This window comes from Pseudomonas extremorientalis, from assembly GCF_024584605.1.
GTDB classification, from domain to species: Bacteria; Pseudomonadota; Gammaproteobacteria; order Pseudomonadales; family Pseudomonadaceae; genus Aquipseudomonas; species Aquipseudomonas extremorientalis.
Genome location: NZ_CP089519.1, coordinates 1,428,135 through 1,485,805, shown reverse-complemented (window position 1 = coordinate 1,485,805; position 57,671 = coordinate 1,428,135). Strand labels below are relative to the sequence as shown.

Annotated in this window: 50 protein-coding genes and 2 pseudogenes (1 of these 52 only partly in view); 20 read left to right on the top strand and 32 right to left on the bottom strand. The window is 61.1% G+C overall.

The annotated features are described in order from the left end of the window. The first annotated feature begins 102 nt into the window (after positions 1-102). Genes plsB through LUU92_RS06495 form a run of 3 tightly spaced genes read left to right on the top strand, consistent with a single transcriptional unit; the run spans position 103 to position 3,771 of the window. Positions 103-2,607 carry a glycerol-3-phosphate 1-O-acyltransferase PlsB gene (gene plsB / locus LUU92_RS06505; RefSeq protein ID WP_071488789.1) on the top strand — a complete coding sequence of 835 codons (2,505 nt, stop codon included), beginning with the start codon at positions 103-105 and terminating at the stop codon, positions 2,605-2,607. Positions 2,608-2,658: 51 nt separating this feature from the next. Beyond that, positions 2,659-3,060, top strand: coding sequence for a YbaY family lipoprotein (locus LUU92_RS06500; RefSeq protein ID WP_071488788.1), 402 nt, complete (start codon positions 2,659-2,661; stop codon positions 3,058-3,060). Between the two features lie 21 nt (positions 3,061-3,081). Further along, positions 3,082-3,771 (top strand): DUF4197 domain-containing protein, encoded by a 690-nt coding sequence (locus LUU92_RS06495; protein WP_071488787.1) that lies wholly within the window; start codon positions 3,082-3,084, stop codon positions 3,769-3,771. Between the two features lie 45 nt (positions 3,772-3,816). Here LUU92_RS06495 and LUU92_RS06490 read toward each other — a convergent pair whose 3' ends face one another. The 4 genes from LUU92_RS06490 to LUU92_RS06475 all read right to left on the bottom strand — a co-directional run bounded on the left by LUU92_RS06490 (position 3,817) and on the right by LUU92_RS06475 (position 10,043). Further along, entirely contained in the window at positions 3,817-5,181 is a 1,365-nt protein-coding gene (locus LUU92_RS06490; RefSeq protein ID WP_371322047.1) for a Fic family protein, read from the bottom strand. A gap of 93 nt (positions 5,182-5,274) precedes the next feature. Next, complete coding sequence (locus tag LUU92_RS06485; protein WP_257103323.1) at positions 5,275-5,868, bottom strand: LysE family translocator; 594 nt, start codon at positions 5,866-5,868, stop codon at positions 5,275-5,277. Between the two features lie 2 nt (positions 5,869-5,870). Beyond that, positions 5,871-8,936: an efflux RND transporter permease subunit gene (locus LUU92_RS06480; RefSeq protein ID WP_092241147.1), complete on the bottom strand. Its 3,066-nt coding sequence runs from the start codon at positions 8,934-8,936 to the stop codon at positions 5,871-5,873. A gap of 6 nt (positions 8,937-8,942) precedes the next feature. Next, the gene (locus tag LUU92_RS06475; protein ID WP_257103322.1) at positions 8,943-10,043 is read right to left on the bottom strand and encodes an efflux RND transporter periplasmic adaptor subunit; all 1,101 of its coding nucleotides are present in this window, start codon (positions 10,041-10,043) and stop codon (positions 8,943-8,945) included. A gap of 93 nt (positions 10,044-10,136) precedes the next feature. Here LUU92_RS06475 and LUU92_RS06470 point away from each other — a divergent pair, with 93 nt between their 5' ends. After that, positions 10,137-10,790 (top strand): TetR/AcrR family transcriptional regulator, encoded by a 654-nt coding sequence (locus LUU92_RS06470; protein WP_222541099.1) that lies wholly within the window; start codon positions 10,137-10,139, stop codon positions 10,788-10,790. A 44-nt stretch (positions 10,791-10,834) separates the two neighbouring features. Here LUU92_RS06470 and LUU92_RS06465 read toward each other — a convergent pair whose 3' ends face one another. Continuing rightward, positions 10,835-11,617 (bottom strand): class I SAM-dependent methyltransferase, encoded by a 783-nt coding sequence (locus LUU92_RS06465; RefSeq protein ID WP_093512231.1) that lies wholly within the window; start codon positions 11,615-11,617, stop codon positions 10,835-10,837. A gap of 96 nt (positions 11,618-11,713) precedes the next feature. Between LUU92_RS06465 and LUU92_RS06460 the strand changes: the two genes are divergently transcribed. Continuing rightward, positions 11,714-12,334, top strand: coding sequence for an energy transducer TonB (locus LUU92_RS06460; RefSeq protein WP_092241138.1), 621 nt, complete (start codon positions 11,714-11,716; stop codon positions 12,332-12,334). Positions 12,335-12,337: 3 nt separating this feature from the next. On the opposite strand, the gene LUU92_RS06455 is transcribed toward LUU92_RS06460, so the two are convergent. The 7 genes from LUU92_RS06455 to ppc form a co-directional block, all read right to left on the bottom strand. Continuing rightward, the gene (locus tag LUU92_RS06455) at positions 12,338-13,036 is read right to left on the bottom strand and encodes an extensin-like domain-containing protein (protein ID WP_257103321.1); all 699 of its coding nucleotides are present in this window, start codon (positions 13,034-13,036) and stop codon (positions 12,338-12,340) included. A gap of 3 nt (positions 13,037-13,039) precedes the next feature. Next, positions 13,040-13,867, bottom strand: coding sequence for an isocitrate lyase/PEP mutase family protein (locus LUU92_RS06450; protein ID WP_257103320.1), 828 nt, complete (start codon positions 13,865-13,867; stop codon positions 13,040-13,042). A gap of 27 nt (positions 13,868-13,894) precedes the next feature. After that, positions 13,895-14,755, bottom strand: a complete 861-nt coding sequence (locus LUU92_RS06445) for a DUF72 domain-containing protein (RefSeq protein ID WP_257103319.1) — start codon at positions 14,753-14,755, stop codon at positions 13,895-13,897. Further along, positions 14,755-15,045, bottom strand: a complete 291-nt coding sequence (locus LUU92_RS06440) for a hypothetical protein (RefSeq protein WP_071488777.1) — start codon at positions 15,043-15,045, stop codon at positions 14,755-14,757. Before LUU92_RS06440 ends, LUU92_RS06445 begins: the two co-directional genes overlap by 1 nt. Positions 15,046-15,235: 190 nt before the next feature. Further along, complete coding sequence (gene tsaB / locus LUU92_RS06435) at positions 15,236-15,919, bottom strand: tRNA (adenosine(37)-N6)-threonylcarbamoyltransferase complex dimerization subunit type 1 TsaB (RefSeq protein ID WP_257103318.1); 684 nt, start codon at positions 15,917-15,919, stop codon at positions 15,236-15,238. Positions 15,920-16,009: 90 nt separating this feature from the next. After that, on the bottom strand, positions 16,010-16,657 hold the full coding sequence (adk, locus tag LUU92_RS06430; RefSeq protein ID WP_257103317.1) for an adenylate kinase: 648 nt from the start codon (positions 16,655-16,657) through the stop codon (positions 16,010-16,012). A 278-nt stretch (positions 16,658-16,935) separates the two neighbouring features. Further along, positions 16,936-19,563 carry a phosphoenolpyruvate carboxylase gene (gene ppc / locus LUU92_RS06425; RefSeq protein WP_257103316.1) on the bottom strand — a complete coding sequence of 876 codons (2,628 nt, stop codon included), beginning with the start codon at positions 19,561-19,563 and terminating at the stop codon, positions 16,936-16,938. Between the two features lie 184 nt (positions 19,564-19,747). On the opposite strand from ppc, the pseudogene LUU92_RS06420 reads away from it, so the two are divergent. The 3 genes and pseudogenes from LUU92_RS06420 (at position 19,748) to lptF (ending at position 21,629) form a co-directional block, all read left to right on the top strand. Further along, positions 19,748-20,092, top strand: a pseudogene (locus tag LUU92_RS06420) (pilin assembly protein). Positions 20,093-20,364: 272 nt separating this feature from the next. Then, positions 20,365-20,790, top strand: coding sequence for a DUF4398 domain-containing protein (locus LUU92_RS06415; protein ID WP_071488773.1), 426 nt, complete (start codon positions 20,365-20,367; stop codon positions 20,788-20,790). Between the two features lie 53 nt (positions 20,791-20,843). Next, the gene (lptF, locus tag LUU92_RS06410; protein WP_071488772.1) at positions 20,844-21,629 is read left to right on the top strand and encodes a lipotoxin F family OmpA-related lipoprotein LptF; all 786 of its coding nucleotides are present in this window, start codon (positions 20,844-20,846) and stop codon (positions 21,627-21,629) included. Positions 21,630-21,709: 80 nt separating this feature from the next. Here the strand turns inward: lptF and LUU92_RS06405 are convergent, their stop codons facing one another. The 17 genes from LUU92_RS06405 to LUU92_RS06325 form a co-directional block, all read right to left on the bottom strand. Continuing rightward, positions 21,710-22,066: a hypothetical protein gene (locus tag LUU92_RS06405; RefSeq protein ID WP_130898095.1), complete on the bottom strand. Its 357-nt coding sequence runs from the start codon at positions 22,064-22,066 to the stop codon at positions 21,710-21,712. 182 nt (positions 22,067-22,248) lie between these two features. Further along, on the bottom strand, positions 22,249-22,515 hold the full coding sequence (locus tag LUU92_RS06400) for a hypothetical protein (protein ID WP_130898094.1): 267 nt from the start codon (positions 22,513-22,515) through the stop codon (positions 22,249-22,251). Positions 22,516-23,239: 724 nt separating this feature from the next. Then, on the bottom strand, positions 23,240-23,566 hold the full coding sequence (locus LUU92_RS06395; protein ID WP_064054946.1) for a PA3694 family proteiin: 327 nt from the start codon (positions 23,564-23,566) through the stop codon (positions 23,240-23,242). After that, positions 23,563-24,468, bottom strand: a complete 906-nt coding sequence (locus LUU92_RS06390; RefSeq protein WP_071488769.1) for an alpha/beta hydrolase — start codon at positions 24,466-24,468, stop codon at positions 23,563-23,565. Before LUU92_RS06390 ends, LUU92_RS06395 begins: the two co-directional genes overlap by 4 nt. A 27-nt stretch (positions 24,469-24,495) precedes the next feature. Further along, the gene (locus LUU92_RS06385; protein ID WP_071488768.1) at positions 24,496-25,773 is read right to left on the bottom strand and encodes a flavohemoglobin expression-modulating QEGLA motif protein; all 1,278 of its coding nucleotides are present in this window, start codon (positions 25,771-25,773) and stop codon (positions 24,496-24,498) included. Between the two features lie 21 nt (positions 25,774-25,794). Further along, a complete protein-coding gene (locus tag LUU92_RS06380) occupies positions 25,795-26,343 on the bottom strand; it encodes a hypothetical protein (protein WP_071488767.1) in 549 nt (182 codons plus the stop codon). 16 nt (positions 26,344-26,359) lie between these two features. After that, a complete protein-coding gene (locus LUU92_RS06375; RefSeq protein WP_058425326.1) occupies positions 26,360-27,076 on the bottom strand; it encodes a TetR/AcrR family transcriptional regulator in 717 nt (238 codons plus the stop codon). 106 nt (positions 27,077-27,182) lie between these two features. Next, entirely contained in the window at positions 27,183-28,685 is a 1,503-nt protein-coding gene (gene lysS / locus LUU92_RS06370) for a lysine--tRNA ligase (protein WP_058425327.1), read from the bottom strand. An 81-nt stretch (positions 28,686-28,766) separates the two neighbouring features. Next, positions 28,767-29,862 (bottom strand): peptide chain release factor 2 gene (gene prfB / locus LUU92_RS06365; protein ID WP_102591687.1). Its coding sequence is split into 2 segments (ribosomal slippage): positions 28,767-29,789 and positions 29,791-29,862, totalling 1,095 coding nucleotides; the frame shifts between segments, so codons are not numbered across the junction. 174 nt (positions 29,863-30,036) lie between these two features. Further along, entirely contained in the window at positions 30,037-31,038 is a 1,002-nt protein-coding gene (locus LUU92_RS06360) for a diguanylate cyclase (RefSeq protein WP_012722554.1), read from the bottom strand. Between the two features lie 51 nt (positions 31,039-31,089). Further along, positions 31,090-32,100, bottom strand: a complete 1,011-nt coding sequence (locus tag LUU92_RS06355) for a chemotaxis response regulator protein-glutamate methylesterase (protein ID WP_071488766.1) — start codon at positions 32,098-32,100, stop codon at positions 31,090-31,092. Next, the gene (locus tag LUU92_RS06350; protein WP_257103315.1) at positions 32,097-34,361 is read right to left on the bottom strand and encodes a hybrid sensor histidine kinase/response regulator; all 2,265 of its coding nucleotides are present in this window, start codon (positions 34,359-34,361) and stop codon (positions 32,097-32,099) included. The genes LUU92_RS06355 and LUU92_RS06350 overlap by 4 nt, the downstream gene beginning before the upstream one ends. Then, complete coding sequence (locus tag LUU92_RS06345) at positions 34,358-35,059, bottom strand: chemotaxis protein CheW (protein ID WP_257103314.1); 702 nt, start codon at positions 35,057-35,059, stop codon at positions 34,358-34,360. Before LUU92_RS06345 ends, LUU92_RS06350 begins: the two co-directional genes overlap by 4 nt. Further along, positions 35,056-36,315 (bottom strand): CheR family methyltransferase, encoded by a 1,260-nt coding sequence (locus LUU92_RS06340; protein ID WP_257103313.1) that lies wholly within the window; start codon positions 36,313-36,315, stop codon positions 35,056-35,058. Before LUU92_RS06340 ends, LUU92_RS06345 begins: the two co-directional genes overlap by 4 nt. Then, positions 36,312-36,824 carry a chemotaxis protein CheW gene (locus LUU92_RS06335; RefSeq protein ID WP_092241100.1) on the bottom strand — a complete coding sequence of 171 codons (513 nt, stop codon included), beginning with the start codon at positions 36,822-36,824 and terminating at the stop codon, positions 36,312-36,314. Before LUU92_RS06335 ends, LUU92_RS06340 begins: the two co-directional genes overlap by 4 nt. Then, on the bottom strand, positions 36,824-38,446 hold the full coding sequence (locus LUU92_RS06330; protein WP_071488761.1) for a methyl-accepting chemotaxis protein: 1,623 nt from the start codon (positions 38,444-38,446) through the stop codon (positions 36,824-36,826). The genes LUU92_RS06335 and LUU92_RS06330 overlap by 1 nt, the downstream gene beginning before the upstream one ends. 211 nt (positions 38,447-38,657) lie before the next feature. Further along, on the bottom strand, positions 38,658-39,365 hold the full coding sequence (locus LUU92_RS06325) for a tellurite resistance TerB family protein (RefSeq protein ID WP_071488760.1): 708 nt from the start codon (positions 39,363-39,365) through the stop codon (positions 38,658-38,660). 168 nt (positions 39,366-39,533) lie between these two features. Here LUU92_RS06325 and LUU92_RS06320 point away from each other — a divergent pair, with 168 nt between their 5' ends. The 9 genes from LUU92_RS06320 to LUU92_RS06280 all read left to right on the top strand — a co-directional run bounded on the left by LUU92_RS06320 (position 39,534) and on the right by LUU92_RS06280 (position 51,550). Then, the gene (locus LUU92_RS06320) at positions 39,534-40,445 is read left to right on the top strand and encodes a LysR family transcriptional regulator (protein WP_071488759.1); all 912 of its coding nucleotides are present in this window, start codon (positions 39,534-39,536) and stop codon (positions 40,443-40,445) included. 133 nt (positions 40,446-40,578) lie between these two features. Beyond that, a complete protein-coding gene (locus LUU92_RS06315; protein ID WP_222541092.1) occupies positions 40,579-42,036 on the top strand; it encodes a gamma-aminobutyraldehyde dehydrogenase in 1,458 nt (485 codons plus the stop codon). 72 nt (positions 42,037-42,108) lie between these two features. Beyond that, positions 42,109-43,260: a putative ABC transporter substrate-binding protein YdcS gene (ydcS, locus tag LUU92_RS06310; protein WP_071488757.1), complete on the top strand. Its 1,152-nt coding sequence runs from the start codon at positions 42,109-42,111 to the stop codon at positions 43,258-43,260. Between the two features lie 189 nt (positions 43,261-43,449). After that, positions 43,450-44,484 (top strand): ABC transporter ATP-binding protein, encoded by a 1,035-nt coding sequence (locus LUU92_RS06305; RefSeq protein ID WP_071488756.1) that lies wholly within the window; start codon positions 43,450-43,452, stop codon positions 44,482-44,484. A gap of 1 nt (position 44,485) precedes the next feature. Continuing rightward, the gene (locus LUU92_RS06300) at positions 44,486-45,415 is read left to right on the top strand and encodes an ABC transporter permease (protein WP_257103312.1); all 930 of its coding nucleotides are present in this window, start codon (positions 44,486-44,488) and stop codon (positions 45,413-45,415) included. Continuing rightward, positions 45,405-46,214, top strand: coding sequence for an ABC transporter permease (locus LUU92_RS06295; RefSeq protein ID WP_025856826.1), 810 nt, complete (start codon positions 45,405-45,407; stop codon positions 46,212-46,214). Before LUU92_RS06300 ends, LUU92_RS06295 begins: the two co-directional genes overlap by 11 nt. Before the next feature lie 21 nt (positions 46,215-46,235). Then, the gene (locus tag LUU92_RS06290; RefSeq protein WP_071488754.1) at positions 46,236-47,660 is read left to right on the top strand and encodes a gamma-aminobutyraldehyde dehydrogenase; all 1,425 of its coding nucleotides are present in this window, start codon (positions 46,236-46,238) and stop codon (positions 47,658-47,660) included. 63 nt (positions 47,661-47,723) lie between these two features. Then, positions 47,724-49,586: an NAD(P)-binding protein gene (locus LUU92_RS06285; RefSeq protein ID WP_092241087.1), complete on the top strand. Its 1,863-nt coding sequence runs from the start codon at positions 47,724-47,726 to the stop codon at positions 49,584-49,586. A gap of 338 nt (positions 49,587-49,924) precedes the next feature. Next, complete coding sequence (locus LUU92_RS06280) at positions 49,925-51,550, top strand: glucan biosynthesis protein D (protein WP_092241085.1); 1,626 nt, start codon at positions 49,925-49,927, stop codon at positions 51,548-51,550. Between the two features lie 44 nt (positions 51,551-51,594). Here the strand turns inward: LUU92_RS06280 and LUU92_RS06275 are convergent, their stop codons facing one another. From LUU92_RS06275 to LUU92_RS06265, 3 genes are all read right to left on the bottom strand, one after another. Then, positions 51,595-51,780, bottom strand: coding sequence for a hypothetical protein (locus LUU92_RS06275; protein WP_058423750.1), 186 nt, complete (start codon positions 51,778-51,780; stop codon positions 51,595-51,597). 270 nt (positions 51,781-52,050) lie between these two features. Beyond that, positions 52,051-53,157, bottom strand: a complete 1,107-nt coding sequence (locus tag LUU92_RS06270) for an NADH:flavin oxidoreductase/NADH oxidase (RefSeq protein ID WP_071488751.1) — start codon at positions 53,155-53,157, stop codon at positions 52,051-52,053. A gap of 127 nt (positions 53,158-53,284) precedes the next feature. After that, positions 53,285-55,186 (bottom strand): potassium transporter Kup, encoded by a 1,902-nt coding sequence (locus tag LUU92_RS06265; RefSeq protein WP_071488750.1) that lies wholly within the window; start codon positions 55,184-55,186, stop codon positions 53,285-53,287. Between the two features lie 289 nt (positions 55,187-55,475). Here LUU92_RS06265 and rimO point away from each other — a divergent pair, with 289 nt between their 5' ends. The 3 genes and pseudogenes from rimO to LUU92_RS06250 all read left to right on the top strand — a co-directional run. Then, positions 55,476-56,816 (top strand): 30S ribosomal protein S12 methylthiotransferase RimO, encoded by a 1,341-nt coding sequence (gene rimO / locus LUU92_RS06260; protein WP_003231334.1) that lies wholly within the window; start codon positions 55,476-55,478, stop codon positions 56,814-56,816. A 105-nt stretch (positions 56,817-56,921) separates the two neighbouring features. Continuing rightward, positions 56,922-57,362: pseudogene (locus tag LUU92_RS06255) on the top strand (GNAT family N-acetyltransferase); the annotation flags it as partial. Positions 57,363-57,584: 222 nt separating this feature from the next. Beyond that, positions 57,585-57,671: the 5' portion of an rRNA pseudouridine synthase gene (locus LUU92_RS06250; RefSeq protein ID WP_222541088.1), read on the top strand. 624 nt of this gene lie beyond the right edge of the window; the window shows 87 of its 711 coding nt (coding positions 1-87); its start codon is at positions 57,585-57,587; the stop codon falls past the right edge of the window.

Sequence of the window (57,671 nt, the reverse complement as noted above, 5' to 3'; positions counted from 1 at the left end):
AACTCAAGTTTACATCGCTGCTTTTTTGCCGATTTTCGGCGAATACGGCACACTACCCGCCCGAGCGCCTGCTCGGTTTTTTCCACTTGAAGCAGCACGCCTATGACCCGCTCCCCGTTCCGCCGTCTAGTGTTTGGCACCTTGCGCCGACTGTTGTACCTCTGGGTTCGCTCGGAGACGATCAACCAGTCGTCCCTAACCCTCAACCTGGACCGCAGCCGGCCGGTGTTCTACGTCCTGCAATCACCCTCCCTCACCGAATTGGCCGTAGTCGATGCCGAGTGCACCAAGGCCGGCCTGCCGCGCCCGGTGCTGCCGGTTTCGGTCGGCCCGCTGATGGAACCGGCGGCGTTCTTCTACCTCACGCCGGAACCGGACTGGCTCGGCCGCCAGGACAAGCGTGGTGCACCGCCCACGCTGACCCGCCTGGTCGATACCCTCAGCGAGCACGCCGAAGAGAATGCACAAATCATTCCGGTCAGCGTGTTCTGGGGCCAGTCCCCCGAGAGCGAGTCCAGCCCGTGGAAGCTGTTGTTTGCCGACAGCTGGGCGGTCACCGGGCGTCTACGTCGCCTGTTGAGCATCCTGATCCTGGGTCGCAAGACCCGCGTGCAATTCTCTGCGCCAATCAACCTGCGTGAATTGATCGAGCACAATAAAGGGCACGAACGCACGGTGCGCATGGCCCAACGCATCCTGCGTGTGCACTTTCGTAACCTGAAGACGGCGGTGATCGGTCCCGATCTGTCACACCGGCGCAATCTGGTGAAGGGCCTGGTCAACATGCCGCTGGTGCGCCAGGCCATCATCGACGAGGCCGAACGGGAAAAGATCAGCCCGGAAAAAGCCAAGGCCCAGGCCTTGCGCTACGGCAACGAAATCGCCTCGGACTACACCTACACCGCGATCCGCTTTCTCGAAGTGGTGCTGAGCTGGTTCTGGAACAAGATCTACGACGGCATCAAGGTCAACAACATCGAAGGCGTGCAAAAGGTTGCCCAGGGCTACGAGGTGATCTACGTCCCTTGCCACCGCAGCCATATCGATTACCTGCTGCTGTCCTACCTGCTGTTCAAGAATGGCCTGACCCCACCGCACATCGCCGCCGGGATCAACCTGAACATGCCGGTGATCGGCAGCCTGCTGCGCCGTGGCGGTGCGTTTTTCATGCGCCGCACCTTCAAGGGCAACCCGCTGTACACCTCGGTGTTCAACGAATACCTGCATACCTTGTTCACCAAGGGTTTCCCGGTGGAGTACTTCGTCGAAGGCGGACGCTCGCGTACCGGGCGCATGCTGCAGCCGAAGACCGGGATGCTGGCGATCACCCTGCGCAGCTTCCTGCGCTCATCGCGCATGCCGATCGTGTTCGTGCCGGTGTACATCGGTTATGAACGCGTACTCGAAGGCCGTACCTACCTCGGTGAATTGCGCGGCGCGAGCAAGAAGAAAGAGTCGATCTTCGATATTTTCAAAGTGGTCGGCGCCCTCAAGCAGCGCTTCGGCCAGGTCGCGGTCAACTTCGGCGAACCGATCAAGCTGGCCGAATTCCTCGACAGCGAACAACCGGACTGGCGTGCCCAGGAGTTGGGGCCGAACTACAAGCCGGCCTGGCTCAACGAAACCACCAACCGCCTCGGCGAACAGGTGGCACGCCACTTGAACGAAGCCGCCGCCGTGAACCCGGTGAACCTGGTCGCCCTGGCGCTGCTGTCCACCACCCGCCTGGCCCTGGACGAACAAGCCATGGCGCGCCAGTTGGACCTGTACCTGGCGCTGTTGCGCCGTGTGCCCTACTCGCCCCATACCACCTTGCCCGAAGGTGATGGCCTGGCGCTGATCAAGCATGTGAAGGACATGGATTTGCTGTCGGAACAGAGCGATGCCTTGGGCAAGATTCTTTACCTGGGCGAGCAGAACGCCGTCCTGATGACCTACTACCGCAACAACGTGCTGCACATCTTTGCCCTGCCGGCACTGCTGGCGAGTTTCTTCCAGAGCAGCTCGCGGATGAGCCGCGAGCAGATCCAGCGCTACACCCACGCGCTGTACCCGTACCTGCAATCGGAGCTGTTTATCCGCTGGTCGCTGGAAGAGCTCGATACCGTGATCGACCAGTGGCTGGAAGCCTTTGTCGAACAAGGTTTGCTGCGTTTCGAAAACAACGTATACCTGCGCCCGGCGCCGAGTTCACGGCACTTCGTGTTGCTGACGCTGCTGTCCAAGAGCATCGCCCAGACCCTGCAACGCTTCTACATGGCGATTTCGCTGCTGCTCAACAGCGGCCAGAACAGCATCAGCGCCGAAGAGCTGGAAGACCTGTGCACGATCATGGCCCAGCGCCTGTCGATCCTGCATGGCCTCAATGCTCCGGAGTTCTTCGACAAGAGCCTTTTCCGACATTTCATCCAGACCTTGCTGGAACAAGATGTGCTGCGCCGCGATGACGCCGGCAAGCTGAGCTATCACGACCTGCTCGGCGAACTGGCCGAAGGCGCGGCCAAGCGCGTGTTGCCGGCGGAGATTCGCCTGTCGATCCGCCAGGTGGCATTGCATCGTGTGGATGGCGCGGCCGAAATACCCATCGAACCTGAAGAAAACCACTAGATTTGAAAAGGCGCCGGTTGGATGCCGGCGCTGTTGAAAAGGAGCGACACCATGAAAAAGATCATCCTCCTGGGCCTTACCGCCCTGCTCGGAGCCTGCCAGTCCATGAGCCCCACCCCCAAGGCCAGCCTCGATGGCGAAGTGTTCTACCTGCAACGCATCGCCCTGCCGCCAACCGCGACCTTGAGTGTCAGCCTGCAAGACGTTTCGCTGGCAGATGCACCGGCTGTGACCCTCGCCGAGCAGAAAGGCCCGGTCAAAGGCCAGGTGCCGCTGCCGTTTCACCTGAGCTACGACCCGGCCCAGGTCAAACCCGGCCACAGCTACTCGGTCAGCGCTCGCATCGAAGTGGATGGCAAGCTACTGTTTATTACCACCGAGCGACACGCTGTACAGCTCAACGGCCAGGATCCTCAACCACTGCGTCTGCGCGTTGACGCGGCGGCCCACTGAATTCGATAAAAGGAAGCGCCCATGCTCCGTAACTCCCTTCGCCTGACTGCCCTGTGTGCCGGCCTGCTGCTCGGTGCCAACGCCATGGCCCTGGACCTCAGCAGCCTGTCCCAGGGCGACGCCAGCGGCGGCCTCAAGGACGCCCTGACCCAAGGCGCGCAAATCGCCGTGAAACAACTGGGTGTACCCGGTGGTTTCAGCAACAACCCGGAAGTGAAGATCGGCCTGCCTGGCAAGCTGGGCAAAGTCGCCGACAAGCTGAAGATGTTCGGCATGGGTGACCAGGTCACGCAGCTGGAAACCAGCATGAACAAGGCCGCTGAAACCGCCGTGACCCAGGCCCAGCCGATCCTGGTGAATGCCGTGAAGAACATGAGCGTGACGGACGCCAAGGGCATCCTCAGCGGTGGCCAGGATTCCGCTACCCAGTACCTGAACAAAAGCAGTCGTGAACAGATCCGCGCCAAGTTCCTGCCCATCGTCAAGGCGGCTACCGACAAGGTCGGCGTAGCCCAGCAGTACAATGCCCTCGCCGGCAAGGCTGCGGCTTTCGGTGCGGTGGACGCCAAGAGCGCCAATGTGGAGAGCTACGTGACCGAGCAGGCACTGGACGGTTTGTTCAAGATGATTGCCAAGCAGGAAGAAACCATTCGCGAGAACCCGGCGGCGGCGGCTACCAGTTTGGCGAAGAAGGTGTTTGGGGCGCTGTAATACCCGTAATGCCCACGGTTCAAGAAGACGTGGGCATTCGTTAAATTAACGAGAAGTCTTCAACCAGTTTTTTTGTATTTCTGCTTGATCACGCATTGAAAAAACCCATTCACGACCCTGCTTCTTCTTGACGAAGATGTTCAATTCAACAAGACCGTTCAGGACGGCTGACGCCGTGTTGTAGGAACAGCCCAGATTTTCCTTCACATTGACCGCAGTGAACTGCTTCGCGGTGCCACTCTTGGCGACCTGAAATACAGTCTTCTGTTTCTCGTTCAACTCTTTGTAAAGCCCTGACTCCCAGAGCCATTGCTCGAACGACTCAGCCTCCTTAACACTTTTTTCGTAAGACGCCTTGAAGCTATCAACCGCCCGCTGGACCACAGAGCACTGGTAGTCAATAAAGTAAGTCAGATCCAGTTCATCTGTCTCGGTATAGAGGTAAGACGTACCGTACTGAACGGCGGCATTCTTAAGCAGAACACTGATGGAGATATACCTGAATGCCGCGTAATCGCTTTTAAACATAAACCAATAAAACAACGCACGCGCCACGCGACCATTGCCATCCCGAAAAGGGTGCTCGTAACCCAGCGCAAAATGCAGAGAAATACCTTTGATCAACGGATGGAGGTAGCGGCTTGTCGTAGCGTCGTCGTGGCAGGTGTTGATCCAGTCAGCTAATCGCCCCAATCTTTTGGCGATGCCTTCTGCAGGAGGGGGCGTATGGACCACATTGCTATCACCATCTTGGACAACTACGTCATCATTTAGACGAAAGCTGCCGGGAGAATATTTGTCATCGTCAATGCCTTGAACACCCACCTCATGCATTTCAGCGATCAGTTCGGCACTGAGAGGAGCGTTTCTCTTATCCCAAGCGAAACGCATCATCCGGTAATTACCAATGATCATTTTTTCATCGGGTGTTCTGGGTAGCCGCTCTCTTTTCAACATATCTTTTGCTACGAGCGTCGTGGTTGCTGCCCCTTCCAGCTGACTGCTGCTGATGGCTTCATCTTCAATCAAATCATTGAGCAGATACTTGATGTGAGCGGCCTTCCCAATCTTGCTGCTCATGTACTCAAGTGCTGCAGTTGAGGCGTACCTGTCGACCGTGGATACCACGCGCTGTGCGGTCGGTGTCAGTAAAAACTTGCACCAGGCCTCAGGCGTACCGACAGGCAATATTTGCTGGTACAGACGAGAGCGCTCGTATTTTACGATGCCCCAGCATATCGCCTGATCCAAATGCTTTGGGAAGCGGTGACGTAGTTGATCAAAGTGTAAGTAACGCCCCTGGCTATCGGTTGGCTGAGTCAGCTTCATATAGTCAGAAAGATGCTGAAGATGGGGTTCCTGGCCAATTAAAACGAAAATCCCTTCCGGCACCCTCGGTGGCAACTTGATCATCAAAATCTCAATTTTTCGATTTCTGAGACTTGAGTACAGCAGAAAACTGCAACTATCTCAATAAACATCAAATCTGAGACGCGCGCCCCCTCAATTCACCATCGATTCCGCCAACCGCCCCACCATCAGCGTGGCAAAGCAGCCAATCGCAATAGAGGTCGCACGGTTGATCTTCAATGGCGTGAGCCAGGCCTTTTGAATTCCTTCAAAGCGGCTGCCCAGCATGATCCACCCCGCCCCCACTGGAATCACCACCAGCACCAGCGTGGCCATGAACCCGGCATAGCCGGGTAGCGTGGCAAAGGTGCCGAACGGTGCAATGAATGACACGATCAGCAATCCCTTGGGATTCATCACCGTCAGCCAGAAGAAGTACAGCCCGGAGAAACGGTCGGAACCGGGGTGGATGACACTGTTCTTACGCTGCCAAAGCTTGTAGGAGACATAGAGCAAGTAGCAGGCTGCCGCCAATTGCGTTGCCTTCAGCGCCCATGGCGAGTACGCCGACAGAAACAGCAATGCCACGCCCCATACCGAAACTTGCAGCAGGTACGCCAGGCACTCGACAAATGCCAGCCTCCACGAAGCCCGCAAGCCACACAACACACCTGCACGAAATAACAGGGTGTTGGTAGGGCCTGGGGCAAGCAACAACAACATCAGGGCTGAAACGGTGGCCAGCATGATTACGCGACGTCCTTCCTCACTCGGAACCACGCAGCATACAGGGCCGGCAAGAACAATAGTGTCAACGCCGTCGCCACTATCAACCCGCCCATGATCGCCACGGCCATCGGCCCGAAGAACACACTGCGCGACAGCGGGATCATCGCCAATACCGCCGCGAGGGCGGTCAGCACAATCGGGCGGAAGCGGCGGACGGTGGCTTCGATGATCGCTTGCCACGGCGCCAGCCCCGCCTTGATGTCCTGCTCGATCTGGTCCACCAGGATCACCGAGTTGCGCATGATCATCCCCGACAGCGCAATGGTCCCGAGCATGGCGACGAAACCGAAGGGTTGGCGGAATACCAGCAGGAACAAGGTCACCCCGATCAAGCCCAGCGGTGCCGTCAGAAACACCATCGCGGTGCGTGAGAAACTGCGCAACTGCAGCATCAACAAGGTCAGCACGACCACGATAAACAGCGGCACCCCGGCTTTCACCGAATTCTGTCCACGGGCGGAATCCTCCACGGTCCCGCCCACGTCGAGCAGGTAGCCATCCGGCAGTTCGGCACGCACGCCTTCCAGGGTCGGCAGGATCTGCTGGACCAGCGTCGCGGGCTGTTCCTTGCCGTAGATATCGGCGCGTACGGTCACCGTCGGCAAGCGGTTGCGGTGCCAGATGATGCCTTCTTCGAAACCGTATTCGAGGGTGGCGATCTGCGACAGCGCCACGCTTTTGCCGTTGTCCGTCGGCACTGCCAGGCTTGGCAGCAACGAGAGTTCGGTGCGTTCGTGCACGGTGCCGCGCAGCAGGATTTCGATCAACTCGTTGTCCTCCCGGTACTGGCTGACGCTGGAACCGGTCAATGAACTCTGCAGGAATTTCGACAGGTTGGCCGTACTCACGCCCAGGGCACGTGCGCGGTCCTGGTCGATATTGAGGTAGACGATCTTGCTCGGTTCTTCCCAGTCCAGGTGCACGTTGACCACGTGAGGGTTTTCGCGAACCTTGGCCGCCACTTTGCGGGCGAGCGCGCGGACCTCTTCGATATGTTCGCCGGTCACACGGAACTGCACCGGGTAACCCACGGGCGGGCCGTTTTCCAGGCGGGTGACCCGTGAGCGCAGGTCGGGGAATTGTTCGTTGAGGGTTTCGATCAACCAGGTACGCAGGCTTTCGCGCTCTTCGATGGTTTTGGCCAGTACCACAAACTGGGCAAAACTGGCGGCCGGCAGTTGTTGATCCAGCGGCAGGTAGAAACGCGGCGATCCAGTACCGACATACGCCACGTAGTTGTCGATGCCGGCGTGATCCTTGAGCAGGGTTTCCAGGCGCTTGACCTGCTCGGCGGTGTTGCTCAGGGAGGCGCCTTCGGCCAGCTTCAGGTCGACCATCAGTTCCAGGCGACCGGAAGCCGGGAAGAACTGCTGCGGCACGAAACGGAATAGCGCCACCGAGCCGATAAACAGCAACAGGGTCAGGACGATCACGGTTTTGCGGCGACGCACGCACCACTCCACCAAACCTCTTACACGCTGGTAGAACGGTGTGCCGTAGGGGTCAGGACCATCGGTGCCATGTTTGGCTGCGTGAATTTTCGCCAGGTCCGGCAGGAGTTTTTCCCCCAGGTAGGGCACAAAGACTACGGCAGCCACCCACGAGGCGAGCAACGCAATGGTCACCACCTGGAAAATCGAGCGGGTGTATTCGCCGGTGCTCGACTGCGCAGTGGCAATCGGCAGGAAGCCGGCGGCGGTGATCAACGTACCGGTGAGCATCGGGAACGCGGTACTGGTCCAGGCAAAGCTGGCGGCCTTGAGCCGGTCGTAGCCCTGCTCCATTTTGATCGCCATCATCTCCACGGCGATGATCGCGTCATCCACCAGCAAGCCCAACGCCAGCACCAGTGCGCCCAGGGAAATCTTGTGCAGGCCGATGCCGAGGTAATACATGGTGGCAAACGTCATCGCCAGCACCAGCGGAATCGCCAGGGCCACCACCATGCCGGTGCGCACGCCGAGAGAGAAGAAACTCACCAGCAACACGATGGCCAGCGCTTCGGCCAGTACCTGCACGAATTCGCCGACGCTGGTCTTCACCGCTGCCGGTTGGTCCGACACCTTGCGCAGCTCCATACCCGCCGGAAGGTTCTTCTGCAGGCGTGCGAATTCACCTTCCAGGGCCTTACCCAATACCAGGATGTCGCCGCCATCGCGCATCGCCACGGCCAGGCCGATGGCGTCTGCGCCCATGTAGCGCATGCGGGGTGCCGGTGGATCGTTGAACCCACGGTGGATGTCGGCCACATCACCGATGCGGAAGGTGCGGTCACCCACGCGGATCGGGAAATTGCGGATCTCTTCCACGCTCTTGAAGTTGCCCGATACACGCAGTTGCACACGTTCACTCGGGGTTTCAAAGAAACCCGCAGTGGACACCGCATTCTGTTCCTGCAACGCCTGTTGCACCGCCGCCAAAGGCAAGCCGAGGGTGGCGAGCTTGAGGTTGGACAGCTCGATCCAGATTTTTTCATCCTGCAGGCCGAGCAACTCGACCTTGCCCACATCCGCCACGCGCTGCAGTTGGATCTGGATGCGGTCGGCGTAGTCCTTGAGCACCGCGTAGTCGAAACCGTCGCCGGTCAGGGCGTAGATATTGCCGAAGGTGGTGCCGAATTCATCGTTGAAAAACGGCCCCTGGATATCCGGCGGCAAGGTCTGGCGGATGTCGCTGATCTTCTTGCGCACCTGGTACCACAGCTCGGGGATCTGCGCCGAATGCATGGAGTCGCGGGCCATGAAGGTGACCTGGGATTCGCCGGGGCGCGAGAAGGAGACGATACGTTCGTACTCCCCGGTCTCCATGAGTTTTTTCTCGATGCGTTCGGTGACCTGCCGCGAGACTTCCTGCGCCGTTGCGCCAGGCCAGTTGGTCTTGATCACCATGGCCTTGAAGGTGAACGGCGGGTCTTCACTTTGCCCCAGCTTGGAGTAGGACAGGGTGCCGACCACTGCCAGCAGGATCATCAGGAACAGTACGATCTGGCGATTGCGCAACGCCCATTCGGAAAGATTGAAACCCATCGGGGACTACTCCTTGGCCGCCAGATTCACCACACGGTTGGAGCGGTCCACCGGGCGCACTTGCTGGCCCTCGTGAAGCACGTGCACACCGGCGGCGATCACCCAATCCATCGGGGCCAGGCCTTCCAGGACCGGGACGGTTTTCTCACCGAAGGCACCGATGCGCACCGGCGTGCGCTTGAGCGTGTTGTCGGGCTGGACGCGCCATACGTAGGACGCACCGTTCTCCGCACTGAGGGCAGACAGCGGCACCGACAACGGAACATCGCCGTCGACCTGTATGAATACCCGTGCGCTCTGGCCCAGTTCGGCCGGGACCTTGCCGCCGGTGAACGCCACACGCGCCGCAAACGTGCGCGACTTGGGATCGGCCGCCGGTGACAGCTCGCGAATACGCCCGGTAAAACGCTGATCCGGCTGGCTCCACAACTCCACAGAGACCGGCTGGCCGATCTTGAAGCGGCCGAAACCTTGTTCCGGCAGGCTGATCAGCACTTCGCGCTCACCATCGGTCGCCAGGGTAAACACAGTTTGCCCGGCGGACACCACTTGGCCGACTTCCACCGCACGCTTGGCCACCACCCCGTCCTGAGGTGCACGCAGAACGGCATAGCCGGCCTGGTTGCTGGCCACGTCGAACTCGGCCTTGATCTGCTTGAGGCGTGCTTCACCGGATCGGTAGAGGTTTTCGGAATTATCGTACTGGGAACGGCTGACCATCTGACGGTCCATCAGGGTCTTGTAGCGGTCGCGCTCGGCCCGCACCAGGCTCAGGTTGGCCTCGGCGGCGGCAACCTGGGCGCGGGTCGCTTCCAGCTGCAGGCGCACGTCCTGAGGGTCCAGCTCCGCCAGCGGCTGGTTGGCCTTGACCCGTTCGCCCTCCTCCACCAAACGCTTGCTGACTTTGCCACCGATGCGAAAAGCCAGGTCCGGTTCATAGCGGGCGCGCACTTCGCCGGGGTAGCTGTCCATCGACTGCGAAGAAGGCTGAGGCTGCACCACCATGGCTGGGCGGATGGTAATCTGGGCCGCTTCTTCATGGCCGCAGGCGGCCAACAGCACGACCAAACTGACAGGCAAAGCAAAGGGCAGGAAGGTGCTGCGCATGCTGTAGGACCTTTCGCAAGTAGAGCTAGGAATAATTATACTGGCGGGTATGGTATTAATACCAAACTCGCCAGTCCAGTATTAAAGGTGAAAATGTCCGACAATCCTCTGAACACCAATAGCCCCGGGCGCCCCAAGGACATGGCAAAACGCCAGGCAATCCTCGAAGCAGCGAAAATCCTGTTTTTGAGCAATGGCTACGCCAGTACCAGCATGGACGCGGTGGCACTGGAAGCCGGCGTGTCGAAACTGACCGTCTATAGCCACTTCAACGATAAAGAGACCTTGTTCACCGCCGCGGTGGTGGCCAAGTGCGAAGAACAACTGCCGGTGATGTACTTCGAGTTGCCCGAGGGCATACCCGTACAAACTGTGCTGTTGAATATCGCGCGGGGGTTCCATCGGCTGATCAACAGTGAAGAGTCGGTCAACCTGCATCGCCTGATGATGACCACCGGCAACCAGGACGTGAAACTCTCGCAGATCTTCTTCGAGGCCGGCCCCATGCGCATGCTGCAGGGCATGGAACGCCTGCTCGGCAAGATCGACCAGAGCGGCGCGCTGAGCATCGACAAGCCATTTACGGCGGCCGAGCATTTCTTCTGTCTGCTCAAGGGCACGGCGAATTTCTGCTTGCTGTATGGCTGCGGCGGGCAACTGAGCGAAGAAGCCGCCGAAGCCCATGTACAGGAGGTGGTGGGGCTGTTTATGCGGGCTTATAGGAGAGAGGCAGCGGTAAGTTGTTAGCTGCAAGCTGCAAGTTGAAAGCACTTTAGCTTGCAGCTTGTGGCTTAAGGCTTGAGTGCTTTTTTAGGGTAGATGTCATAGCGACTGGATTTGCCATCCAGCGCATGGCTCGGCTTTGGCCCGTCAATGCACGGCGCCTTGCGCGGGCGCTTGACCACCACCCGGTGGCTGGCCAGGGCCAGGGCGGCGGCCAGTAGCGCGGGGGCGTCAGGATCATCGCCAACCAGCGGCCGGAACAGGCGCATTTCCTTCTTCACCAGGGCAGTTTTCTCACGGTGCGGGAACATCGGGTCGAGGTAGATCACCTGGGGCGGCTCGCCTTCCCAGTTGCGCATCACGTCGATGGAATTGCCCTTGAGCAGCTTCATGCGCGCCACAATCGGCGCCACTTCAAAATCCTCCGCGCCGCGCGCCAGACCGTCTTCGAGTAAGGCGCCGATCAGCGGCTGGCGCTCGATCAGGCTCATCTCGCAACCCAGGCTGGCCAGTACGAAGGCGTCCTTGCCAAGGCCAGCCGTAGCGTCGAGTACCCGTGGGCGCACGCCTTGGGCGATGCCCACGGCCTTGGCGATCATCTGCCCGCTACCGCCCCCATAGAGGCGCCGATGCGCCGCGCCACCCTCGACAAAATCCACGCGCACCGGCCCCGGCGCATCAGGCCCGAGCTGTTGCAATTGCAGGCCATGCTCCCCCACTTGCAGGGAAAAGTCCGCATCCGCCTGCTGCAACGGCAAGCCAAGCCGCTGCGCCCATTGCTCAGCGCGGGCCTGGAAAAACTCGCCCAAGGCCTCGACCCGGATGCGGCTGGCCGCTGGTTGTTCGCTCATCAATCGCTACGCTCAAAAATATTAAGGATCGGCAAACAGCGGCCGATAAAAACAACAGTCAGGTATTTTGCCAGAGCTGAGCGTCGACCGAGAAAAATGTCAGACATTCTTCCCCTAACCATCGGTGTACTGCCGACCCACAACCACTACGGCCTGCGCAATACTCAAGCGCTGGCCGGGGTGAGTCATGTGTGGCAGGACTTCTTCGCCCGGGCACTGGCCGAGCAGCTCGGCGATACGCCGGACACGCTCGCCGTGCAGGCGCCAGCACCGGCGGATCCGGCGGTAGAACCCAGCGAAGGCGCCGACCTGCTGTCGCAGATCCTCACCCAGCGGGAGTGCGACGTGAAAGACACCGAGATTGCCCCGCCAGAGCCGCTGTTCCTGCCGATTGCCGAGTTCGAAACTGACTTGCTGCCACCGGCCGCCACACCGTATCCGGAAGAAGAAATCGTCGCGCAGCAACGCCAGCAGAATTTCGAAAGCGGCTGGGTCCGCCCCATCGTGCTGACGGCCGGCCAGCCGCTGCCGGAACCGGGCCCAGCCCCGGAGCCGCGCCCTCTGCACCTGCCCATCGCAGAATTCGAACTGGACCTGCTGCCTCCACCTGCAACTCCATTCCCGGAAGAAGAGCTGGTCGCGCAACAAAAGGCCCTGGATTTCGATTACTACTGGGCTCGCCCACTGGTCACCCAGAACCTGCGCCTGGCTGCCTGAGTCTCAGCGACACACCCACCAACGGCCCATATCCAGGTGGAAGTGGTTGCGGTGCGCGGCGTTGTAGTCCGGGCCCAGCACGACATTGAAATCATCACAGGCACTGTCGCGGACCTGACGCAGGAACCGCGCCTTATCGCCCTCCCCCGACCAGTCCTTAAGCACGCTGATGCTGCGCCCATCCGCCAGGCGAAAGCCGGCAATATCCAGCGCATTGGCCGACGCATGCTGGCTGAGTCGCCCTTCGGCACGGTTATACATATTGCGACAGGCAAAGCTGCCCAGGTGATCGACCCGCGTCACTGCCTGGCCGAATACCGCCTGGGCCGCCGGTTGCAAGCTGTGACGCTCAAACAAGGCGAACGCCACCGCCAGTGGGCAACTGGCGAGAAAACTGCTGCTCAGCCCCACCGCCGAACCCTGTACGCGCAAGGTATTGCGCAGGGGGCAAGCGGCATCTGCCGGCGAGTCCGCCTGATGACTGACGCGCAGGCCCGAGGTTTCCAGCACCTGGTCGCACAATGCCGGGTCATCCTGCAGACGACCCAATTTGTAGCGGGTCAACACGTTGGGGGTGGCCCGCACGTCCAGCGGCGCCCATGGGTTCCAATCGGCCGGCAGTGGGCCCCATCCACGCCAGACACCCACGGCAACGGCACCCGCAAGGATCAGCAGCGTGCCCATGACTTTGAAAAAACGCACCGCCTAGCCCTTGAAGAACTGGTTGGCCTGACTGAACGGCATCTTGCGCTCGGTAAAGGTGAACGTGCCCCGTTCATACATTTCCTGGGCTGCGCGATAGAACTCACCATAGGCGGCCAACGCCAGCGCCGAGCCGACGCTGATCCGCCGCACGCCCATCTCGCTCAACTGCGCAACGCTCAGGTTCAAGCCGCCGGACATCAACACATTCACCGGCTTGGGCGCCACGGCCTTGACCACCGCCAGCACTTCCTCGGCACTGCGCAGGGCCGGCGCATACAGCACGTCGGCACCGGCTTCGGCGTAGGCTTGCAGACGGCGGATGGTGTCGGGCAAATCCAGGCGGCCATGCAGGAGGTTTTCCGCACGGGCCGTCAGGGTGTAGGCAAAAGGCAGGCTGCGGGCGGCGGCGACGGCGGCTTCCACACGCTCGACCGAAAGATCGAAGGGATAGATCGGGTCGGCGGCAATGCCGGTGGCGTCCTCGATGGAGCCGCCGACAATGCCGACTCCCGCTGCGCGCAGGATGGTCTGGGCGCAGCCTTCAGGGGTGTCGCTGAAGCCGTTTTCCAGGTCGGCGGCCACCGGCAACTTGGTGGCGTTGGCGATCATACCGGCATTGACCAACGTCTCCTCCAGGGACAACGCGCCTTCCGCATCCGGTCGCCCCAGGCTGAACGCGTAGCCTGCACTGGTGGTGGCCAGCGCTTCGAAACCCAGGCTGGCCAACATTACAGCGGAGCCCGCATCCCACGGGTTGGGCATCACGAATGCGCGGTCACGCTCATGCAAGGCCTTGAAGGTTTCGGCGCGAAGGGTTTGGGCATCCATGTCGGGCTCCTGGCGGAAAAAGGAGCCCTAGAGTAACCCCAGTTGCTCCACGGCGGGGGCACGATCCAGCACGGGCAGGGGCTGCAGGCCTGGTAGGCGCGCCATCAGTTGATCGTGGAAACGCAGGGCCAGTTGCGCGGCCAGGCGGTTATCCGAGGTGTGCAGGAACACGTAGGGGGTGCGCCCTTCTTCGATCCAGCCCGCGACTTTTTCCACCCATGGCATCAGGAACGAATCGTTGGCCTCCAATTCGGGATGGCCAATAAAGCGTACCTGGGGAAACTGCGTCAGCGCCGCCGGGCGGGGTGGCACCTTGGGCTTTTTGGATTGGGCGTGCAGCACGGCGGCCGAGGTGGACGTGCAACTGAACAACGCACGCGGATCCAGGCAGATGCGCTCCACGCCGCGGTCACGCAACAAACGGTTAAGCATGCGCTCGGCCTCCCCCTTGGCGAAGAATTCCAGGTGGCGCACTTCCACCGCCATCGGCCGCTCCAGGCCATCGATGAAGCCTGCCAACTCCCCCAGGCGCTGCGGGGTGAAAGACGCGGGCAGTTGCAACCACAGCGGCGATACCCGCTCCCCCAACGGACTCATCAGGCCCACGAAGCTTTCCGCTGCCGGTAGCTGCTCGATCAGGTTGCCACTGTGGCTGATATCACCGGGAAATTTGGCGGTGAAGCGAAAGTCGTCAGGCATGATTTCGGCCCAGCGCTGCACGGTGGCGGCGGAGGGGCGGGCGTAAAACGTGGTATTGCCTTCAACGGCGTTGAAGACCTGGGAGTACAGCGCGAGGTAATCGCTGGAACGAGCATCGGCGGGGTACAGGTACTCGCGCCAGGCATTTTCACTCCAGGACGGGCAACCAAGGTAGTAAGGCAGACGCATCAGATATGGACGTCGAGGCCCAGCACTTCCATATCCCATTCGACAAAGCCGGCGGTGGTCAGGTAGCTGGCCAGGGCGGTGGCGACGCTTTTGCTCATGGAGCGCGGGAAGACCATGTCTTGCTGACGGGCGGGAAGACCGCTGATACGGGCTTGGGCGTTGGCTTGCGCATCGGCTTGGACTTCGATGAAGTCCGGCGAGTCCTCGACCGACTCATCCACCGTGACGTTCGCCTTACGCGGCTTGCGCTTGATTGGGTAAGACTGTGAGGAAAAGCCATCAATACGCATGGGCGCGAACTCGCTATCAGTAATGGCATTTTGGCAGCACCGTCCGTAGTGCGCAAATGCTCTGGTGATAACTAGAACACATAATTTGAAAAAGGTTTAAAACCCAGGGGGAATTCTGACGATTGGTGCAAGTTTGGGGGATTTTAGCGCTGCTTCGCAGCCCAATGCGGGGCAAGCCCGCTCGCCACAATTAAAGGCCGCGCTCTGCCTTGGTCTGCGCCACTTTATCGCGCAGATAGACCGGCGCCGCCTGGTCGGCCGGAATCGCCTCGCCACGCTCAAAGGCAAAACGTGCCAATGTCAGCAAGTCCTCGGCGTGAGGCAACATCGCGGCGTCCTCGCCCACCAACGGCACAGCGAGGCGCTCGCCATACCCCCAACCAGTACCAGCCCCGAACCAATCGCCGCTGGCGTCGGCTGGCAATTGCGATGACTCCGGCGGTTGCACGGCTTCCACGCCGACCAGACGCATCTCGCCCGCCGTTTCGCGGTAGCAGCCCCAATAGACTTCATCCATGCGCGCATCGATAGCCGCCGCCACCTGACGCGCGCCATGTTCACGCAAGGCGCGCTGAGCCAGCACGGCCAGGTTGGACACCGGCAACACCGGACGCTCCAGCGCAAACGCCAGGCCCTGCACCACGCCAATGGCGATACGGACACCCGTGAATGCACCCGGTCCGCGACCGAAGGCGATGGCATCGACCGCAGCCAGAGTGGTGCCGGCGTCTTCCAGCAGTTGCTTGATCATCGGCAACAGCTTCTGCGCGTGCAGGCGCGGGATCACCTCGTAGTGGCTCGTTACCTTGCCATCGTGCAGCAAGGCAACGGAGCAAGCTTCAGTCGCGGTGTCCAGGGCCAGCAGGGTGCTCATCGGTGTAGGTGTCCAAGTCGAAAAAAAGTGCGCCAGTATAAACAACAACGGCCCGCAAGCGGGCCGTTATCCATGAAGCCGGTCGAGGGATCAGCTCAGTGCTTGCAGCACTTTGGCGGTGATCGCCTCAACCGAGCCGACGCCAGGAATGTGGCTGTACTTCGGCTTGCCTTGGGCGACGGACAGCTTCTGGTAGAAGTCCACCAGCGGCTTGGTCTGGGAATGGTAGACCGACAGGCGATGACGCACGGTTTCTTCGGTGTCGTCTTTGCGCTGCACCAGGTCTTCGCCGGTGACGTCGTCCTTGCCTTCCACCTTTGGCGGATTGTAGACGGTGTGATACACGCGGCCCGAGGCTTCGTGGACGCGACGACCGGCGATACGCTGGACGATTTCTTCGTCTTCAACCGCGATTTCGACCACGGCATCCAGCTCGACGCCGGCCTTCACCAGGGCTTCAGCCTGGGGAATGGTGCGCGGGAAGCCGTCGAACAGGAAACCGTTCTTGCAGTCCTCCTGGCTGATGCGTTCCTTGACCAGGTTGATGATCAAGTCATCGGAAACCAGGCCACCGCTGTCCATCACGCTCTTGGCGATCAGGCCCAGCTCGGTGCCGGCCTTGACGGCCGCGCGCAGCATGTCGCCGGTAGAGATTTGTGGAATGCCGAATTTTTCAGTGATGAACTTTGCCTGAGTACCTTTACCGGCCCCGGGAGCTCCCAGCAGAATGACGCGCATTGATGTGCTCCTCAATTTTTTATAGAGATGACGCTCGGATTCGCCGCGGCGGGCCAATCGCGTAAAAATAGAATTCGGGCCGCCCAAACGGCCAAAGGCTGATCAAGATACACAGCAGGCCTTAAGCACACAAGCCGCCAAAAGTCGCAGGAACCCGTGCAGCGCTTACGTCATAGGTAGGGTGTGTCTGGGTGCAACCGGCGCCATAAACGCCGACCGCCCTTTTCAGGGCGGCCGCCGTGGTTTACCTGCAAGCCGTTGAGAACACGCAAAAAACCTTAGCCGGTATTACGCAAACCGGCGGCAATACCGGCCACGGAGACCAGCAGCGCCTGTTCCAGAGGGCTGTCCTGTGCCGCCTCCTGCTGGCGCGAACGCGCCAGCAACTCGGCCTGCAACAGGTGCAGCGGGTCGAGGTAGGTGTTGCGCAGGCGGATGAACTCCAGGGTGTCCGGGCTATGGGCCAGCAGCTGCGACTGGCCAGTCAGGCCAAGCACCACCTTGCAGGCCTGCGACAATAGGTCGCGCAAATGCGCACCCAGTGGCAACAGGTCCGGCTGCACCAGACGCTCGTCATACAGGCGGGCGATGTCGGCATCGGCCTTGGCCAGCACCATTTCCAGCATGTCGATGCGGGTGCGGAAGAACGGCCACTGCTCACGCATCTGCCCCAGCAAGTCGCCTTCACCACGTTCCAGGGCCTTGCTCAGCGCCGCTTCCCAGCCCAGCCAGGCGGGCAGCATAAGACGGGTCTGGGTCCAGCCGAAGATCCACGGAATCGCACGCAGGCTTTCAATCCCGCCCGCACGGCGCTTGGCCGGGCGGCTGCCCAACGGCAAACGGCCCAGCTCTTGTTCCGGCGTGGACTGGCGGAAATACTCGACGAACTGCGGATTCTCGCGCACCACGGCGCGGTAAGCGCTGACACCGTCTGCCGCCAATTCGTCCATCAAATGGCGCCAGGCCGGTTCGGGCGGCGGCGGCGGCAACAGGGTCGCCTCCAACACGGCGGCCAGGTAAAGGTTGAGGTTCTGCTCGGCAATATCCGGCAGGCCGAACTTGAAGCGGATCATCTCGCCCTGTTCGGTGGTACGGAAGCGCCCCGCCACCGACCCAGGCGGCTGCGACAGGATCGCCGCGTGGGCCGGGCCGCCGCCACGCCCCACGGTGCCACCACGACCGTGGAATAACAGCAGTTCCACTTGCTGTTCACGGCAGATATCCACCAGGCGTTCCTGCGCCCGGTACTGCGCCCAGGCAGCGGCAGTGGTGCCGGCGTCCTTGGCCGAATCCGAGTAGCCGATCATCACTTCCTGCGGGCCTTGCAGCCGCGCGCGGTAGCCCGGCAGCAGCAACAGTTGCTCGATCACCGGGCCGGCGTTATCCAGGTCGGCCAGGGTTTCGAACAGCGGCACCACGCGCATCGGCCGTTGCACGCCTGACTCTTTAAGCAGCAACTGCACCGCCAGCACGTCCGACGCAGCGCCAGCCATGGAGATGACATACGAGCCCAGGGACGCCGCCGGGGCCGCGGCGATTTCCTTGCAGGTGTTGAGCACCTCGGCGGTATCCGCCGACGGTTTGAAATAACCCGGCAGCAACGGTCGACGGTTGGCCAGCTCCTTCATCAGGAAGCTGATGCGCATCTCTTCGTTCCAGTCCTCGTAGCGACCGAGACCAAGATAATCGGTGATTTCGGTCATGGCCGCGCAATGGCGACTGGAATCCTGGCGCACATCCAACCGCACCAGGAACAGGCCGAAAGTCACCGCCCGCCGCAGGCAATCGAGCAACGGCCCATCGGCGATCACGCCCATGCCGCATTCGTGCAGCGACTGGTAGCACAGCTCCAGCGGCTCCAGCAGGTCGCGGTTGTTCTGCAATACCTCGGCAGGCGCTGGCGTGCTGCTGCTCAACGCCGTATGCGCCCATTGGCGCGTGGCACGCAGGCGTTCACGCAGTTGCTTGAGCAAGGCACGATAGGGTTCGACGCTGTCGCCGACCCTGGCCTGCAACGCCGGGCTGGCGCGCTGCATCGACAGCTCGGAGGCCAGGTGATCGATATCGCGCAAGTACAAGTCGGCCGCCATCCAGCGCGCCAGCAGCAACACTTCGCGGGTGACCGGTGCAGTGACATTCGGGTTGCCGTCACGATCGCCGCCCATCCACGACGCAAAGCGGATCGGCGCCGCTTCCAGCGGCAAGCGCAGGCCTGTGGCGGCGTGCAGGGCCTGGTCGGCCTTGCGCAGGTAATTGGGAATAGCGTGCCACAGCGAATGCTCGATCACCGCGAACCCCCACTTGGCTTCGTCTACCGGCGTGGGCCGGCTGCGGCGGATTTCTTCGGTGTGCCAGGCCTCGGCGATCAAGCGTTGCAGGCGTTGGCGGATCTGCTCACGCTCGGCCGTGGTGAGGTCGCGGTGATCCTGCAGTGCCAATTGGGCGGCGATGGCATCGTATTTCTGGATCAGGGTGCGGCGCGCCACTTCAGTGGGGTGGGCGGTGAGGACCAGCTCGATCTCCAGGCGCCCCAATTGGCGGGCCAGGGATTCGTTGCTGTGGCCTTCGGCTTGCAGGCGCGCCAGCAACTCAGGCAATACGCGGGATTCGAAGGGTGCCGGCTGCGACTCATCGCGTCGATGAATCAGCTGATACTGCTCGGCAATGTTGGCCAGGTTGAGGAACTGGTTGAAGGCACGGGCGACCGGTAGCAGCTCATCTTCCTGCAACTGGTTGAGGCTGGTGCTCAGTTCATCGCCTGCGCCACGGCGGTCGGCCTTGGCGCCCTTGCGGATCTGCTCGATCTTGTCGAGGAAATCATCGCCGTATTGCTCTCGAATGGTGTTGCCCAACAGCTCACCCAGCAGGTGAACATCCTCACGCAAGCGTGCATCGATATCACTCATCAGCCAATCTCCAGCCAGAAATCCGGGACGCGCAGGTTTGCCAGAGTGCCGCCAGCGCTCATTTATGACAAGACTTTAAACCTTGCGAGTTGCAGCTAGTCTCAACACTAAGTCGCCGCGCTTATCCGCGCGAGCGGCGGGTCACTCATCACCGCCTGCTATCGCGGGCTTTACTGAGGTTGCCATGAAAATCCGAGAACTGGCCCAGCATTGGGAAGAGAACGCCAAGGGTCGCCTGACCAAGACCGAGTACGCCATCCATCTGGATGTGGAAGCTGCGGCACGCCTGGCAGCGATCGCCGAGATGTACCCCAAGCGCAGCACCGAAGAACTGCTCGGCGAACTGATCGGCGCCGCACTGGAAGAGCTGGAAGCCAGCTTTCCGTATATCAAGGGGCAGCAGGTGATCGCGACTGATGAAGAGGGCGACCCGCTGTAGGAAGATGTCGGCCCTACTCCGCGCTTTCTGACGCTGTCGCGTCGCTATCTGCATGACTTATCAGCGAGCGGCGACAAACCGAAACACTGAAATCCTCGTACAACCCCCTTGTATTCCGGGCTCTTTACGAGCCCGAAGTACCGCTGCGCAACGCAGAAGTTCCAAGTTTTTTTCGCTGACCAGACAGTCAGATATTTTTTTAGGCAAATCGCCATCTTCTCTGAACTTTTGAAAAAAGCCTCCGGTCACAGCCAGTAAGCCATCACTTGGAACGGCCGTTTTAAAGGGCTTTTTGTACATCACCCTGAAGCCCCAGCCGAGTACCAGTGACATGGATTTTGATGTTTTTCAGGAGTTATCCAATGGAGTTGAAGACGATGAAGACCAGCACTGCCAAATCCTCGTTTAACCACCTGCGCGGGCTCAAATTGGCCGCGCTGGCAATCGGCACCAGCTTCGTTCTGGCGGGCTGCGCCGGCAACCCTCCGACCGAGCAGTACGCGGTGACCCAGTCCGCAGTCAACAGCGCAGTCAGCGCTGGCGGCACTGAGTTTGCGGCTGTGGAAATGAAGTCGGCCCAGGACAAGCTCAAAGAAGCTGAAATCGCCATGCACGACAAGAACTACGACAAAGCTCGCCAGTTGGCTGAACAAGCCGAGTGGGACGCTCGCGTCGCAGAGCGCAAGGCCCAGGCTGCCAAGGCTCAACAGGCTGTGAAGGATTCCCAGAAGGCTGTTGACGAACTGCGTAGGGAAGGCATGCGTCCGGCTGCTATCCAGCAGAAGTAAGACGCCCCTTGACTGCTTCGCACTTGATATCGAATTGAAAGGACGACACGACTATGCGTAAACAATTGATGATCCCTGCCCTGCTGGCGATGAGCGTTGCCCTGGCGGCCTGCTCCACCCCGCCTAACGCGAACCTGGAAAACGCACGGACCAACTTCTCTTCCCTGCAGACCAACCCGCAGGCCACCAAGCTCGCGGCGCTGGAGACCAAAGACGCCAGCGAATGGCTGGACAAGGCAGACAAGGCCTACCGCGACAAGGAAGACGAGAAGAAAGTTGACCAACTCGCCTACCTGACCAACCAGCGCGTTGAAGTGGCCAAAGACACCATCGTGCTGCGCGAATCCGAAGCCAAGCTGAAAAATGCCGGTGACGAACGCGCCCGCGCCCTGCTGGAAGCCCGTGACGCACAGATCAAACAACTGCAAGACAGCTTGAACGCCAAGCAGACCGATCGTGGCACCCTGGTGACCTTCGGTGACGTGCTGTTCGCCACCAACAAGTCCGACCTGAAATCCAGCGGCCTGGTGAACATCACCAAGCTGGCGCAGTTCCTGCGCGATAACCCGGACCGTAAAGTGATCGTCGAAGGCTACACCGACAGCACCGGTTCCGATGCGTACAACCAGAGCCTGTCGGAGCGTCGTGCGGCCTCCGTACAACGCGCACTGGCGCAACAGGGCGTGGATATCTCGCGCATCGTGACCCAGGGCTATGGCAAGGAATACCCGGTTGCCGATAACGGCAGCGTATCGGGCCGCGCCATGAACCGCCGCGTTGAAGTGACCATCTCCAACGACAACCAGCCGGTCAAGCCACGGTCTTCCGTCGCTAACTGATCGCTGGATGCACTAAAAAGCCCCATCTATATATAGACGGGGCTTTTTCATTTCTTGTGTATTTGAAAGGCCTTGAGATTTCAGTAATTAACACCGATGTGGCGATTGCCGTTCTGACCAGAGTTAATATAGCTGCTGAAGCCCCCGGAGTTACCGTTGTTCCCGTAGTTTCCGTAGTTGCTGGAACCCCCGTAATACCCCGGCGATTCCATCCATCGCCCAATCATCTCGTTGCCGTTCTGCCCATGATTTTCATAGCGACTGCGCGCGCCGCCATTTCCGTTATTGCCGTAGTTGCCATAATTTCCGCTATCGCGACTCACCTGGGAGCCCCTCCATACCCGTTGCCCTCCGAAGGGCTTCCAAGTGTATTCATCGGGAGAGAAGGTGTTGAAGTGATTGTAATGTTGATATCGCGACATTAATAGTTGAGTCATCTTGACACCCTATACAAACTAAATAATTTATAAAATCACGACATAATAAGCTGCACTGTACAGTCCGAACTACGCCGTCACCTGTAGTGGTGCATCGCAGCACAGTTCGTTTCGGGCGTCCTTAAAAACAAAACACCCTATGTACGTGAGTGCGTTACTAATACGGTCAAGGCCTTGACGCGTCAGGCTTGAATACCGTGGGCCAGGCGATGCTGGTTGAATCTGGCGCTTGCAGAGTTTCGAAGATTGCCATTACTGCCATGATTGGCATAACGACTGTCACTTCCGCTGTTACCGTTATTTCCATAATTTCCGAAATTGCCGTTATTCATACTGCCGTTGCCGCTATTGACATGCACACCCACCTGCGCCGATTTAACATCCCCGACACGCACATAATTGGTGTTGAATACATACTTGATATAGTTGACCGTATGCGGCTGCTTCAAAACCGACGGCTGAGCCCCAGGCGTCCGCCCCCTATGCTGGACTATCCGGTGATTCGCAGGTTGAACGCCAGCGTAACGGGGTCGCTGGCTTGGTTGATACCCGGGATAATGATATGTATTACTTCCACACCGCCCACCTGTACCCTGCCCCATGACAACATTCCATGCGGTGTTAATAGTCGCGAGGGTATTCGTGAATACCGTACTCATCAACGAGTCCAATCTCATCGTGCTACTCCAAATGTATTTTCCATGAGTCCGGGTATGATTTCCTGACCGATATAGCAGTGGTCGTCGATAACTATCGGTTCCCAACCGTATCTCCTGGTAATAAATTATGGAGCAGCGCGTTCAGTCACTTCCTCCCTACCGCTGATGAGTCGATTGGAGAGAAACAAAAAACCCATCAAAAATGATGGGTTTTCTCACACTTAGAATTTGATCTGACTTTTGTCGCTTTCGAAGCCTGCATACCCAGGTTTCTCTTGGCACTGCTCCCCCCGATCCTTTTGCGCGATGTCATCGGCGCCCCCTCCAAGCGCTTCAACGAGCTCCTGCATCCTGGACATCTCCAACCACCTGTCTATCGCACTTATCTCGCCTAACTTGACCATGATTCTCCCCCGGCTGGCCGTTCGCAAATTTCCATCACGAACGCTGACAAGCCATTGAGTGGCCGCCTACGCGAAACGGTTCCAGATATTTCAGGCGCGATGCGTCCGGCTTACTGCTGGAGTTGTGGTGTTTCCTGTCCCAGGCAGCGCACAGCCTGTTTCTTGTTATTCACCAGCACACCACTCAAGCCTTTCTGCTCAGTGTCGAACATCACCAGTACACCATCCACGCACTGCGCCACCTGGGCAGCTGGCGTCAGGGAGATCTTATAGTCCTCGCCAGGCACGGTCTTGAGCAGAGTGAAGTCGCTGAGCAACAACGCATCTTCCGGCTTGGCGAAGTGCAGGTAGCCGTAGTACCACAGGCAACCTACGGTACCGATGATGGTGCCGATACCGGTGAGGATCAGCGGGATCATGTTGCGTTCTTCACTCATTGCGGGCTCTCTGATGAGTCAACTTTAGGAATCGGATAATTCGGGATTTCGCCCAGGCGACGCAGACCGTTGAAATGCTGAGGGTCATCCAGGTAACGCAGCATCACGGTTTGCCAGGTCTTGTCGGCAAAGGTCTGCACATGGCCGCCTCGGGTCAGTTGCAACACCCTGGGTGGCGGTGCGGCCTGGTACAGGCGGATCCCGTTGGCTACCGGCACGATCGGGTCATCCAGGCTGTGGAACAGCAGTTTGGGTACACCTGTCAGCTGGGGCATGGCATGGATGGCGCTGTCAGCGTCCGGGACCAGCCAGGACAACGGCACCTGAAACGGCCATGTTAACCAGGAGGTGCTCAGGGCGAATTGTCCTACGTCACGATAACTGGCGGGCACGCCGTCCAACACCAGCGCCTTGAGCCGCGATTGGCGCTCAGGGTGGGCGGCCAGGTAGTGCACCGCCAATGCGCCGCCCAGGCTCTGGCCCAGTACTATCAACGGCTGGCCCTGGGTTTCGGGAGCCTTGTCGATCCATTGGAACGCCGCGTCCACATCCTGGTAGATCGCCGGCAACGACGGCTTCCCCTCCGACAAGCCATAACCGCGATAGTCCACCAACAGCACTTGGTAGCCCTGCTCGGGCAACCACCAACTGCCGCCCAGATGCCAGGCCAGATTGCCGCCGTTGCCATGCAGGTGCAGCACCGTTCCCTTGAGCGGCACTCCGGGTTTGGCCGGTAGCCACCAGGCGTGGAGCTTTACGCCGTCGGCAGTGGTGAGGGTGACGTCACGGTAGTGAAGGTGAGCTTTTTCCGGCGTGAACGGCAGGCCGGGCTCGGGGTAGAACAGCAGGGAACTGCAGCCGTTCAATGTGAGTAGCAGGCACAGAATGCCGAGGATTCTCATCCGTTGAAGCCTCGCGAATAGCACGGTTTAAAGGATATTGGAGTAATCCGCCTCGATCCGATCCAGGCTCAGGTGGTTGAGGAAGTTGGAGAAGCACATCCACGCCGCCAGCGCGTTCATGTCGCGGAACTGCTCGGGCAGGTACTTGGGTGGCACCACCAGGCCTTCGTCGACCAGTTGGCGCAGAGTACGCATGTCTTCCAGGGTGGTCTTGCCGCAGAACAGCAGCGGCACTTGTTCCAGCTTGCCTTTGCGCACGGCCAGCTGGATGTAGTTGTAGACCATGATAAAGCCCTTGAGGTAGGACAGGTCCTTGGTGAACGGCAGACCGGTCGGCACCGAACCACGGAAAACACGACTGGCGTTGCCGTAGCTTTCAGCCATCTCAAAGCCTTGCTCGCGGAAGAACTCGAACACCTGCAGGAAGTCGGCGCCCTCTTCCACCATATGGATGGCGCGGGTGCGGTTGGTCAACTTGCGCAGGCGGCTCGGGTAGGAGGCGAAGGTGATGATCTCCATCAAAATCGCCAAACCTTCCTGGGTCACGGTGGACGAGGGCGGGCCCTTGGACAGGAAGGTGCAGATCGGCTGGTTCTGGCCATTGAGGGTAGTGCCGACATGCACCAGGCCTTCATGCACTTCCAGGGCGCGCACGTCGCGGTCGTTGAACATCGCGTCGGCGCGGATCTTGATGTAGTCGGCGCCCGCTGCGGCGTCAGCGACAATACCGTCGGACTCGAACACGCGGATGGTCTCTTCGGCCTCACCGAACACCTTGTTCAGGCGGGTTTGCAACAAGGCGACGGCGTCCTTGGCGGTGAGGTTCTTGGCCTCATCCTTCAGGTCACCACGGCCGTCGATATTGTTAAGGTAATCGGACAGCATCAGGCCCAAGTCAGCCAGAGTCGGGTCGCCGGCGTGAAACGCATCGGAGGCAGCGCCATACAGCTCCTGGGAAATCAGGCCGAAATCCTCGGTACCACGCGCTTCGAGCATGCGCACCACCATGCGGTATTCCTTGCACATGCGGCGCATGATCTGCCCCACCGGGCTGAACTGGCCGAGGCAGCGGGTGATGTCGCGCTCGATGTTCTGGAACTCCAGCTTCACCGCGCTGGAGTCGAACGACAGTGGCCGATTGAGGTAGTAGTCGCGGCTCACCGCCGGCATTTCCTTGCCCTTGGCCTTTAGGAATCCCTGGCGAATGTTTTCGTCCCACTTCACGGCGTCGAGGACGCGAATCGGTGTTTGCGCCAGCACAATGCGATCAGACAAGGTGCGTATCGTCTGCTGGTAATCGTCCACCCGGTGCTTCCTCTTTAAACGTTATTTGCCCGCGCGCTGGTAGCGCACGGCTTCCACGAATACATCGGCATTGGCCGGGTCATCCAGGTAGGCAAACACCTGGTCCAAGGGACTGTCGACCAGCACCCCGGCGCCCTCGACCGTGTCCACGGTGCTGCCGTGCAACGCCTGCTGGCCTATCGCTTGGTGGATCTGCTCAAGGTCGAGGTTGTAGACCACCAATTCGTGCTTTTCGTTGATCTCAAACCCCGCCAGGATGAAATGCCCACCCAGCTTGGCCGGCAGCGGCGCCGACAAATACCAGCGGCTGCCATGGCGCGAAACGCTAAACAGGTATTCGTCACGCTGGCCGGGCTTGGCTGTAGGGTAGCTCACGGCTTTATAGCGGTGTTCACCAACGGCACTGATATGCAGATTGAGCGGCTCGCCCCAGGCATTTTTGCTCGACCACTGGCCGAGCAGGGCCGGCGGCGCGGCCTCATGGGCTGGCAGCGGGTCCTTGAAGGTCACCAGGCAACCGCTGAGCAACAGGAACGACAAGGCGATTGCAACCACACGCCAGGCTTTCATTGGACATCCCCCGGTGTCAGACCGAAGCCAACACCAAATGCATATAGCGCTTGAGGATCTCAAGCATCTCTTCACCGGTCAGAGGCTCTGCGCTGCCCAGCAGGCCCTGATATTCCATCCGACTGATTATCGCCGTCAACACTTTGGCATCCTGTTGCGGCTCGCGCGAGCCCAACACCTGGAAGAACTGCCCGGTCCCCTGCAACAGAATCTGCTGGTGGGAACGCACCAACTCCGCCAGGCGCGGGTTGAGCAGGGCTTCCTGGCGAAACGCCTGCTCGGCCATCAGGTGTTCACGGCGGTTGGTCAATTGGCGCAGGACGTAATCAGCGGTCAGCCGTGCAATGTCATCGGCCAGTTGTGAACGCGATTCGGGGCTGCCATCGCCATAGGCGACCATTTCGCGCAGCAGGCCTTCGTTACGCACCCACAGCTTGCCCATGAATGCGGCGCTGCGCTCGACGTATTGGGCGAAGGTATCGGTGAGCAGGTCATCGATATCCTTGAAGTAATAGGTGGTGGCGGACAGGGGCACGCCCGCCTCCGCCGCCACCGCTCGATGGCGCACGGCCCGTACGCCGTCACGTACCACGATGCGCATGGCCGCATCGAGAATGTCTTGCCTGCGTTGCTCGCTGCCCCGACGACTGGCCTTGCGGCCCTGGTACTGGACGCTTTCAGCCACGGCAGCGGCAATGCCGGCGGCGCCTTCTTGAGCGGTTACGCGGTTCACGACACACATCCTTGAATAGATCAAAACCTGGCGCTGTTTGCTTGACGCTTATTAACGCCACATAAAAAAGCCGCCTTATAAAAGGCGGCTTCGGATTTCGCTACGGTTACGCTTGTGGCCGCATGTGCGGGAACAAGATCACGTCGCGGATCGATGGCGAGTTGGTCAGCAGCATCACCAGGCGGTCGATGCCGATCCCTTCACCGGCGGTCGGCGGCATGCCGTATTCCAGGGCGCGGACGAAGTCGGCATCGTAATGCATGGCTTCGTCGTCGCCGGCGTCCTTGTCGGCCACCTGGGCCATGAAGCGCTCGGCCTGGTCTTCCGCGTCGTTCAACTCGGAGTAGGCGTTGGCGATCTCACGGCCGCCGATGAACAGCTCGAAACGGTCAGTGACGTTCGGGTTGTCGTCGTTGCGACGGGCCAGCGGCGACACTTCGAACGGGTACTGGGTAATGAAGTGCGGCTGTTCCAGCTTGTGCTCCACCAACTCTTCGAAAATCATCACCTGCAATTTGCCCAGGCCTTCGAAGCCCAGCACCTTGGCGCCGGCTTTCTTGGCGATGGCGCGGGCCTTGTCGATGTCGTTCAGGTCGTCGGCGGTCAGTTCAGGGTTGTACTTGAGGATCGAGTCGAACACCGACAGGCGCACGAACGGCTCGCCGAAGTGGAACACCTTGTCGCCGTACGGCACGTCGGTGCTGCCCAGGACCAGCTGCGCCAGTTCGCGGAACAGTTCTTCGGTCAGGTCCATGTTGTCTTCGTAGTCGGCGTAGGCCTGGTAGAACTCCAACATGGTGAATTCTGGGTTGTGACGGGTCGAAACGCCTTCGTTACGGAAATTGCGGTTGATCTCGAAGACTTTTTCGAAGCCGCCAACCACCAGGCGCTTGAGGTACAGCTCCGGCGCGATACGCAGGAACATTTCCATGTCCAGGGCATTGTGGTGGGTTTCGAACGGCTTGGCTGCGGCGCCGCCAGGAATGGTCTGCAGCATCGGCGTTTCGACTTCCAGGAAGTCGCGCTTCATCAGGAAGCTGCGGATGTGCGCGATCACTTGCGAACGCACGCGGAAGGTCTGGCGTACTTCTTCGTTGACGATCAGGTCAACGTAGCGCTGGCGGTAGCGCTGTTCGGTATCGGTCAGGCCGTGGTGCTTGTCCGGCAGTGGGCGCAGCGACTTGGTCAGCAGGCGCACGTTGGTCATTTCCACGTACAGGTCGCCCTTGCCGGAACGGGCCAGGGTGCCTTCGGCGGCGATGATGTCGCCCATGTCCCAGGTTTTCACCGAGGCCAGGGTTTCTTCCGACAAGGTCTTGCGGTTGACGTAGACCTGGATACGCCCGGTCATGTCCTGGATCACCATGAACGAGCCACGGTTGAGCATGATGCGACCTGCCACCTTGACCGGGATCGCAGCCTCTGCCAGTTCTTCCTTGGTCTTGTCCGCGTACTGTTTCTGCAAGGCATCGCAGTAGTTTTCGCGGCGGAAGTCGTTGGGGAAGGCATTGCCCTTGGCGCGCTCGGCAGCAAGCTTTTCCTTGCGCAGGGCGATCAGGGAGTTTTCTTCCTGTTGCAGGGCTTGCGGGTCGAGTTGTTGGTCGCTCATGTCTTTTGAAATTCCATCACAGATACGTTTTCCCCAGCCTTCGGCTGGGGATCGCGGGCAAGCCCGCTCCTACAAGGTTCTTTAGAGGCCGGATTTCAGGCTGGCTTCCAGGTATTCGTCGATATCGCCGTCGAGCACCTTGTCACAGTCGCTGCGTTCGATGTTAGTGCGCAGATCCTTGATCCGCGACGCATCCAGCACATAAGAGCGGATCTGGTGACCCCAGCCGATGTCCGACTTGGTGTCTTCCAGCGCCTGGGATGCGGCGTTGCGTTTCTGCATTTCCTGCTCGTACAACTTGGCCCGCAGCATTTTCATGGCGGTGTCCTTGTTGGCGTGCTGGGAACGTTCGTTCTGGCAGCTGACCACGGTGTTGGTCGGTACGTGGGTGATACGTACGGCCGAGTCGGTGGTGTTTACGTGCTGGCCACCGGCACCGGAGGAGCGGTAGGTGTCGATGCGCAGGTCGGCCGGGTTGATCTCGATCTCGACCTTGTCGTCGATCTCCGGCGAGACGAACACCGCGCAGAACGAGGTGTGGCGACGGTTGCCGGAGTCGAACGGGCTCTTGCGCACCAGGCGGTGCACGCCGATTTCGGTACGCAGCCAGCCAAAGGCGTACTCACCCTTGATGTGCACGGTCGCGCCCTTGATTCCGGCAACTTCACCGGCGGACAGCTCCATGATGGTCGCTTCGAAACCGCGCTTGTCCGCCCAGCGCAGGTACATGCGCAACAGGATGTTGGCCCAGTCCTGGGCCTCGGTGCCACCGGAACCGGCCTGGATGTCCAGGTAGGCGTTGTTCGGGTCCATTTCATGGCTGAACATGCGGCGGAATTCAAGCTTGGCGAGGTTTTCCTCGAGACGGGCCAGCTCGGCGACGACATCGCCCACTGCGCCTTCGTCGTTTTCTTCGACGGCCATGTCCAGCAGGTCACGGCAATCGGCCAGACCGGTGTTCAGCTCGTCGAGGGTATCGACGATCTGCGCCAGCGCAGCGCGCTCGCGCCCCAGTTCCTGGGCGTATTCAGGTTTGTTCCAGACAGCAGGATCTTCAAGCTCGCGATTGACTTCGGTCAGACGCTCATGCTTTTGATCGTAGTCAAAGATACCCCCGAATAGTTTCGGAGCGCTCGGACAGGTCCTTGATGGTGTTAAGGATCGGGTTGATTTCCATGGCGGGCAGCACTCGTTGGCGAACTTTTGAAAGCCGGCGAGTATAACGGCAAATGGGGGGGAACGGCAGTCCGCTGGGCGAAAAGGCAGGATTTGTACACAACCCAAGACCCATCAAGATCCCAATGTGGGAGGGGGCTTGCCCCCCCCACATTGAATGGGGTAAGACTTCAGGTCACTCGATACCGACCTGATTGCGCCCATTATGCTTGGCCGTATACAACCCCTTGTCCGCCGCCACAATCACCTGCCGACAATCCGTGCCCTGCTGCGGCGTCATCGTGGACAAACCAATACTGATAGTCAGACTGGAACCCTCGGTCGGCGCAATGTGCGGAATTTTCAGCGCGGCAACGGCCATGCGCAGTTTTTCCGCCACCAACCGCGCTCCGCCCGGCGAGGTGTTAGGCAGCACCAGGGCAAACTCCTCACCGCCATAGCGCGCCGGCAAATCCGAAGGCCGACTGCTGGCCTCTCGGATGGTCGCCGCAACCTTGCGCAAAGCCTCGTCACCTTCGACATGCCCGAAGCTGTCGTTGTAAGTCTTGAAGAAATCCACATCAATCATCAACAACGACAACTGAGTCTGGTCACGCATGGCACGCCGCCATTCCAGTTCCAGGTACTCGTCGAAATGGCGACGATTGGACAGCCCGGTGAGGCCATCGGAGTTCATCAGCCGTTGCAGCACCAGGTTGGTGTCCAGCAGTTGTTGCTGGCTGACCCGCAACGCACGGTACGCCGCATCACGCTGCAACAGGGTCATATAGGAGCGCGAGTGATAGCGAATGCGCGCCACCAATTCGATGTTATCCGGCAACTTCACCAGGTAATCATTGGCCCCGGCCGAAAACGCCGCGCTCTTGATCAGCGGGTCTTCCTTGGTGGAAAGCACGATGATCGGGATGTTCTGCGTGGCCGGGTGGTTGCGGTATTCGCGCACCAGGGTCAGGCCATCGAGGCCGGGCATTACCAGGTCTTGCAGGATAACGGTCGGCTTGATGCGGATCGCCTGGGCAATCGCCTGGTGCGGATCGGCGCAGAAGTGGAAGTCGATATTTTCTTCATGGGCCAGGCCACGCCGCACGGCTTCGCCGATCATGGCCTGGTCGTCGACCAATAACACCATGGCGGCATTTTCGTCGGTCTTGATGTCGTCGATCTGTAAATCATTCATGTGCAGTCACCTGAATTACTGCCTGCAAGCCAGCACCGCGAGAGGCCTTGTTCATTTGGCAAAGACCTCCAGCAATCGGGGCGCAATTCTATCCAGTGGGCGAATTTCAACAGCAGCATCTATCGCCGCCGCCGCTTTGGGCATGCCGTACACCGCCGAGCTCTGCTGATCCTGGGCGATGGTCAAATAACCTTGTTCACGCAGCAATTTTAGGCCCTGGGCCCCGTCGCGCCCCATGCCGGTCAGCAGTACGCCGACGGCATCGCCATTCCAGTGGCTGGCCACGCTTTCGAAAAACACGTCGATCGACGGCCGGTAAATCTCGTTCACCGGCTCTGCCGTATAGGCTAGCGTGCCATTCTTCAATAAACGAATGTGGTGGTTGGTACCGGCCAGCAGCACCACCCCGCTTTGCGGTGGCTCACCCTCGCGGGCCAGGCGTACCGGCAGGCCGGAGGCGCTGCTCAGCCACTCGGCCATGCCGGCGGCGAACACCTGGTCCACATGCTGCACCAGCACGATGGCGGCGGGAAAGTCCTGGGGCAAGCCCTTGAGCAGGATTTCCAGGGCAGCCGGGCCACCTGCCGAAGACCCGATGGCCACCAGGCTCTGGCGTTTGCCGGTAGTCCGCGGCGTGACGGTTTCGGCGCGTACACGGCTGCCGCGCTGGCCGATCAGCCAGCCGATATTGAGGATCTTGCGCAGCAGCGGCGCCGCCGCATCCTTGGGATTGCCCACGCCCAGCGTCGGCGTGTCCACCACGTCCAGGGCGCCATGACCCATGGCTTCGAACACCCGGCTGACGTTGGCCTGGCGGTCGACGGTCACGATGACGATGGCGCACGGGGTCTCGGCCATGATCTGGCGGGTAGCCTCCACGCCGTCCATCACCGGCATGATCAGGTCCATCAGGATCAGGTCCGGGGTCAGCTCGGCGCAGCGCTGCACCGCTTCCAGGCCGTTGCTGGCCACCCACACCACTTCGTGCGCGGGCTCGAAACTCAAGGCGCGGCGCAGGGCCTCTACCGCCAGGGGCATGTCATTGACGATCGCAATCCTCATGCCCGTGCGCCTCCGATCAGTTCCACTACGGCGTCCAGCAGGGCGTCATCGTGGAAACTGGCTTTGGCTAAATAATAGTCGGCGCCGGCGTCCAGTCCACGACGTCGGTCTTCTTCACGGTCTTTGTAGGACACCACCATCACCGGCAACGATTGCAGGCGACTGTCACGGCGCAAGAGTGTGACCAATTCAATACCGTCCATACGAGGCATATCAATATCAGTGATCAACAGGTCAAAGTCTTCGGAACGCAAGGCGTTCCAGCCGTCCATCCCATCGACCGCCACGGCCACTTCATAACCACGATTAAGCAGCAATTTGCGTTGCAGTTCGCGCACTGTCAGCGAGTCGTCCACCACCAGCACCCGCTTGCGCGGTGCCTCGGTGGTTTGCTGGCTGCGCCGGGCAATGCGCTCCAAGCGGCCGGTGTTGAGCAGTTTGTCCACCGAGCGCAGCATGTCTTCGACGTCGACGATCAACACCACCGAGCCGTCGTCCAGCAAGGCACCGGCGGAAATATCCTGGACCTTGCCCAGGCGATCATCCAGCGGCAACACCACCAGCGTACGCTCGCCGACAAAGCGCTCCACGGCAATCCCATACACCGCATCACGCTCGCGGATCACCACCACTTTCAGGGTGTCCGACTGACTCTGCCCCGCCGGGCGTTGCAGCAATTGGCTGGCGGCGACCAGCCCGACATGCCGGCCCTCGTGCCAGAAATGCTGGCGACCCTCCAGTTGCACGATGTCGTCGGGCGCCAGGTCGCACATGCGTTCGATATGGGCCAGCGGGAACGCGTAGGCTTCCTCGCCGACTTCCACCACCAGGCTGCGCACCACCGACAGGGTCAGCGGCACCTCCAGGTGGAAACGACTGCCCTGCCCTGCCGTTTGCTCCAGCACCACCGCACCACGCAGTTGGCGGACCATATGCTGCACCGCATCCAGGCCGACCCCGCGCCCGGACACTTCGGTGACCTTGTCGCGCAGGCTGAACCCCGGCAGGAACAGGAACGTCAGCAGTTCTTCTTCGCTCAGGCGCAGGGCGGTTTCCACCGGCGACAGGTGCCGGTCGACGATGGTGCCGCGCAGGCGCTCCAGGTCGACGCCATTGCCGTCATCGCTCAATTCCAGCACCAGCAACCCGGCCTGATGGGAGGCGCGCAGGCGGATCAAACCTTCCGCCGGCTTGCCCGCCAGCAGACGTTGTTCAGGCATTTCGATGCCGTGGTCGACGGCATTGCGCAATAAATGAGTGAGTGGCGCTTCGAGCTTTTCCAGCACGTCGCGGTCGACCTGGGTCTTTTCGCCTTCGATCTCCAGGCGTACCTGTTTGCCCAGGCTGCGACCGAGGTCGCGCACCATGCGCACTTGCCCGGCCAGCACATCGGCAAACGGGCGCATGCGACAGGCCAGCGCGGTGTCATACAGCACTTGGGCGCGCTGGCCGGCTTGCCAGCCAAACTCGTCCAGTTCAGCGGTTTTTTCCGCCAGCAGGGCCTGGGCTTCGCTGAGCAGGCGGCGGGTGTCGGCCAGGGCTTCCTGGGCTTCGAGCGGCAATTGTTGAGTCTTGAGTTGCCCGTCCAGCGTATCCAGCGCTCGCACGCTCTGGCTGTGAAGGCGCTTGAGACGCTGCAGGCTGGCCAGATACGGCTTGAGCCGCTGGGTCTCCACCAGGGATTTACTCGACAGGTCGAGCAGGCTGTTCAAACGCTCGGCGGTCACCCGCAGCACGCGCTCACCGCCTTCGGTCATGCGTTTGTTCTGGCGTGGCGGCTCGGCGACCACCGGCGGCGCGGGCTCCGGTTCGGGTTCGGGCTCCGGCAGCAGTGTTTCGACGATGGGCGCCGGCTCTGGCACAGGCGCCTGGGACGGGTCCAGCAAGCGCTCCATCAACGCCACATAGGCGTCGATGTCAGCCGGCCCCACATCATTGCCCGGCGTGGCGATGCGCATCAGCAGGTCGGTGCCTTGCAGCAGCGCATCGATATGTTCGGGTTGCAGGTACAGGCGACCTTCCTGGGCACTGACCAGGCAATCTTCCATGACGTGGGATACGCTGACCCCGGCGTCCACCCCAACGATCCGCGCGGCGCCTTTGAGCGAGTGCGCCGCGCGCATGCATGCTTCAAGCTGATCGGCCTGGGTCGGGTTGCGTTCCAGGGCCAGCAGGCCCGCGCTCAATACCTGAGTCTGCGCATCGGCTTCCAGGCTGAACAGTTCCAGCAGCGAGGCATCGCGCATCTGGTCGGGGGTCATGTGAGGCTCCGGGTCACGGCAGACAACAATTGCGCCTCGTCCAGCCAACGCAGGCTGCGGCCTTTCCACTGCAACACGCCTTGGGTGTAGCGCGCACTGGTCTGGGTGCCCGAGACCGAGGCGGCCTTCAAGGTGCGCTCATCGATGGCATGGATGCCGTCGACTTCATCCACCGGCACCACCACCGGACCATCCTGCGCGGCGATGATCAACATGCGCGGCATGATGCGCCCACCGCTGGCGCCGTTGCCGGTGGCATCCAGGCCCAGCAGTTCCACCAGCGACAGGCACGCCACCAGCGCACCACGGACATTGGCCACGCCGAGCAAGGCGCGGGAACGCTGGTGGGGCAGTGAATGAATCGGTTGCAGCGGCGCAACTTCCACCAGGCAGCGGGTGGCAATGCCCAGCCATTCCTCACCGAGGCGGAACATCAGCAGGGAGCGGGTGACCACGTCTTCGCCGACGTCAGCAGCGGCAACCGGACGATGATCATCCTGCTGCAAGGCATAGCGGTCCAGCAAACGTGTGGCCGCTGCCGAGTACACCGAGCAGTTGCGGCAGTGAATATGGTCCGCCAGCAGCGGGCAGGACTTGTCGCCATGGATGCCGATGCGGTTCCAGCAGTCGTCGATGGCTTGGGTATCGGCCAGGGTCAGGTCCAGCCCTGCGGTATCGAGTGCGTCGGTGTTACTCATCGTTTGGACTCACTGTCAGCTCGCTCACTCCGCGCGGCACGCGCCTGCAAGCGGCGCGCCCCCGCACTGTCGCCCTGGGACTCGAGCAACGCCGCCAGGTGCATCAAGGCCTGCGGGTGCTGGGGTTCCAGGTACAAGGCTTTTCGATAATAACCCTGGGCTTCCAGGGCACTGCCGGCCACATCGCTGAGCAGCCCCAGCCAGTAGAACACCTGGGCGGCCGGCGGATGGTTACTCAAATACTGTTCGCATGCAGCGCGGGCTTCGGCGCTTTTGCCTTCGTTGGCCAGGGTAGCGATGCGGCTGAGCAAGTCGCCCGCATCGGTTTGCACCGTCTTGATCGGCACCACCTGGGCGCTGGCCTTGCTGAAAGGCCGTGGCTTGCTCGGGATCGGTGCCGCACTGCGTTGCGGGACGGGCGCGGCGCTCGGCACAAATACCGGCTCGGGCTTGACCGGCTCGGCATGCCGACTGAACGCAAAGGACTGCGGCACACCAATCGAACGCATGCCGTGGCGCCCCAGCAGGCTGCCCTCGGCCGGACCGATAAACAGCACGCCGTCCACGTGGGTCAGGCCCTTGAGCACCTCGAACACTTGTTTCTGGGTCGGCTGGTCGAAGTAGATCAGCAGGTTGCGGCAGAACACGAAGTCGTAGCTCGCCTCATTGGCCAGCAGTGTCGGGTCGAGCAGGTTGCCGACTTGCAGGCGCACCTGTTCGCGCACGCGGTCGGCAATGTGATAACCGTCACCGTACTCGGTGAAATGGCGGTCGCGGAAGGCGATATCGCCGCCGCGAAAGGAGTTTTTGCCATACACCCCACGCCGTGCGCGCTCCACCGACAACGGGCTGACATCCACGCCCTGCACCTTGAACTGATGCGGCGCCAGCCCGGCGTCCAGCAACGCCATGGCGATCGAGTAAGGTTCTTCACCGGTGGAGCACGGCAGGCTGAGGATGCGCAGTGCGCGCATCTGCTTGATTTCGGCCAGGCGCGCCTTGGCCAGGCGGGCCAGGGTCGCAAAGGATTCGGGGTAACGGAAAAACCAGGTTTCCGGGACGATCACCGCTTCGATCAGCGCTTGCTGTTCATCCTGGGAGCTTTGCAGGTGCTGCCAGTATTCACAGGGGGTCTGCGCGTTGACCGCCTGAGTGCGTTGGCGCACCGCCCGCTCGATGATGGCTTCGCCGACCGAGGCAACGTCCAGGCCGATGCGTTCTTTCAGGAAGGCAACGAACCGCGGATCGTGGCTCATAGGCTCAACCCGGGGCAAAACAGCACGGCGCGCACGTCGTCGGTCAGCAGGTCATTCACGCCGATCCATTGCATCAGGCCCTGCGCATCTTCGCGCACCGGTCCCAGGTACGGCGCCTGGCGGTTGTCCAGGCCATAGGGCTGGAACTGGGCCGGGTCGCAGCGCAGGGTGTCGGTGGCCTGCTCCAGGATCAACCCCAGCCAACGCGGCTCGCGCCAGGGCTCTGGCTGGTAATTGACCAGCACCAGCCGCGTGCTGGTACGCGCCTGGGCAGCGGTGCCGAAAGTCAGGGCGCTGAGGTCGATCACCGGCACCAGCGCGCCGCGATGGGCAAAGATGCCCGCCACCCACAGCGGCGCATGGGCAATCGGTTTCAATGGCAGGCGCGGCAGCACCTCGGCCACTTCCGTGGCCTTGAGGGCATAACGTTCGTTGCCGATGTGGAACACCAGGAACAACGCCTTTTTCGCTGCCGGGACGGCGCCGCGTTTAGCCGCGAGGTCGCTCATCAGACTTTGAAACGCGACACGCCGCTGCGCAGACCGACCGCCACCTGGCTCAGCTCATCGATGGCAAAGCTGGCCTGGCGCAGGGACTCGACGGTCTGGCTGCTGGCATCGCCCAGTTGCACCAGGGCGTGGTTGATCTGCTCGGCACCGGTGGCCTGGGCCTGCATGCCTTCATTGACCATCAACACCCGCGGCGCCAGCGCCTGTACCTGGTGGATGATCTGCGACAGTTGCTCGCCCACTTGCTGCACTTCGAACATGCCGCGGCGTACTTCTTCGGAGAACTTGTCCATGCCCATCACGCCCGCCGACACCGCCGACTGGATCTCGCGCACCATCTGCTCGATGTCGTAGGTGGCCACGGCAGTCTGGTCGGCCAGACGCCGCACTTCGGTGGCAACCACGGCAAAACCACGCCCGTATTCACCGGCTTTCTCGGCTTCAATGGCGGCATTCAACGACAGCAGGTTGGTCTGGTCGGCGACCTTGACGATGGTCACCACCACCTGGTTGATGTTGCCGGCCTTCTCATTGAGGATCGCCAGCTTGGCGTTGACCAGGTCGGCGGCGCCCATCACCGAGTGCATGGTTTCTTCCATGCGCGCCAGGCCTTGCTGGCCGGAACCGGCGGCAACCGAGGCCTGGTCGGCGGCGGTGGACACTTCGGTCATGGTGCGCACCAGGTCCTTGGAGGTGGCCGCGATCTCGCGGGAGGTAGCGCCGATCTCGGTGGTGGTGGCGGCAGTTTCGGTGGCGGTGGCCTGTTGCTGCTTGGAGGTGGCGGCAATCTCGGTCACCGAGGTGGTCACCTGCACCGACGAGCGCTGGGCCTGGGACACCAGGGCCGTGAGCTCGGTCATCATGTCGTTGAAGCCGGTTTCGACCGCGCCGAACTCGTCCTTGCGCTCCAGGTTCAAGCGTTTGCTCAGGTCACCGTCGCGCATGGTTTCGAGGATATCGACGATGCGCTGCATCGGCGCCATGATCGCGCGCATCAGCAGCAGGCCGCACAGGCCGGCAGCGAGGATTGCCAGGGCCAGCGATACAAACATGCTGATTTTCGCGGCGGATACTGCATCATCAATCGCGTTGGTCGCACGGTCGGCGACGTTCTTGTTCTCGGTGATGATGTCGTTGAGCTTCATGCGGCCTGCGACCCAGCTTGGCGTCATCTGCGTGTCGAACAGCTTGCGTGCGCCAGCTATGTCCTTGTTCTGCAGGCGCTCTACGACGGCAGCCAGCGCCTTGTTGTAGGCCTGGTGCTGGATTTCGAATTTATCGAACTCGGCCTGGTCCTCGCCTCCACTGATGGTCGCCTGGTAGTTGGCCATCTGCTGCAGGATGCGTGCTTCATAGGACTTGAAGTCGGCTTTGTCGGTGTCGGTGAGACCCTTGTCTTCACGCAGGCCAATCAACTCCAGGGTCTGCAGGTAACTGTCGACCCACGCGCTACGGATCATGGAGCTGAGGTAGACCCCGGGCACCGCGTCGTCGCGCACCGCGACTTCACTGGTTTCGATCTTCAGCAACCGTGAATAGGAGACCACGACCATTAACAGCATGATGGCGATAATGACCGCAAAACTTGCCAGGATGCGTTGGCGCAAGGTCCAGTTCTTCACAGTAATTCCTCGGAGGGCCATTCAAATGGAGGGGAGTATAGCTGAGCAGAAGCCCTCATTTATCAACGGGTTTTGCTGTAGCGTCCACAGAATGCAAATGTGCGAGGAGGCTTGCCCCCGATGGCGATGTGCCAACCAACTGTAAATAGGCTGAAACACCGCTACCGGGGGCAAGCCCCCTCGCACATTTTGATCGCTGCACGCCCCGTCTTTACGCGTTCAGCCGCACCTGTTTTTCCAGTTCCAGCTTCAAGCCGGGCTCGAGCTTCAGTTGGCGGGCCAGCTCGTCAAGGTAGGCTTTCTCCATGAAGTTCTCCTCGTCCACCAGCATCACGCTGGCGATGTACATCTCGGCCGCCATTTCCGGAGTGCCGGCAGCCCGCGCCACATCGGCCGGGTCCAGGGGTTTGTTGAGTTCGGCGTGCAGCCAGCTTTGCAGCTCGCGGTCGTTGTCCAGCTTGGTGAATTCGCCTTCGATCAGCGCACGCTCGCGCTCGTCCACATGGCCATCGGCTTTGGCCGCCGCAACCAGCGCCTTGAGGATGCCCTGACTGTGTTGCTCGACCTGGGCCGGTGGCAGGCGATCGATAGTCTGTGGCTCGCCCTGGGGCGCGCTGGCCTGATTGGCCTGCCAGTTGCCGTAGGCCTTGTAGGCGATAACGCCCAACGCCGCCAAACCGCCGTAGGTCAGCGCCTTGCCGCCGAATTTACGCGCCTTCTTGTTGCCCAGCAGCAGGCCCATGGCCCCCGCCGCCAGCGCGCCGCCGCCAGCACCACCGAGCAGGCTGCCCAGGCCGCCACCGCCGAGCAGACCGCCCAGAGCACCTTTGTCGTCCTGTCTACGCTGGCCGCCAGCCTTGTTTTGCAGCATGTCCTGGCCAGACTTGAGCAACTGATCGAGCAATCCACGGGTATTCATTCGCAGCCTCCAGACACTTGGGTTCATAGGACCAATAGGCCCCCAGCGTAAAACTAAGTGCCAAAAAGCCCTGATCTAGAGTGCTTCCAGATGTAACGCGACCGCCCTTCACTTAAATCGATATACACTCGAACAAATCTATAAAAACACCCCACTGGTAATTCCAGCATGATGACCTTGCGTCAAATCCGGCACTTTATTGCCGTGGCCGAGACCGGTTCGATCTCCGCCGCCGCGCAGACGGCGTTTATTTCCCAGTCGACCCTGACCCTGGCGATCCAGCAACTGGAACAGGAAATCGGCGTCAACCTGTTCAACCGTCACGCCAAGGGCATGACCCTCACCCACCAGGGCCATCAGTTCCTGCGCCAGGCGCACCTGATCCTCGCCACCGTCGACAACGCCAAGCGCAGCCTGCAACAGAGCACCGACCAGGTCGCCGGACAGTTGATCATCGGCGTGACCAGCCTGGTGGCCGGTTATTACCTGGCCGATTTGCTGACTCGCTTCCAACGCGCCTACCCCAATGTGGAAATCCGCGTGATGGAGGACGAACGCCCGTATATCGAGCATTTGCTGGTCAGCGGCGAAATCGACGTGGGCGTGTTGATCCTCTCCAACCTCGAAGACCGCCACGCCCTGCAGACCGAAGTGCTCACCCACTCCCCGCACCGGCTTTGGCTGCCCGCACAGCATCCGCTGCTGGAGCACGACAGCATCAACCTGGCCGACGTGGCGCGCGAGCCCTTGATCCAGCTGAACGTCGATGAAATGGGCCACAACGCCCAACGCCTGTGGACCAGCGCCGGCCTGCAACCGCGCGTGACCCTGCGCACCGCCTCCACCGAAGCGGTGCGAAGCCTGGTGGCGGCAGGCCTGGGCGTGTCGATCCAACCCGACATGACCTACCGCCCCTGGTCGCTGGAGGGCGACATTATTGAAGCGCGGCCGATTGCCGACCTCAGCCAGACCCTCGACGTGGGCCTGGCCTGGCGCCGTGGCACGGCGCGCCCGGCGCTGGTGGACCCGTTCCTGACCGTTGCCCGCGAACAGCCGCACCCGCGCAAGCCATCTATTTAATCGAATGCTGTATTCAGTATTTAGTATTTGTTGACCTCGCGCCTGACCTCTAGTCTCTGCTTATCCCCTAAGAGAAAGGTCAGGCCTTCGTAAGAGAACGCCCATGGCCGCACAAGAAAAGAGATCACGAAAAATGTCCGGCGCGCCCACCCCGCTGCTCACTGCGTTGCTGATCGACGGCGAACTGGTCCCGGGCCAGGGTTTTGCCGAGCCGATCCTCAACCCGGCCACCGGTGAAGTCCTCACCCAAATCGCCGAAGCCAGCGCCGAGCAGGTCGAGACCGCGATCCTTGCCGCCCACCGTGCCTTTGCCGGTTGGTCGCGGACCACGCCGCAGCAACGTTCGAACATCCTGCTGGGCATTGCCGACGCCATCGAAAAACACGCCGATTACCTGGCCCGCCTGGAGTTCCTGAACTGCGGCAAGCCGTTGCACCTGGCGCGCCAGGATGACTTGAGCGCCACCGTGGATGTGTTCCGCTTCTTCGCCGGGGCCGTGCGTTGCCAGACCGGGCAACTCAGCGGTGAATACCTGCCGGGCTACACCAGCATGGTGCGTCGCGATCCGATTGGCGTAGTGGCCTCGATTGCGCCATGGAACTACCCGCTGATGATGGCCGCGTGGAAAATCGCTCCGGCCCTGGCGGCCGGTAATACGCTGGTGTTCAAGCCATCGGAACACACGCCGCTATCGATCCTCGCCCTCGCCCCGGTGCTCAAAGACCTGTTGCCGCGTGGCGTGATCAACATTCTGTGTGGCGGCGGCGAAGGCGTTGGCAGCCATCTGGTCAGCCACCCCAAGGTGCGCATGGTTTCACTGACCGGCGACATCGTCACCGGGCAGAAGATTCTGCAGGCTGCCTCCAAGACCCTGAAACGCACGCACCTGGAACTGGGCGGCAAGGCGCCGGTGATCGTATGCAACGACGCCGACCTGCAAGCCGTGGTCGAGGGTGTGCGCGCCTACGGTTACTACAACGCCGGCCAGGACTGCACCGCCGCATGCCGCATCTACGCCCAGGCGGGTATCCACGACAAACTGGTCGCCGAGCTCGGCGCCGCTGTCAGTAGCCTGCGCTTTGCCGGCAAGCGCGACACCGACAATGAGCTGGGGCCGCTGATCAGCACACGCCAGCGCGACCGCGTGGCCAGTTTTGTCGAACGCGCCCTCGGCCAGCCACATATCGAACGCGTCACCGGCGCCGCCGTGCATTCCGGTGCCGGCTTCTATTACCAGCCGACGCTGCTGGCCGGCTGTAAACAGAACGATGAAATCGTGCAGCGCGAAGTGTTCGGCCCGGTGGTCACCGTGACGCGCTTCGACGAACTGGAACAGGCGGTGGACTGGGCCAACGACTCCGAGTACGGCCTGGCCTCGTCCGTGTGGACCCAGAACCTGGACAAGGCCATGCAAGTGGCGGCGCGTCTGCAATACGGCTGCACCTGGATCAACAGCCATTTCATGCTGGTCAGCGAAATGCCCCATGGCGGCTTGAAGCGCTCGGGGTATGGGAAGGATCTGTCCAGCGACTCGCTGCAGGACTACAGCGTGGTGCGACACATCATGGCGCGCCACGGCCAGCATCTTTAAAACAACAACTAAGCTCTTGCGTTACCGGTTCAAACAACTGCCCCGACCATAATTAAAGAAGAGGGAACCCCCATGTCTGCGCACAAGACCGCACTGCTCAGTGCTTTGACTACCGCGCTGCTGGCCAGCGCCAGCCTGCAGGCCGCCGAACCGCTCAAAGCGGTGGGTGCCGGTGAAGGCCAACTGGATATCGTCGCCTGGCCCGGCTATATCGAACGCGGCGAAAGCGACAAGGCCTACGACTGGGTCAGCGGTTTCGAGAAGGAAACCGGCTGCAAGGTCAACGTGAAAACCGCCGCTACCTCTGACGAAATGGTCAGCCTGATGGCCAAGGGTGGCTATGACCTGGTGACCGCGTCGGGCGATGCGTCGCTGCGGCTGATCGTCGGCAAACGGGTGCAGCCAATCAATACCGCACTGATCCCCAACTGGAAGAACATCGACCCCCGCCTGAAAGACGCGCCGTGGTACGTGGTTGGCCAGCAAACCTACGGCACCCCGTACCAGTGGGGGCCAAACGTGTTGATGTACAACACCAACGTATTCAAGACCGCGCCCACCAGCTGGAATGTGCTGTTCGACGCGCAGAACCTGCCGGACGGCAAGCCGAACAAAGGCCGCGTGCAGGCGTATGACGGCCCGATCTACATCGCCGACGCGGCGCTGTACCTCAAGTCGGCCAAGCCGGAACTGGGCATCCAGAACCCGTACGAACTCACCGAAACACAGTACAAGGCCGTGCTTGAATTGCTGCGCGCCCAGCAACCGCTGATCCACCGCTACTGGCACGACACCACCGTGCAAATGAGTGACTTCAAGAACGAAGGCGTGGTGGCCTCCAGCGCCTGGCCGTATCAGGTCAACGGCCTGCAGAACGAGAAGCAGCCGATTGCCTCGACCATTCCGAAGGAAGGCGCCACCGGCTGGGCCGACACCACCATGCTGCATGCCGAAGCCAAGCACCCGAACTGTGCCTACAAATGGATGGACTGGTCGCTGCAACCGAAGGTCCAGGGCGATGTGGCCGCCTGGTTCGGCTCCCTGCCGGCGGTGCCGGCGGCGTGCCAGGCAAGCGAATTGCTCGGCGCCGAAGGCTGCAAGACCAACGGCTTCGACCAGTTCGACAAGATCGCCTTCTGGAAAACCCCGCAGGCGGAAGGCGGCAAGTTCGTGCCCTACAGCCGCTGGACCCAGGATTACATCGCGATCATGGGTGGCCGCTAGACACCATCGGTCTCCTGTGGGAGGGGGCTTGCCCCCGAGTGCAGTGTGTCAGCCAGCACATCTGTAACTGATCCACTGCTATCGGGGGCAAGCCCCCTCCCACATTGACCGCATTCACAGATGTTTTGTTTTTTCAGAAGTCCAGGCCGGGCCGCTGCGACGATCCGTGCCTTTTCGGAGCACCGCACCATGACACTTGCAGTCCAATTCACCCACGTTTCCCGTCAGTTCGGCGAAGTGAAGGCCGTTGACCGGGTTTCCATCGATATCCAGGACGGCGAGTTCTTTTCCATGCTCGGGCCTTCCGGCTCGGGCAAGACCACCTGCCTGCGCCTGATCGCCGGGTTCGAGCAGCCGAGCGCAGGCTCGATCCGTATCCACGGCGAGGAAGCCGCCGGCTTACCGCCCTACCAGCGCGACGTGAACACCGTGTTCCAGGATTACGCGCTGTTCCCCCATATGAATGTGCGCGACAACGTCGCCTACGGCCTCAAGGTCAAGGGTGTGGGCAAGACCGAGCGCCTCAACCGCGCCGAAGAAGCCCTGGCCATGGTCGCCCTCGGCGGCTACGGCGAGCGCAAGCCGGTGCAGCTCTCCGGCGGTCAACGCCAACGAGTGGCCCTGGCCCGCGCCCTGGTCAATCGCCCGCGTGTGTTGTTGCTGGATGAACCCCTGGGCGCCCTCGACCTCAAGCTGCGCGAGCAGATGCAGAGCGAACTGAAAAAGCTGCAACGCCAGCTGGGCATCACCTTTATCTTCGTGACCCACGACCAGACCGAAGCGCTGTCGATGTCCGACCGCGTCGCAGTCTTCAACAAAGGTCGCATCGAGCAGGTCGACACCCCGCGCAACCTGTACATGAAACCGGCCACCGCCTTCGTCGCCGAGTTCGTCGGCACCTCCAACGTGATTCGCGGCGAGCTGGCGCAGCGCCTCAGCGGCAGCACGCAACCCTTCTCGATCCGCCCGGAACACGTGCGCTTCGCCGAGGGCCCGCTGGGCGCCGGCGAAGTGGAAATCAGCGGCCTGCTCCACGACATCCAGTACCAGGGCAGCGCCACCCGCTATGAACTGAAACTGGAAAACGGCCAGGCGCTGAACATCAGCCAGGCCAACAACCAGTGGCTGGACATCAGCAGCGGCCACCAGGTCGGCCAGTCCATCACCGCCCGTTGGGCGCGGGAAGCCATGACCCCGCTGACCGACAGCGCAGGCGAGGTGTGACATGAGCCTGGCTATTTCCCACCCGCCGAAGCGCAGGTTTTCCAACCTGCTCTACCGCAAGCCCAACCTCTACCTGGCGATGCTGCTGGTGCCGCCGCTGATCTGGTTCGGCGCGATCTACCTCGGTTCGTTGCTGACCCTGCTGTGGCAAGGTTTTTATACCTTCGACGACTTCACCATGGCGGTCACGCCAGACCTGACCCTGGCCAACTTCGCCGCGCTGTTCCAGCCGTCGAACTTCGACATCATTGTGCGCACCTTGAGCATGGCGATCGTGGTATCGATCGCCAGTGCCATCGTGGCCTTCCCCATCGCCTACTACATGGCGCGCTACACCACGGGCAAGACCAAGGCGTTCTTCTACATCGCGGTGATGATGCCGATGTGGGCCAGCTATATCGTCAAGGCTTATGCCTGGACCTTGCTGCTGGCCAAGGGCGGCGTGGCGCAGTGGTTCGTGCAGCACCTGGGCCTGGAGCCTGTGTTGCAGTTCGTGCTGGGCGTTCCCGGCGTGGGCGGCAGTACCTTGAGCACCTCGCATCTGGGACGGTTCATGGTGTTTGTCTATATCTGGCTGCCGTTCATGATCCTGCCGATCCAGGCGTCCCTGGAGCGTTTGCCGCCGTCCTTGCTGCAAGCCTCTGCCGACCTGGGCGCCAAACCGCGCCAGACCTTCATGCAGGTGATATTGCCGCTGTCGGTGCCAGGGATTGCCGCAGGTTCCATCTTCACCTTCTCGCTGACCCTGGGCGATTTCATCGTGCCGCAACTGGTCGGCCCGCCCGGCTACTTCGTCGGCGGCATGGTCTACGCGCAGCAAGGCGCCATCGGCAACATGCCCATGGCAGCGGCGTTCACCCTGGTGCCGATCGTGCTGATCGCGGTTTACCTGTCCATCGTCAAACGCCTGGGGGCCTTCGATGCACTCTGAAAAATCCTCATTGGGCCTGAAGATCGCCGCCTGGGGCGGGTTGGTGTTTCTGCACTTCCCGATCCTGATCATCTTTCTTTATGCCTTCAACACCGAAGAAGCTGCGTTCAGCTTTCCGCCCCAGGGCTTCACCCTGAAGTGGTTCAGCGTGGCGTTCGCGCGGCCGGACGTACTGGAGGCGATCAAGCTGTCGCTGCAGATCGCCGCCATCGCCACGCTGATCGCCATGGTGCTCGGCACGCTGGCCTCGGCGGCGCTGTATCGCCGCGAGTTCTTCGGCAAGCAAGGCGTGTCGCTGATGTTGATCCTGCCGATTGCGCTGCCGGGGATCATCACCGGTATCGCACTGCTGGCGACGTTCAAGACGCTGGGTATCGAGCCTGGGATGTTCACCATCATCGTCGGCCACGCGACCTTCTGCGTGGTGATCGTCTACAACAACGTCATCGCCCGCTTGCGCCGCACCTCCCACAGCCTGATCGAGGCCTCGATGGACCTGGGCGCCGACGGCTGGCAGACCTTCCGCTACATCATCATGCCCAACCTGGGCTCGGCGCTGCTGGCCGGCGGCATGCTCGCCTTTGCATTGTCGTTCGACGAAATCATCGTCACCACCTTCACCGCCGGCCACGAGCGCACCTTGCCGCTGTGGCTGCTCAACCAGTTGAGCCGCCCGCGGGATGTGCCGGTGACCAACGTGGTGGCGATGCTAGTGATGCTGGTAACGATGTTCCCGATTCTCGGTGCCTATTACCTGACCCGCGGCGGTGAAAGCGTGGCCGGGAGTGGCGGTAAATAATTGTTTGAAGAGGACATGGCTATGCAAACCAAACTGCTGATCAACGGCCAACTGGTCGAAGGCGAAGGCCCGGCGCAGGCTGTATTCAACCCGGCTCTGGGCCGCGTACTGGTAGAAATCAAGGAAGCCAGCGAAGCCCAGGTCGACGCCGCCGTGCGCGCCGCCGATGCAGCCTTCGAAGGCTGGTCGCAAACCGCGCCCAAGGATCGTTCGCTGCTGCTGCTGAAACTGGCGGACGTGATCGAGGCCCACGGCGAAGAGCTGGCCAAGCTGGAATCGGACAACTGCGGCAAGCCCTACAGCGCCGCGCTCAACGATGAAATCCCGGCGATTGCCGATGTATTCCGTTTCTTTGCCGGCGCCAGCCGTTGCATGAGCGGTTCGGCCGGCGGTGAATACCTGCCCGGCCACACGTCGATGATCCGCCGCGACCCGGTGGGGGTGATCGCCTCCATCGCGCCGTGGAACTACCCGCTGATGATGGTCGCCTGGAAAATCGCCCCGGCCCTCGCCGCCGGTAATACCGTGGTGCTCAAGCCGTCGGAGCAAACCCCGCTGACCGCATTGCGCATGGTCGAACTGGCCGCTGAAATCTTCCCGGCCGGCGTGCTCAACCTGGTGTTCGGCCGTGGGCCTACCGTGGGCAGCCCACTGGTGACGCACCCTAAAGTGCGCATGGTGTCGCTGACCGGCTCCATCGCCACCGGCGCAAACATCATCTCCAGCACCGCCGACAGCGTGAAACGCATGCACATGGAGTTGGGTGGCAAGGCGCCAGTGATCATCTTCAACGATGCGGACATCGACGCCGCCGTGGAAGGCATTCGTACCTTCGGTTTCTACAACGCCGGCCAGGATTGCACGGCGGCCTGCCGGATTTACGCGCAGGCGCAGATCTACGACAAGTTCGTCGAAAAACTCGGCGCGGCGGTCGCCAGCATCAAGTATGGATTGCAGGATGACCCGGCCACGGAGTTGGGCCCATTGATTACTGCGCAACATCGCGACCGTGTTGCCGGGTTTGTCGAACGCGCCGTGGCGCAACCGCACATTCGCCTGGTCACGGGTGGCAAGGCGGTGGAAGGCAATGGTTTCTTCTTTGAACCCACCGTGCTGGCCGACGCACAGCAGGACGACGAGATCGTGCGCCGCGAAGTATTCGGGCCGGTGGTCTCAGTGACCAAGTTCAACGACGAAGCGCAGGTGCTGGGCTGGGCCAACGATTCGGACTACGGCCTGGCGTCGTCCGTATGGACCGCCGATGTAGGACGTGCCCACCGCCTGGCGGCACGCCTGCAGTACGGCTGCACCTGGGTGAACACCCACTTCATGCTGGTCAGCGAAATGCCTCACGGCGGTCAGAAACTGTCTGGCTATGGCAAGGACATGTCCATGTACGGGCTGGAGGACTACACCACCGTGCGTCATGTGATGTTCAAGCACTGACGATTCAACTCGGCATTCCCTCTGGATGCCGGGAACCTATAACAATAATTTTCAGGATCCCCCATGGATATCACCCGCCGCGACTTCCTCAACGGCGTCGCTGTCACCCTCGCCGCCGGCATGACCCCACTGCAAATCCTGCAAGCCGCCCCTGATGGCCGTTACTACCCACCCGCCCTTACCGGCCTGCGCGGCAGCCATGCGGGCTCGTTCGAAGTGGCGCACCAGATGGGCTGGGAAAAGAAGGTGTTCGACACCGACAAGCTGCCGGTCACCGAAGACTATGACTTGGTCGTCGTGGGCGGTGGCTTGAGTGGGCTGTCGGCGGCGTGGTTCTATCGCGAGAAGCACCCCAAGGCGAAGATCCTGATCCTGGAAAACCACGACGACTTCGGCGGCCACGCCAAGCGCAATGAATTCCAGGCCGGTGGCCGCATGATCATCGGCTACGGTGGCAGCGAGGCGTTCCAGTCGCCCAATCACCTGTACAGCAAGGAAGTGAACGGGCTGCTGAAAAAGCTCGGCGTGAACATCAAGCGCTTCGAAACCGCCTTCGACCGCCGGTTCTACCCCGGTCTCGGGCTGTCGCGCGGGGTGTTTTTCGACAAGGAGAACTTCGGCGAAGACAAACTGGTGACCGGCGACCCGACGCCGATGGTCGCCGACGACATCGCCCCCGACCAACTCAACGCACGGGCCATCCGCGATTTCATCAATGACTTCCCGTTGCCGGCGGCAGACCGTCAGGCCCTGATCGAGCTGCACACCGCGCCCAAGGACTACCTGCCGGGCAAGACCGCCAAAGAAAAGGCCGACTACCTGGCAGCCACCAGCTACCGCGATTTCCTGCTCAAGAACGTCGGTTTGTCGGAAGGCGCGGTGAAGTACTTCCAGAGCCGCACCAACGACTTCATGGCGCTGAGCATTGATGCCGTGGCGTCGGCCGATGCCTACAGCGTGGGTTTCCCAGGTTTTGCAGGGATGAACCTGGCGCCAATCAGCGAAGAAGCGGCAGCCGAAATGGAAGAGCCCTACATCTATCACTTCCCGGACGGCAATGCGTCGGTGGCACGGTTGCTGGTACGCAGCCTGATCCCAGGCGTAGCGCCGGGACATACCATGGACGATATCGTGCTGGCGGCATTCGACTACGCCAGGCTCGACCAACCCAAGGCGGCGGTGCGGCTGCGCTTGAACAGTACGGCGGTCAGTGTGCGTAACGTCGGCGACGGTGTGCATATCGGCTACAGCCGTGGCGGCCAACTCGCACAGGTGCGTGGAAAACGCTGCATCCTGGCCTGCTACAACATGATGATTCCGTATTTGTTGAAGGATTTGCCGGCACCGCAGGCTCACGCCTTGAGCCAGAACGTGAAGTACCCGCTGGTGTACACCAAGGTGGTTATCCGCAATTGGCAGTCATTCCAGAAGCTCGGCGTTCACGAGATTTACGCGGCAACCCAGCCCTACAGCCGGATCAAACTGGACTACCCGGTGAGCATGGGCGGCTATGACCACCCACGCGACCCGACGCAGCCGATCGGCTTGCACATGGTCTACGTGCCCACCAGCCCCAACAGCGGCATGAACGCCCGCGACCAGGCCCGCGCCGGGCGTGGCAAGTTGTATGGGCAGACGTTCGAACAACTGGAAGCGCAGTTGCGTGACCAGTTGCAACGCATGCTCGGGCCCGGCGGTTTCAATCATGAGACCGATATTCTGGCGATCACTGTCAACCGCTGGTCACACGGTTATGCGAGCTTCTCCAACAGCTTGTTCGATCAAGCCGATGAAACCGAAGCGTGGATGCAGCTGGCGAAAAAGCCGGTGGGGCATGTGAGCATCGCCAACTCGGATGCGGCGTGGAGTGCGTATGCCCACGCGGCGATTGATGAGGCTTACCGGGCGGTGGGTGAAGTCGCCTGAAATGCAGTCTGAATGTGGGAGGGGGCTTGCCCCCGATTGAGTTGGACCTGCGCAGTATTCAGTGACTGGCACACCGCTATCGGGGGCAAGCCCCCTCCCACATTTGGATCTTCATATTTCTTAAGTAATGTGTTCGACCACAGAGTCGGAAATGTCTTGTCGCATTTGCAACGCCATCACCACGCTATCAATCAATTTTCCTACGTCATCGAACCGCTTAAGCTATCCGGCGTCTGTTTAATGTCCGTTGCGTTTGGTCGAAGGCATGTCCGAACCGTAATTTCTGATCCGCTACGTGCCAGGAACGGCGCGGGATTTGCTCACGACAGGTTGTCTCTATGCACCGCAGGAATTTGCTCAAAGCGTCCATGGCCATTGCGGCTTACACCGGCTTGTCGGCCAGCGGCCTGCTCGCCGCCCAGGCCTGGGCCGGGAACCGTGCTGCCGATGGCAAGGCCGTGGCGTTCGACTTCGACACGCTCAAGGCCCAGGCCAAACAACTCGCCGGGACCGCTTACAAGGACACCAAACAGGTGCTGCCGCCCACGCTGGCGACCATGACCCCGCAGAATTTCAATGCCATCGGCTACGACGGCAACCATTCGCTGTGGAAGGAATTGAACGGCCAACTGGACGTGCAATTCTTCCACGTTGGCATGGGCTTCAAGACGCCGGTGCGCATGCACAGCGTCGACCCCAAGACCCGTGAAGCCCGTGAGGTGCATTTCCGCCCCTCCCTGTTCAACTATGAAAAAACCACGGTCGACACCAAGCAACTGACCGGCGACCTGGGCTTCTCCGGCTTCAAGCTGTTCAAGGCGCCGGAACTGGATCGCCATGACGTGCTGTCGTTTCTCGGTGCCAGCTACTTCCGCGCGGTGGATTCCACCGGCCAGTACGGCCTTTCTGCCCGTGGCCTGGCCATCGACACCTACGCGAAAAAACGCGAGGAATTCCCCGACTTCACGCAGTTCTGGTTCGAAACCCCGGACAAGAACGCCACCCGCTTCGTGGTTTACGCACTGCTCGACTCGCCGAGCGCCACCGGCGCGTACCGCTTCGACATCGACTGCCAGGCCAACCAGGTGGTGATGGCCATCGACGCCCATATCAATGCGCGTACCACCATCGAACAATTGGGCATCGCGCCGATGACCAGCATGTTCAGTTGCGGCACCCACGAACGCCGCATGTGCGACACCATCCACCCGCAGATCCACGATTCGGACCGCCTGGCGATGTGGCGCGGCAACGGCGAGTGGATCTGCCGACCGCTGAACAACCCGGCCAAGCTGCAATTCAACGCATTTGCCGACAAAGACCCGAAGGGGTTCGGCCTGGTGCAGACCGACCATGAGTTCGCCAGCTACCAAGACACCGTGGACTGGTACAGCAAGCGCCCGAGCCTATGGGTCGAACCGACCACCGCCTGGGGCGAAGGCTCGATCGACCTGCTGGAAATCCCGACCACCGGCGAGACCCTCGATAACATCGTGGCCTTCTGGACGCCGAAAACACCCGTGGCCGCCGGCGACTCGCTCAACTACGGCTACAAGCTGTACTGGAGCGCGCTGCCGCCGGTGAGCACACCGTTGGCGCAAGTCGATGCAACCCGTTCGGGCATGGGTGGCTTCACCGAAGGCTGGGCACCGGGTGAGCACTATCCGCAAGTCTGGGCGCGTCGTTTTGCCGTGGACTTCAAGGGCGGCGGCCTGGATCGCCTGCCGCCAGGCACCGGGATCGAGCCGGTGGTGACCTGTTCCCATGGCCAGGTGAAGGACTTCAGCGTGCTGGTGCTGGATAACATCAAGGGCTACCGCATCCTGTTCGACTGGTACCCGACCAGCGACAGCGTGGAGCCAGTTGAGCTGCGCCTGTTCATTCGCACCCAGGACCGCACTTTGAGCGAAACCTGGCTGTACCAATACTTCCCGCCGGCGCCGGACCAGCGCAAGTACACCTGATGCACCGCGTTCCCACGCTTGCGTGGGAACGCCCCCTCTTCGGTTCAGAACCGCGATACACTCTTCATTGCCCCAATCAAATAGCGCATCGCCACCTGATCGTTCTCGGTCAGCGCTCGATACTGCGCCAGCAACTCCATTTCATCCGAGCTCAACCTTCGCCCCCGCAATGACACCCTGCGGGTCAGAAAAGACGCTACCGCACCCGCCACACCATAGGACTTGGCCATGGACTGCTTCTCCTGTTATCCAACAAATACTCCTGGTGCCCATAACCCCTTCCCGTGAAGCGCAATGCCTGCGTGGGAAAACCGACTGACTCCCTGGGCCAGAAATCAGGCTTACCCTAAGCGTAGAAACGATCTCGCCAAGCGTGCGATTTTTTTAGAGTAATCACTTAAATAATTACATCGGTAACGAATACCTACAGCGCTATCCCACGCTATGACCGTAAAAAAACCCACCGGGTCAGGGTGGGTTTCGGCGGAGCGTGTCAGGGCTCAATCTCTCAAATCCGACTCGTGGATAGGTTGGTCACGATGGGTAGCACGCTGGTACTGCGCCGGCCAGATCGCCTTGCGCCCACCCAGGTCATCATCGGCGTGCAACGGCCAGTACGGGTCGCGCAACAGCTCACGGGCAAGGAAGATAATATCGGCCTGACAGGTGCGCAGAATGTGCTCGGCCTGGGCCGGCTCGGTGATCATGCCCACGGTGCCGGTGGCGATGCCCGACTCCTTGCGCACGCGTTCGGCGAAGCGGGTCTGGTAGCCGGGGCCAGTGGGGATCTCGGCGTTGGCGGCGGTACCGCCTGACGAAACGTCGATCAGGTCCACGCCCAGCTCTTTCAGGCGACGCGCCAGTTCCACGGTTTCATCCGGGTTCCAGCCGTCTTCCACCCAGTCGGTGGCCGACACCCGCACAAACAGCGGCAGCTCCTGGGGCCAGATCTCACGCACGGCCCTGGTCACTTGCAGCACCAGGCGGATGCGGTTTTCGAACGAGCCACCGTACTGGTCCTGACGTTGGTTGCTGATCGGTGACAGGAATTGATGCAGCAGGTAACCATGGGCGGCGTGGATTTCCACCACTTCAAAACCGGCGGTCAGCGCGCGTTTGGCAGCGGCGACGAAATCGGCGATCACTTGCTGGATCTGCCCTTCGTCCAACTGCCTGGGTTGGGTGTGCTGAGGGTCGAAGGCAATCGGTGACGGCCCCACCGGCACCCAGCCGCCGTCCTCCGGCTTGACGCTGCCATGCTTGCCGATCCACGGCCGATGGGTGCTGGCCTTGCGCCCGGCGTGAGCCAGTTGAATGCCGGCCACCGCGCCCTGGGCGGCAATGAAGCGCGTGATGCGTTGCAGCGGTTCGATCTGGGCATCGTTCCAGAGACCCAGGTCCTGGGCGGTGATGCGGCCATCGGCGGTCACGGCGGTGGCTTCGGTGAAAATCAGCCCGGCGCCACCGACGGCGCGGCTGCCAAGGTGCACCAGGTGCCAGTCATTGGCCAGGCCGTCATCGCTTGAGTATTGGCACATCGGTGAGACCGCGATGCGGTTGAGCAGGGTCAATTGACGCAGGGTATAGGGTTCGAGCAGCTGACTCATGGCGCACCTCTTCTGGGTTCTGTGGGCACTATTCAAACGGTGCTTAGAGCCTAGTCGACAACGCTGGATTGCACAGGGTTCAGAAGGAAAAGCGGGAGCCGATTGCCGGCCCCCGGTTGGCTGCCGCTTACATTTCGACCTGGGTGCCCAGCTCGATCACGCGGTTTACCGGCAGTTTGAAGAAGCGCAGGTTGCCGTTGGCGTTCTTCAACATAAAAGCGAACAACGCTTCGCGCCAGCGGGCCATGCCCTTGATTCGCGAAGCGATCACCGTTTCGCGGCTGAGGAAGTAGGTGGTGCGCATCGGGCTGAAGTCCAGGCCATCCAGGTGACACAACTTCAGCGCTTCGGGCACGTCCGGCTCATCGGTGAAACCAAAGTGCAGGATCACGCGGAAGAAGCCTTCGCCATAGGAATCCACCTCGAAACGCCGTGTGGCCGGTACGCGGGGAATATCCTCGTAGACCACCGTCAGCAGCACCACTTGCTCATGCAACACCTGGTTATGCAGCAGGTTGTGCAACAGCGCGTGGGGCACGGCGTCCGGACGCGCCGTGAGGAACACGGCGGTACCCTGCACGCGATGGGGCGGTTGCACGCGGATACTGCCGATAAAGATCGGCAGCGGCAGGCCGCCTTCGTCGAGGCGCTCCACCAGCAATTGCTTGCCGCGCTTCCAGGTGGTCATCAGCACGAACAGCACAATCCCCGCCAGCACCGGGAAGGCACCGCCCTGGATGATCTTCGGCACGTTGGCGGCAAAGTACAGCCCGTCGACCAGCAGGCAGCACACCAACACCGGCACGGCCAGGATCGGTGGCCATTTCCACAGCAGCAGCATCACCGCCGACACCAGGATGGTGGTCATCAGCATGGTGCCGGTCACCGCCACGCCGTAGGCCGATGCCAGTGCGTTGGAAGATTCGAAGCCGAGCACCAGCAGGATCACGCCGACCATCAACGACCAGTTCACCGCGCCGATGTAGATCTGGCCCTGTTCGGCGCTGGAGGTGTGCTGGATATGCATACGCGGGATGTAACCCAACTGGATCGCCTGGCGCGTCAACGAGAACGCACCGGAAATCACCGCCTGGGACGCGATCACCGTGGCCAGGGTGGACAACACCACCAGCGGGATCAGTGCCCAGCTCGGGGCCAGCAGGTAGAACGGGTTGCGCGCGGCTTCCGGATCGCCCAGCAGCATCGCACCCTGGCCGAAGTAATTGAGCACCAGCGCCGGCAGCACCAGCATGAACCAGGCCCGGGCGATGGGTTTGCGCCCGAAGTGGCCCATGTCGGCATACAGCGCCTCGGCGCCGGTCAGTGCCAGCACCACCGCGCCAAGGATGGCCACGCCAATGCCGGGGTGAGCCTCGAAGAAGCGCACGGCCCATATCGGGTTCAGCGCACTGAGCACTTCAGGGTGCAGGGTGATGCCATACACACCGAGGCCACCCAGCACCAGGAACCAGGTCACCATCACCGGCCCGAACAACTTGCCGATGTGATCGGTGCCGTGCTTCTGGATCAGGAACAGCGCCACCAGCACCACCAGGGCGATGGGCACGACCCATTTCTCCAGGCCGTCGAACGCCAGTTCCAGGCCTTCAACGGCGGACAATACGGAAATGGCTGGGGTAATCATGCTGTCGCCATAGAACAGCGCCGCGCCACACAGGCCGCACACCACCAGGAAGCTGCGCAGCTTCTTGCGCTCCCCCGCCGCCCGCCGTGCCAGAGCCGTAAGGGCCATGATGCCGCCCTCGCCCTGGTTGTCGGCGCGCAGCACGAACAGCATGTACTTGATCGAGACCACCCAGATCAGCGACCAGAAGATCAGCGCCAGGATCCCCAGCACGCCATCATGGTTGACCTGAACCCCATAACCGCCGTTGAACACCTCTTTGAGGGTGTACAGCGGGCTGGTCCCGATATCGCCGTAAACCACCCCGACTGCTGCCACCAGCATGCCAATCGGCTTGGCGTTTGACTGCTCGGCACCTGCTGCCTGACTACTCGCGTGACCCATCAACCACTCCTGCCCTTTGACCTGCGGTCTTTTATTAACAACGCGTCTAAGCTGACCCTAGCATGCGCCGTTTTACTTCTCGTAACAGACGTTTTGTTGACCTTAGGGTTTTACCTACGCACAACGGCGCGAAGCATAGCGCAGCACTCGTCGCATTTCCCTGCATAAAGCTGGTCAAGTGCGCTGCCCGTCGCTAGAATTGCGCACTTTTTGATCAGAGGCGCGCCAAGCGCCCGTCCGCAGCCCTGTCGTGCCCGACGGGCGGCGTCATTCAATACCGAGGTTAGACATGTCCACCACCATCGCAAAAGCCAACCCCAAGGTTGGCTTTGTTTCCCTGGGTTGCCCGAAGGCCCTGGTCGACTCCGAGCGCATCCTCACGCAACTGCGTATGGAAGGCTACGACGTTGTGTCCACCTACCAGGACGCTGACGTGGTGGTGGTCAACACCTGCGGCTTCATCGACTCGGCCAAGGCAGAGTCGCTGGAAGTGATTGGCGAGGCCATCAAGGAAAACGGCAAGGTCATCGTGACCGGCTGCATGGGCGTGGAAGAAGGCAATATCCGCAACGTGCACCCGAGCGTGCTGGCCGTGACCGGCCCGCAGCAATACGAGCAGGTAGTCAACGCCGTGCACGAGGTGGTGCCACCGCGCCAGGACCACAACCCGCTGATCGACCTGGTACCGCCGCAAGGCATCAAGCTGACGCCGCGTCACTACGCTTACCTGAAGATTTCCGAAGGCTGCAACCATAGCTGCAGCTTCTGCATCATCCCGTCGATGCGCGGCAAGCTGGTCAGCCGTCCGGTCGGTGACGTACTCGACGAGGCCCAGCGCCTGGTCAAATCCGGTGTCAAAGAGCTGCTGGTGATCTCCCAGGACACCAGCGCCTACGGCGTCGACGTGAAATACCGCACCGGTTTCTGGAACGGCGCGCCGGTGAAAACCCGCATGACCGAACTGTGCGAAGCCTTGAGCAGCCTGGGTGTGTGGGTGCGCCTGCACTACGTCTACCCGTACCCGCACGTGGACGAGCTGATCCCGCTGATGGCCGCCGGCAAGATCCTGCCGTACCTGGACATCCCGTTCCAGCACGCCAGCCCGAAAGTGCTCAAAGCCATGAAACGCCCGGCCTTCGAAGACAAGACCCTGGCGCGCATCAAGAACTGGCGCGAGATCTGCCCGGAATTGATCATCCGTTCGACCTTCATCGTCGGTTTCCCCGGCGAAACCGAAGAAGACTTCCAGTACCTGCTGGACTGGCTGACCGAAGCCCAACTGGACCGCGTCGGCTGCTTCCAGTATTCGCCGGTGGAAGGCGCCCCGGCCAACCTGCTGGACCTGGCCGTGGTGCCGGACGACGTCAAGCAGGACCGTTGGGAGCGTTTCATGGCGCACCAGCAGGCCATCAGCTCGGCGCGCCTGCAACTGCGCATCGGCAAGGAAATCGAAGTGCTGATCGACGAAGTCGACGAGCAAGGCGCCGTTGGCCGCTGCTTCTTCGACGCGCCGGAGATCGACGGTAACGTGTTTATCGACGATGCCAGCGGCCTGAAGCCGGGCGACAAGGTCTGGTGCACCGTGACCGATGCCGATGAATACGACCTGTGGGCTGAAAAGCGCGACTGATCGGTGTAAAAATTTGAAAAAGCCCTGCTTCTGGACAAGATGCGGGGCTTTTTTAGGTCTATCGTTTTGCCCATCAACGCCGATCATCGGCAAGGGGCAGCGGGCATGCGTCAGCATTCGGTTATCCACACACCTAAAACCAGCGACTACACCGAGTTGGCGCGGATCTGGGAGGCCTCGGTACGCGCCACCCATGACTTCCTGCCGGGCAGTTACATCGAGTTGCTGAAAAACCTGGTGCTGACCCGCTATCTGGATGCCGTGATGCTGATCTGCACCAAGGACGCCCGTCAGCGCATCACCGGGTTTGCCGGGGTCGCGAGCGGCAAGGTGGAGATGCTCTTCATCGACCCGCAGCACCGGGGCCAGGGCCTCGGGCGGCAGTTACTGCACTATGCCATCGAACACCTGAATGCCGACGAACTGGATGTCAACGAGCAGAATCCCCAGGCGCTGGGGTTCTACTTCAAACAAGGCTTCGAGGTGATCGGACGCACGGAGCATGACGGCCTGGGCCAGCCTTATCCGTTACTGCATATGCGTCTGGCAACGCCTGAAACGACACTGAACAACTGTGGGAGGGGGCTTTCCCCCGATAGCCGATCACCAGCCACTGGATTCTTTGCTGATACACCGCCATCGGGGGCAAGCCCCCTCCCACATTCAGACCGGGTTGAGCCAAATAAGACCGCGCGCCCTGAAATGGAGCCGGGATTAACCGGCGCCAGGCAGGTACAATAGCCACCCCCTTTTGTTACGGCCCTTGTCATGACTGACCCCATACGCCTCTCCAAACGCCTTATCGAACTGGTCGGTTGCTCCCGTCGGGAGGCTGAGCTGTTCATCGAAGGCGGC

What these genes read in the sequence shown, in the direction of transcription:
- LUU92_RS06475 (WP_257103322.1), bottom strand. Translation starts at nt 10,043, where the DNA reads ATGCGCAGCACCTTCCTGCCCTTTGCTTTGCCTGTCAGTTTGGTCGTG.
- LUU92_RS06315 (WP_222541092.1), top strand. Translation starts at nt 40,579, where the DNA reads ATGTCCGGCGCGCCCACCCCGCTGCTCACTGCGTTGCTGATCGACGGC.
- plsB (WP_071488789.1), top strand. Translation starts at nt 103, where the DNA reads ATGACCCGCTCCCCGTTCCGCCGTCTAGTGTTTGGCACCTTGCGCCGA.
- LUU92_RS06465 (WP_093512231.1), bottom strand. Translation starts at nt 11,617, where the DNA reads ATGAGCGAACAACCAGCGGCCAGCCGCATCCGGGTCGAGGCCTTGGGC.
- LUU92_RS06340 (WP_257103313.1), bottom strand. Translation starts at nt 36,315, where the DNA reads ATGAGCCACGATCCGCGGTTCGTTGCCTTCCTGAAAGAACGCATCGGC.
- LUU92_RS06290 (WP_071488754.1), top strand. Translation starts at nt 46,236, where the DNA reads ATGCAAACCAAACTGCTGATCAACGGCCAACTGGTCGAAGGCGAAGGC.
- LUU92_RS06270 (WP_071488751.1), bottom strand. Translation starts at nt 53,157, where the DNA reads ATGAGTCAGCTGCTCGAACCCTATACCCTGCGTCAATTGACCCTGCTC.
- LUU92_RS06480 (WP_092241147.1), bottom strand. Translation starts at nt 8,936, where the DNA reads ATGGGTTTCAATCTTTCCGAATGGGCGTTGCGCAATCGCCAGATCGTA.
- LUU92_RS06300 (WP_257103312.1), top strand. Translation starts at nt 44,486, where the DNA reads ATGAGCCTGGCTATTTCCCACCCGCCGAAGCGCAGGTTTTCCAACCTG.
- lptF (WP_071488772.1), top strand. Translation starts at nt 20,844, where the DNA reads ATGCGTAAACAATTGATGATCCCTGCCCTGCTGGCGATGAGCGTTGCC.
- ydcS (WP_071488757.1), top strand. Translation starts at nt 42,109, where the DNA reads ATGTCTGCGCACAAGACCGCACTGCTCAGTGCTTTGACTACCGCGCTG.
- lysS (WP_058425327.1), bottom strand. Translation starts at nt 28,685, where the DNA reads ATGAGCGACCAACAACTCGACCCGCAAGCCCTGCAACAGGAAGAAAAC.
- LUU92_RS06345 (WP_257103314.1), bottom strand. Translation starts at nt 35,059, where the DNA reads ATGAGTAACACCGACGCACTCGATACCGCAGGGCTGGACCTGACCCTG.
- LUU92_RS06405 (WP_130898095.1), bottom strand. Translation starts at nt 22,066, where the DNA reads ATGACTCAACTATTAATGTCGCGATATCAACATTACAATCACTTCAAC.
- LUU92_RS06390 (WP_071488769.1), bottom strand. Translation starts at nt 24,468, where the DNA reads ATGAGAATCCTCGGCATTCTGTGCCTGCTACTCACATTGAACGGCTGC.
- LUU92_RS06380 (WP_071488767.1), bottom strand. Translation starts at nt 26,343, where the DNA reads ATGAAAGCCTGGCGTGTGGTTGCAATCGCCTTGTCGTTCCTGTTGCTC.
- LUU92_RS06305 (WP_071488756.1), top strand. Translation starts at nt 43,450, where the DNA reads ATGACACTTGCAGTCCAATTCACCCACGTTTCCCGTCAGTTCGGCGAA.
- LUU92_RS06335 (WP_092241100.1), bottom strand. Translation starts at nt 36,824, where the DNA reads ATGAGCGACCTCGCGGCTAAACGCGGCGCCGTCCCGGCAGCGAAAAAG.
- LUU92_RS06295 (WP_025856826.1), top strand. Translation starts at nt 45,405, where the DNA reads ATGCACTCTGAAAAATCCTCATTGGGCCTGAAGATCGCCGCCTGGGGC.
- LUU92_RS06275 (WP_058423750.1), bottom strand. Translation starts at nt 51,780, where the DNA reads ATGGCCAAGTCCTATGGTGTGGCGGGTGCGGTAGCGTCTTTTCTGACC.
- LUU92_RS06320 (WP_071488759.1), top strand. Translation starts at nt 39,534, where the DNA reads ATGATGACCTTGCGTCAAATCCGGCACTTTATTGCCGTGGCCGAGACC.
- LUU92_RS06355 (WP_071488766.1), bottom strand. Translation starts at nt 32,100, where the DNA reads ATGAGGATTGCGATCGTCAATGACATGCCCCTGGCGGTAGAGGCCCTG.
- LUU92_RS06485 (WP_257103323.1), bottom strand. Translation starts at nt 5,868, where the DNA reads ATGCTGGCCACCGTTTCAGCCCTGATGTTGTTGTTGCTTGCCCCAGGC.
- tsaB (WP_257103318.1), bottom strand. Translation starts at nt 15,919, where the DNA reads ATGAGCACCCTGCTGGCCCTGGACACCGCGACTGAAGCTTGCTCCGTT.
- LUU92_RS06440 (WP_071488777.1), bottom strand. Translation starts at nt 15,045, where the DNA reads ATGCGTATTGATGGCTTTTCCTCACAGTCTTACCCAATCAAGCGCAAG.
- LUU92_RS06325 (WP_071488760.1), bottom strand. Translation starts at nt 39,365, where the DNA reads ATGAATACCCGTGGATTGCTCGATCAGTTGCTCAAGTCTGGCCAGGAC.
- LUU92_RS06445 (WP_257103319.1), bottom strand. Translation starts at nt 14,755, where the DNA reads ATGCGTCTGCCTTACTACCTTGGTTGCCCGTCCTGGAGTGAAAATGCC.
- LUU92_RS06460 (WP_092241138.1), top strand. Translation starts at nt 11,714, where the DNA reads ATGTCAGACATTCTTCCCCTAACCATCGGTGTACTGCCGACCCACAAC.
- LUU92_RS06350 (WP_257103315.1), bottom strand. Translation starts at nt 34,361, where the DNA reads ATGACCCCCGACCAGATGCGCGATGCCTCGCTGCTGGAACTGTTCAGC.
- LUU92_RS06495 (WP_071488787.1), top strand. Translation starts at nt 3,082, where the DNA reads ATGCTCCGTAACTCCCTTCGCCTGACTGCCCTGTGTGCCGGCCTGCTG.
- adk (WP_257103317.1), bottom strand. Translation starts at nt 16,657, where the DNA reads ATGCGCGTCATTCTGCTGGGAGCTCCCGGGGCCGGTAAAGGTACTCAG.
- LUU92_RS06415 (WP_071488773.1), top strand. Translation starts at nt 20,365, where the DNA reads ATGGAGTTGAAGACGATGAAGACCAGCACTGCCAAATCCTCGTTTAAC.
- rimO (WP_003231334.1), top strand. Translation starts at nt 55,476, where the DNA reads ATGTCCACCACCATCGCAAAAGCCAACCCCAAGGTTGGCTTTGTTTCC.
- LUU92_RS06285 (WP_092241087.1), top strand. Translation starts at nt 47,724, where the DNA reads ATGGATATCACCCGCCGCGACTTCCTCAACGGCGTCGCTGTCACCCTC.
- LUU92_RS06280 (WP_092241085.1), top strand. Translation starts at nt 49,925, where the DNA reads ATGCACCGCAGGAATTTGCTCAAAGCGTCCATGGCCATTGCGGCTTAC.
- LUU92_RS06450 (WP_257103320.1), bottom strand. Translation starts at nt 13,867, where the DNA reads ATGGATGCCCAAACCCTTCGCGCCGAAACCTTCAAGGCCTTGCATGAG.
- LUU92_RS06470 (WP_222541099.1), top strand. Translation starts at nt 10,137, where the DNA reads ATGTCCGACAATCCTCTGAACACCAATAGCCCCGGGCGCCCCAAGGAC.
- LUU92_RS06265 (WP_071488750.1), bottom strand. Translation starts at nt 55,186, where the DNA reads ATGGGTCACGCGAGTAGTCAGGCAGCAGGTGCCGAGCAGTCAAACGCC.
- LUU92_RS06500 (WP_071488788.1), top strand. Translation starts at nt 2,659, where the DNA reads ATGAAAAAGATCATCCTCCTGGGCCTTACCGCCCTGCTCGGAGCCTGC.
- LUU92_RS06360 (WP_012722554.1), bottom strand. Translation starts at nt 31,038, where the DNA reads ATGAATGATTTACAGATCGACGACATCAAGACCGACGAAAATGCCGCC.
- ppc (WP_257103316.1), bottom strand. Translation starts at nt 19,563, where the DNA reads ATGAGTGATATCGATGCACGCTTGCGTGAGGATGTTCACCTGCTGGGT.
- LUU92_RS06395 (WP_064054946.1), bottom strand. Translation starts at nt 23,566, where the DNA reads ATGAGTGAAGAACGCAACATGATCCCGCTGATCCTCACCGGTATCGGC.